This window comes from Hyphobacterium sp. (genome assembly GCF_965229905.1).
Lineage (GTDB): Bacteria > Pseudomonadota > Alphaproteobacteria > Caulobacterales > Maricaulaceae > Hyphobacterium.
Genome location: NZ_OZ245930.1, coordinates 2,689,447 through 2,744,227 on the forward strand (window position 1 = coordinate 2,689,447; position 54,781 = coordinate 2,744,227).

59 protein-coding genes (2 of these 59 running past the window's edge) are annotated in these 54,781 nt (G+C 62.2%); 31 read left to right on the forward strand and 28 right to left on the reverse strand.

Annotated elements, in window-relative coordinates; all coding sequences use genetic code 11:
* The 4 genes from ACO08C_RS13535 to ACO08C_RS13550 form a co-directional block, all read right to left on the reverse strand.
* Positions 1-987: the 5' portion of a patatin-like phospholipase family protein gene (locus tag ACO08C_RS13535; RefSeq protein WP_421786308.1), read on the reverse strand. 747 nt of this gene lie to the left of the window's left edge; only the first 987 of its 1,734 coding nucleotides appear in the window; the start codon lies at positions 985-987; the stop codon falls past the left edge of the window.
* 9 nt (positions 988-996) lie between these two features.
* The gene (locus tag ACO08C_RS13540) at positions 997-1,353 is read right to left on the reverse strand and encodes a GFA family protein (protein ID WP_421786310.1); all 357 of its coding nucleotides are present in this window, start codon (positions 1,351-1,353) and stop codon (positions 997-999) included.
* Positions 1,350-2,189, reverse strand: a complete 840-nt coding sequence (locus tag ACO08C_RS13545) for an enoyl-CoA hydratase-related protein (protein WP_421786312.1) — start codon at positions 2,187-2,189, stop codon at positions 1,350-1,352. The genes ACO08C_RS13540 and ACO08C_RS13545 overlap by 4 nt, the downstream gene beginning before the upstream one ends.
* A 70-nt stretch (positions 2,190-2,259) precedes the next feature.
* Positions 2,260-3,063 carry a DUF5694 domain-containing protein gene (locus ACO08C_RS13550; RefSeq protein ID WP_421786313.1) on the reverse strand — a complete coding sequence of 268 codons (804 nt, stop codon included), beginning with the start codon at positions 3,061-3,063 and terminating at the stop codon, positions 2,260-2,262.
* Between the two features lie 129 nt (positions 3,064-3,192).
* Here ACO08C_RS13550 and ACO08C_RS13555 point away from each other — a divergent pair, with 129 nt between their 5' ends.
* The 11 genes from ACO08C_RS13555 (at position 3,193) to ACO08C_RS13605 (ending at position 13,258) form a co-directional block, all read left to right on the forward strand.
* Positions 3,193-4,800 carry a carboxyl transferase domain-containing protein gene (locus tag ACO08C_RS13555; protein ID WP_421786315.1) on the forward strand — a complete coding sequence of 536 codons (1,608 nt, stop codon included), beginning with the start codon at positions 3,193-3,195 and terminating at the stop codon, positions 4,798-4,800.
* 58 nt (positions 4,801-4,858) lie between these two features.
* The gene (locus ACO08C_RS13560) at positions 4,859-5,473 is read left to right on the forward strand and encodes an SOUL family heme-binding protein (RefSeq protein ID WP_421786316.1); all 615 of its coding nucleotides are present in this window, start codon (positions 4,859-4,861) and stop codon (positions 5,471-5,473) included.
* A 78-nt stretch (positions 5,474-5,551) separates the two neighbouring features.
* The gene (locus ACO08C_RS13565; protein ID WP_421786317.1) at positions 5,552-6,136 is read left to right on the forward strand and encodes an NAD(P)H-dependent oxidoreductase; all 585 of its coding nucleotides are present in this window, start codon (positions 5,552-5,554) and stop codon (positions 6,134-6,136) included.
* A gap of 144 nt (positions 6,137-6,280) precedes the next feature.
* Positions 6,281-6,673, forward strand: a complete 393-nt coding sequence (locus ACO08C_RS13570) for a hypothetical protein (protein WP_421786319.1) — start codon at positions 6,281-6,283, stop codon at positions 6,671-6,673.
* A gap of 67 nt (positions 6,674-6,740) precedes the next feature.
* Entirely contained in the window at positions 6,741-6,995 is a 255-nt protein-coding gene (locus tag ACO08C_RS13575) for a hypothetical protein (protein WP_421786321.1), read from the forward strand.
* Positions 6,996-7,136: 141 nt separating this feature from the next.
* Complete coding sequence (locus ACO08C_RS13580; RefSeq protein WP_421786323.1) at positions 7,137-7,934, forward strand: enoyl-CoA hydratase-related protein; 798 nt, start codon at positions 7,137-7,139, stop codon at positions 7,932-7,934.
* A 12-nt stretch (positions 7,935-7,946) separates the two neighbouring features.
* Positions 7,947-8,816, forward strand: coding sequence for a DUF817 domain-containing protein (locus ACO08C_RS13585; protein WP_421788729.1), 870 nt, complete (start codon positions 7,947-7,949; stop codon positions 8,814-8,816).
* 82 nt (positions 8,817-8,898) lie between these two features.
* Positions 8,899-10,854: an acetyl/propionyl/methylcrotonyl-CoA carboxylase subunit alpha gene (locus ACO08C_RS13590; protein ID WP_421786324.1), complete on the forward strand. Its 1,956-nt coding sequence runs from the start codon at positions 8,899-8,901 to the stop codon at positions 10,852-10,854.
* Positions 10,855-11,024: 170 nt separating this feature from the next.
* Positions 11,025-11,975, forward strand: coding sequence for a hypothetical protein (locus ACO08C_RS13595; protein ID WP_421786325.1), 951 nt, complete (start codon positions 11,025-11,027; stop codon positions 11,973-11,975).
* Positions 11,976-12,063: 88 nt separating this feature from the next.
* Positions 12,064-12,783: a hypothetical protein gene (locus tag ACO08C_RS13600; protein ID WP_421786327.1), complete on the forward strand. Its 720-nt coding sequence runs from the start codon at positions 12,064-12,066 to the stop codon at positions 12,781-12,783.
* A 37-nt stretch (positions 12,784-12,820) separates the two neighbouring features.
* Positions 12,821-13,258: a DUF1489 family protein gene (locus ACO08C_RS13605; protein WP_421786328.1), complete on the forward strand. Its 438-nt coding sequence runs from the start codon at positions 12,821-12,823 to the stop codon at positions 13,256-13,258.
* 59 nt (positions 13,259-13,317) lie between these two features.
* Here the strand turns inward: ACO08C_RS13605 and ACO08C_RS13610 are convergent, their stop codons facing one another.
* Complete coding sequence (locus ACO08C_RS13610; RefSeq protein WP_421786329.1) at positions 13,318-13,698, reverse strand: endonuclease domain-containing protein; 381 nt, start codon at positions 13,696-13,698, stop codon at positions 13,318-13,320.
* A 95-nt stretch (positions 13,699-13,793) separates the two neighbouring features.
* Entirely contained in the window at positions 13,794-14,657 is an 864-nt protein-coding gene (panC, locus tag ACO08C_RS13615; protein ID WP_421786331.1) for a pantoate--beta-alanine ligase, read from the reverse strand.
* 63 nt (positions 14,658-14,720) lie between these two features.
* Between panC and ACO08C_RS13620 the strand changes: the two genes are divergently transcribed.
* The 3 genes from ACO08C_RS13620 (at position 14,721) to ACO08C_RS13630 (ending at position 16,682) form a co-directional block, all read left to right on the forward strand.
* On the forward strand, positions 14,721-15,269 hold the full coding sequence (locus ACO08C_RS13620; RefSeq protein WP_421786332.1) for a hypothetical protein: 549 nt from the start codon (positions 14,721-14,723) through the stop codon (positions 15,267-15,269).
* Between the two features lie 88 nt (positions 15,270-15,357).
* Positions 15,358-16,239: a division plane positioning ATPase MipZ gene (locus ACO08C_RS13625; protein ID WP_421786334.1), complete on the forward strand. Its 882-nt coding sequence runs from the start codon at positions 15,358-15,360 to the stop codon at positions 16,237-16,239.
* On the forward strand, positions 16,239-16,682 hold the full coding sequence (locus ACO08C_RS13630; protein ID WP_421786336.1) for a J domain-containing protein: 444 nt from the start codon (positions 16,239-16,241) through the stop codon (positions 16,680-16,682). The genes ACO08C_RS13625 and ACO08C_RS13630 overlap by 1 nt, the downstream gene beginning before the upstream one ends.
* Here the strand turns inward: ACO08C_RS13630 and ACO08C_RS13635 are convergent.
* On the reverse strand, positions 16,679-17,956 hold the full coding sequence (locus ACO08C_RS13635; RefSeq protein WP_421786338.1) for a D-alanyl-D-alanine carboxypeptidase family protein: 1,278 nt from the start codon (positions 17,954-17,956) through the stop codon (positions 16,679-16,681). The two genes, ACO08C_RS13630 and ACO08C_RS13635, sit on opposite strands and share 4 nt — an antisense overlap.
* A 153-nt stretch (positions 17,957-18,109) precedes the next feature.
* On the opposite strand from ACO08C_RS13635, the gene ACO08C_RS13640 reads away from it, so the two are divergent.
* The 3 genes from ACO08C_RS13640 to clpA all read left to right on the forward strand — a co-directional run bounded on the left by ACO08C_RS13640 (position 18,110) and on the right by clpA (position 21,689).
* Entirely contained in the window at positions 18,110-18,787 is a 678-nt protein-coding gene (locus tag ACO08C_RS13640) for a phasin family protein (protein ID WP_421786340.1), read from the forward strand.
* A 244-nt stretch (positions 18,788-19,031) separates the two neighbouring features.
* On the forward strand, positions 19,032-19,361 hold the full coding sequence (clpS, locus tag ACO08C_RS13645) for an ATP-dependent Clp protease adapter ClpS (protein WP_420432058.1): 330 nt from the start codon (positions 19,032-19,034) through the stop codon (positions 19,359-19,361).
* 3 nt (positions 19,362-19,364) lie between these two features.
* Positions 19,365-21,689, forward strand: coding sequence for an ATP-dependent Clp protease ATP-binding subunit ClpA (gene clpA, locus ACO08C_RS13650; RefSeq protein WP_421786342.1), 2,325 nt, complete (start codon positions 19,365-19,367; stop codon positions 21,687-21,689).
* A 6-nt stretch (positions 21,690-21,695) separates the two neighbouring features.
* Here clpA and ACO08C_RS13655 read toward each other — a convergent pair whose 3' ends face one another.
* Entirely contained in the window at positions 21,696-22,796 is a 1,101-nt protein-coding gene (locus tag ACO08C_RS13655; RefSeq protein WP_421786344.1) for a helix-turn-helix domain-containing protein, read from the reverse strand.
* Positions 22,797-22,966: 170 nt separating this feature from the next.
* Here ACO08C_RS13655 and ACO08C_RS13660 point away from each other — a divergent pair, with 170 nt between their 5' ends.
* Positions 22,967-23,788, forward strand: coding sequence for a DUF2306 domain-containing protein (locus ACO08C_RS13660; RefSeq protein WP_421786345.1), 822 nt, complete (start codon positions 22,967-22,969; stop codon positions 23,786-23,788).
* Here ACO08C_RS13660 and ACO08C_RS13665 read toward each other — a convergent pair.
* The 5 genes from ACO08C_RS13665 to ACO08C_RS13685 are packed head-to-tail and all read right to left on the reverse strand — an operon-like array spanning position 23,785 to position 29,795.
* Positions 23,785-24,246, reverse strand: a complete 462-nt coding sequence (locus ACO08C_RS13665) for an isochorismatase (protein WP_421786347.1) — start codon at positions 24,244-24,246, stop codon at positions 23,785-23,787. The genes ACO08C_RS13660 and ACO08C_RS13665 overlap by 4 nt on opposite strands.
* Positions 24,243-24,674: an HIT family protein gene (locus ACO08C_RS13670; protein WP_421786349.1), complete on the reverse strand. Its 432-nt coding sequence runs from the start codon at positions 24,672-24,674 to the stop codon at positions 24,243-24,245. Before ACO08C_RS13670 ends, ACO08C_RS13665 begins: the two co-directional genes overlap by 4 nt.
* Positions 24,671-25,132 (reverse strand): hypothetical protein, encoded by a 462-nt coding sequence (locus ACO08C_RS13675; RefSeq protein WP_421786350.1) that lies wholly within the window; start codon positions 25,130-25,132, stop codon positions 24,671-24,673. The genes ACO08C_RS13670 and ACO08C_RS13675 overlap by 4 nt, the downstream gene beginning before the upstream one ends.
* A gap of 16 nt (positions 25,133-25,148) precedes the next feature.
* The gene (locus ACO08C_RS13680; RefSeq protein ID WP_421786352.1) at positions 25,149-26,294 is read right to left on the reverse strand and encodes a GNAT family N-acetyltransferase; all 1,146 of its coding nucleotides are present in this window, start codon (positions 26,292-26,294) and stop codon (positions 25,149-25,151) included.
* Between the two features lie 42 nt (positions 26,295-26,336).
* Positions 26,337-29,795 carry a S8 family peptidase gene (locus ACO08C_RS13685; RefSeq protein ID WP_421786353.1) on the reverse strand — a complete coding sequence of 1,153 codons (3,459 nt, stop codon included), beginning with the start codon at positions 29,793-29,795 and terminating at the stop codon, positions 26,337-26,339.
* Positions 29,796-29,915: 120 nt separating this feature from the next.
* On the opposite strand from ACO08C_RS13685, the gene ACO08C_RS13690 reads away from it, so the two are divergent.
* Together ACO08C_RS13690 and ACO08C_RS13695 are read left to right on the forward strand one after the other, a co-directional pair.
* Entirely contained in the window at positions 29,916-30,659 is a 744-nt protein-coding gene (locus ACO08C_RS13690) for an SDR family NAD(P)-dependent oxidoreductase (RefSeq protein ID WP_421786355.1), read from the forward strand.
* Entirely contained in the window at positions 30,656-31,276 is a 621-nt protein-coding gene (locus ACO08C_RS13695; RefSeq protein ID WP_421786357.1) for a Pr6Pr family membrane protein, read from the forward strand. Before ACO08C_RS13690 ends, ACO08C_RS13695 begins: the two co-directional genes overlap by 4 nt.
* On the opposite strand, the gene ACO08C_RS13700 is transcribed toward ACO08C_RS13695, so the two are convergent.
* Positions 31,273-31,734: a RidA family protein gene (locus ACO08C_RS13700; RefSeq protein ID WP_421786358.1), complete on the reverse strand. Its 462-nt coding sequence runs from the start codon at positions 31,732-31,734 to the stop codon at positions 31,273-31,275. The genes ACO08C_RS13695 and ACO08C_RS13700 overlap by 4 nt on opposite strands.
* Positions 31,735-31,850: 116 nt before the next feature.
* On the opposite strand from ACO08C_RS13700, the gene ACO08C_RS13705 reads away from it, so the two are divergent.
* Positions 31,851-32,735 (forward strand): serine aminopeptidase domain-containing protein, encoded by an 885-nt coding sequence (locus ACO08C_RS13705; RefSeq protein WP_421786359.1) that lies wholly within the window; start codon positions 31,851-31,853, stop codon positions 32,733-32,735.
* On the opposite strand, the gene ACO08C_RS13710 is transcribed toward ACO08C_RS13705, so the two are convergent.
* Both ACO08C_RS13710 and ACO08C_RS13715 read right to left on the reverse strand, forming a co-directional pair.
* A complete protein-coding gene (locus ACO08C_RS13710) occupies positions 32,704-33,969 on the reverse strand; it encodes a DNA polymerase IV (RefSeq protein ID WP_421786360.1) in 1,266 nt (421 codons plus the stop codon). The two genes, ACO08C_RS13705 and ACO08C_RS13710, sit on opposite strands and share 32 nt — an antisense overlap.
* Positions 33,966-34,868, reverse strand: a complete 903-nt coding sequence (locus ACO08C_RS13715) for an ROK family protein (RefSeq protein WP_421786361.1) — start codon at positions 34,866-34,868, stop codon at positions 33,966-33,968. Before ACO08C_RS13715 ends, ACO08C_RS13710 begins: the two co-directional genes overlap by 4 nt.
* Positions 34,869-35,052: 184 nt before the next feature.
* Between ACO08C_RS13715 and ACO08C_RS13720 the strand changes: the two genes are divergently transcribed.
* Both ACO08C_RS13720 and ACO08C_RS13725 read left to right on the forward strand, forming a co-directional pair.
* Positions 35,053-35,430, forward strand: coding sequence for a response regulator (locus ACO08C_RS13720; RefSeq protein WP_421786362.1), 378 nt, complete (start codon positions 35,053-35,055; stop codon positions 35,428-35,430).
* Positions 35,427-36,803: a PleD family two-component system response regulator gene (locus ACO08C_RS13725; RefSeq protein WP_421786363.1), complete on the forward strand. Its 1,377-nt coding sequence runs from the start codon at positions 35,427-35,429 to the stop codon at positions 36,801-36,803. The genes ACO08C_RS13720 and ACO08C_RS13725 overlap by 4 nt, the downstream gene beginning before the upstream one ends.
* 18 nt (positions 36,804-36,821) lie before the next feature.
* Here the strand turns inward: ACO08C_RS13725 and rpmG are convergent, their stop codons facing one another.
* From rpmG to ACO08C_RS13775, 10 genes are all read right to left on the reverse strand, one after another.
* Positions 36,822-36,989: a 50S ribosomal protein L33 gene (rpmG, locus tag ACO08C_RS13730; protein WP_330197794.1), complete on the reverse strand. Its 168-nt coding sequence runs from the start codon at positions 36,987-36,989 to the stop codon at positions 36,822-36,824.
* An 83-nt stretch (positions 36,990-37,072) separates the two neighbouring features.
* Complete coding sequence (locus ACO08C_RS13735) at positions 37,073-38,251, reverse strand: MFS transporter (protein WP_421786364.1); 1,179 nt, start codon at positions 38,249-38,251, stop codon at positions 37,073-37,075.
* 8 nt (positions 38,252-38,259) lie between these two features.
* Positions 38,260-38,928: an NUDIX domain-containing protein gene (locus ACO08C_RS13740; protein ID WP_421786365.1), complete on the reverse strand. Its 669-nt coding sequence runs from the start codon at positions 38,926-38,928 to the stop codon at positions 38,260-38,262.
* Positions 38,925-41,180, reverse strand: a complete 2,256-nt coding sequence (gene rnr / locus ACO08C_RS13745; RefSeq protein WP_421786366.1) for a ribonuclease R — start codon at positions 41,178-41,180, stop codon at positions 38,925-38,927. Before rnr ends, ACO08C_RS13740 begins: the two co-directional genes overlap by 4 nt.
* Entirely contained in the window at positions 41,177-43,732 is a 2,556-nt protein-coding gene (topA, locus tag ACO08C_RS13750) for a type I DNA topoisomerase (protein ID WP_421786367.1), read from the reverse strand. Before topA ends, rnr begins: the two co-directional genes overlap by 4 nt.
* A complete protein-coding gene (locus ACO08C_RS13755) occupies positions 43,729-43,866 on the reverse strand; it encodes a hypothetical protein (protein WP_421786368.1) in 138 nt (45 codons plus the stop codon). Before ACO08C_RS13755 ends, topA begins: the two co-directional genes overlap by 4 nt.
* Before the next feature lie 12 nt (positions 43,867-43,878).
* Positions 43,879-45,000: a DNA-processing protein DprA gene (gene dprA, locus ACO08C_RS13760; RefSeq protein WP_421786369.1), complete on the reverse strand. Its 1,122-nt coding sequence runs from the start codon at positions 44,998-45,000 to the stop codon at positions 43,879-43,881.
* Positions 44,997-45,602 carry a glycerol-3-phosphate 1-O-acyltransferase PlsY gene (plsY, locus tag ACO08C_RS13765; protein WP_421786370.1) on the reverse strand — a complete coding sequence of 202 codons (606 nt, stop codon included), beginning with the start codon at positions 45,600-45,602 and terminating at the stop codon, positions 44,997-44,999. The genes dprA and plsY overlap by 4 nt, the downstream gene beginning before the upstream one ends.
* 2 nt (positions 45,603-45,604) lie before the next feature.
* Positions 45,605-46,882, reverse strand: coding sequence for a dihydroorotase (locus tag ACO08C_RS13770; protein ID WP_421786371.1), 1,278 nt, complete (start codon positions 46,880-46,882; stop codon positions 45,605-45,607).
* Positions 46,879-47,847, reverse strand: a complete 969-nt coding sequence (locus tag ACO08C_RS13775) for an aspartate carbamoyltransferase catalytic subunit (RefSeq protein WP_421788730.1) — start codon at positions 47,845-47,847, stop codon at positions 46,879-46,881. The genes ACO08C_RS13770 and ACO08C_RS13775 overlap by 4 nt, the downstream gene beginning before the upstream one ends.
* Before the next feature lie 85 nt (positions 47,848-47,932).
* Between ACO08C_RS13775 and ACO08C_RS13780 the strand changes: the two genes are divergently transcribed.
* A complete protein-coding gene (locus ACO08C_RS13780; RefSeq protein ID WP_421786372.1) occupies positions 47,933-48,439 on the forward strand; it encodes a GNAT family N-acetyltransferase in 507 nt (168 codons plus the stop codon).
* A complete protein-coding gene (locus ACO08C_RS13785) occupies positions 48,439-49,350 on the forward strand; it encodes an MBL fold metallo-hydrolase (RefSeq protein WP_421786373.1) in 912 nt (303 codons plus the stop codon). Before ACO08C_RS13780 ends, ACO08C_RS13785 begins: the two co-directional genes overlap by 1 nt.
* Before the next feature lie 149 nt (positions 49,351-49,499).
* Here the strand turns inward: ACO08C_RS13785 and ACO08C_RS13790 are convergent, their stop codons facing one another.
* Positions 49,500-50,426 (reverse strand): AEC family transporter, encoded by a 927-nt coding sequence (locus ACO08C_RS13790; RefSeq protein WP_421786374.1) that lies wholly within the window; start codon positions 50,424-50,426, stop codon positions 49,500-49,502.
* On the reverse strand, positions 50,423-50,866 hold the full coding sequence (gene ruvX / locus ACO08C_RS13795; protein WP_421786375.1) for a Holliday junction resolvase RuvX: 444 nt from the start codon (positions 50,864-50,866) through the stop codon (positions 50,423-50,425). The genes ACO08C_RS13790 and ruvX overlap by 4 nt, the downstream gene beginning before the upstream one ends.
* Positions 50,867-50,977: 111 nt before the next feature.
* Here ruvX and gatC point away from each other — a divergent pair, with 111 nt between their 5' ends.
* The 6 genes from gatC to gatB all read left to right on the forward strand — a co-directional run.
* Complete coding sequence (gene gatC / locus ACO08C_RS13800; RefSeq protein WP_421786376.1) at positions 50,978-51,265, forward strand: Asp-tRNA(Asn)/Glu-tRNA(Gln) amidotransferase subunit GatC; 288 nt, start codon at positions 50,978-50,980, stop codon at positions 51,263-51,265.
* Positions 51,265-51,747 carry a GNAT family N-acetyltransferase gene (locus ACO08C_RS13805; RefSeq protein WP_421786377.1) on the forward strand — a complete coding sequence of 161 codons (483 nt, stop codon included), beginning with the start codon at positions 51,265-51,267 and terminating at the stop codon, positions 51,745-51,747. The genes gatC and ACO08C_RS13805 overlap by 1 nt, the downstream gene beginning before the upstream one ends.
* A gap of 14 nt (positions 51,748-51,761) precedes the next feature.
* Positions 51,762-53,219 (forward strand): Asp-tRNA(Asn)/Glu-tRNA(Gln) amidotransferase subunit GatA, encoded by a 1,458-nt coding sequence (gatA, locus tag ACO08C_RS13810; RefSeq protein ID WP_421788731.1) that lies wholly within the window; start codon positions 51,762-51,764, stop codon positions 53,217-53,219.
* Complete coding sequence (locus tag ACO08C_RS13815; RefSeq protein WP_421786378.1) at positions 53,216-53,461, forward strand: hypothetical protein; 246 nt, start codon at positions 53,216-53,218, stop codon at positions 53,459-53,461. The genes gatA and ACO08C_RS13815 overlap by 4 nt, the downstream gene beginning before the upstream one ends.
* Positions 53,462-53,635: 174 nt before the next feature.
* Complete coding sequence (locus ACO08C_RS13820) at positions 53,636-54,007, forward strand: endonuclease domain-containing protein (RefSeq protein ID WP_421786379.1); 372 nt, start codon at positions 53,636-53,638, stop codon at positions 54,005-54,007.
* Positions 54,000-54,781, forward strand: the 5' portion of a protein-coding gene (gene gatB / locus ACO08C_RS13825; protein WP_421786380.1) for an Asp-tRNA(Asn)/Glu-tRNA(Gln) amidotransferase subunit GatB. Its footprint extends 715 nt past the window's final position; the window shows 782 of its 1,497 coding nt (coding positions 1-782); it begins with the start codon at positions 54,000-54,002; the stop codon falls past the right edge of the window. Before ACO08C_RS13820 ends, gatB begins: the two co-directional genes overlap by 8 nt.

Below are 54,781 nucleotides of genomic sequence, written 5' to 3' on the forward strand. Positions count from 1 at the left end.
GTCGAATTCAATGCCCGCTTTCCGGAACGCGTCGATGGCGCCGATATGGGCGTAAGCCCGCGCGCCGCCGCCTGAGAGGACGAGGCCGACCGAGCGCCCGGCGAGGGTCCGGGCCAGCCGTGCGCGATCATCGGGCCTTTCCTGGCGCCAGTGAAAGACGCGCGCGGCTTCCGCGGCGACGGCCCATTCATGAGGACGGGACGCCTGCCGGTTGCCACCATCATGGACCAGCACGACGTCCAGCAATTTGAGCTTGGCGGCCGGGGTCGGATCGGGCGGCAGGAGCGGAGTCGAAGGCTTGGCATCGCCGCGGGCCAGCAGCCAGACGCGGTCGGCCCGCCCCATCGCCCGGCGGGCCCAGTTGTGATCGCCGAGGCGCGCAATCAGCAGGACCACCTGGTGGTCCTTTTCGTATTCGTCGAGCCGCGGGCCGGGCCAGTTGGCGGCTTCCTCGCCGACGACGGCAGAGGTCACGCCGATCCGCGCCAGTGCGCGCTGAAGCTCGTGGCCGCGAAAGTCGATGTCGATCGTCGGTGAGCAGGAAACGATGGCGAACACTTTTGGTTCGGAACCCTGGCGCTGCGGGCCGGCGCGAAGCCTCTGCAGCATCATCTTCGACAGCTCGCGCATCAGCGAGGGATGTTTTTGCGCCAGTCGTTCGAACGAGGCTGTGGGCAGGCGGACCACTTCGCTGTCGCGCATGGCATAGACGCTGGCGGAATGCGGCCGCTCCTCCAGCATCGACATTTCGCCGACCGGTTCACCGGCGCGGATATATCCGAGCAGGTTCGGGCGCCCCATGGCGCCGTCACGGAATGCCGCCAGCGCACCCGACCGCAACAAGTACAGCGCGTCGCTGGGCTCGCCTTCGGCATAGAGGAGGTGCCCCGCCGGCAGGCAAAACCATTCGACTTCGTGCTCGACGGCCTTGAGGGCGGTCTTGCCGATATCGCTAAAAAAACCGGGAAGGGAGAAGGACAGCGGCATGACGATGTCTTAGTCCAGATACTCCCAGCTGTCTGCACCGTCGAAATGCCGCACGCGGATATCCGGCGGGGCCAGGTCGCGCGCTGTGGTAAAGTTGATTTTCATGCGTTTCTCTATGGCCGGTTCGCGGCTGGTCCAGTGCGTTGTGATGCCGCAATGCGCGCAGCGGTGGATGGTCAGCGTCCTGTCGCCGAAAACATAGTCTTGCTGGGGTGTGCGGGCCGTGAGTTCGGTCGTTTCGGGATCGACTTCGCCCCACAGCGCGCCAGCCTTGCGGCAATAGGTGCAGTTACACACGGTCAGCCAGTCGGGCCAGGCGGTAACTTTCCAGCGGACATCGCCACAATGGCAGCTCCCAGTGATCATGATTTGCGTCCCATGCGGCGGACCGGAGCAAGCGGCGTGAACTTGCCATCACGTTTCTCACTGCGGGCGGCGATCGCCTCGCCGATATCGTCGGTCGACCACAGCGCGGCCTGCAATGTCATGGCGTGTGCGAGGCTGTCGGCGACGCTGTGATCGCGGGCATAGAGAAAAGACCTTTTGGTGCCGGAAATCGCCAGCGGCGCTTTCGCGGCAATGTCTTGGGCGATCGCATCGACATGGGCTTTCAGTGCGCCGGCGTCGTCGAGCACAGCATTATAGAGCCCGATCGCGGCCGCGCGATCAGCGTCCAGATTTCCCCCTGTGTAGGCAAGTTCGCGGGCAATGCCCTCGGGTATCAGGCGCGGCAGGCGTTGCAATGTGCCGACATCGGCGAACATGCCGATATTGGTCTCCTCGATTCGCAGCCAGGCGTCGCGCGTGCCGAAACGCAGATCACAGGCGCAAATCATGTCCACGCCGCCACCGACGCACGGGCCCTGGACGGCGGCGATCACCGGAAATCGCGCGCGCTCGAAAGCGGTAAATGCATCCTGCAGGGCGAGGGCGGCGGTCATGAAACTCTCGCGCAGCGCGGCATTGGCCGTGCCCAGCGCATTGGGATCCGTAAACACGGATATGTCCATGCCGGCGCTGAAAACCGGCCCTTGCGCATCGAGGATCAGGACGCGAATTTCGCCATCGTCGGACAGGCGATCCACCGCGTCCGGCAGTTCCGCCCAGAAGGCGGGTGTCATCGTGTTGCGCTTGTCCGGCCGGTTCAGCGTGATCCGGGCGATCGGTCCGTTACGGGTCAGGTCGAAACTGGTCGGCGGCATGAATCCGGCGCTCCTGGCTGGGGTCAGAGCCTTCTCCGGTCGCGCCGTTCACGCAAGCAAAAAAGCCTTGTCAGTCTGCCGGAAGGTAGTCCAGCACATCGACCCATTCGGTCTCGACCGCATCGCGAAAAAACTGGTCGAACAGGAATTTGTGGCCCGACCCGTAGATAACGAGCACACGATCTCCGGGCTCGGCAATGCGCGCGATCTGGGCGAAGATCTGCAAATTGCGGGCCCACCATTGACCCATTTCCCGCGCCCCGACCGGGTCGGCTGCCGAACCGAGCTGGGCCAGGGTCAGATAAACATTGTGCAGGGCGAGGAAGTCCGGCTGATTATTGGCTCTGACCCGTTGCGTGACCGTGACGTTCGGGCGATTCTGTTCGGCGTCGAGTGCCGTCATCACGGCGCGGAGCTCTGTGAGCCGGGCCAACAGCGCGTCTTGGCCGTTTTCGGTCCCGGCGGCCATCATTGCGTTGAAATTCATACCGGATGTGTAATCGGCCGCATAAAGGCGCTCATGCCCCAGGCGGGCGGCCAGGCGCATGCCGATCTGTTGGCGCTCATTGACGGTCAGCGTGTGTTCGCCGGCGAGATAGCGGCGATAGTCGGCATTGAACAAATGCTCTTCGTCCGGCGTCAGTTCGACGATGATCTTGGTCGGACGGAATTCGGCGAGCGCCGTGACCAGGCTTTCGATTTCCGCCTGACGGGCAGGGGCCAGGTAATCGTCCACGTCCGAATTGACGTAGTCCGCCCCGCCGCCGGTGAAGTGGAATGTGCCGAGTATCATGACCTGGGGCCGATCCTCCTGCGCCACCGCAACCGGCGGTATGGTCAACGCTAATGCCAGCGCCGCAACCCAATGTCTCATCGTCTTGCTCCTGCGTGTGGTTTCGCCGAAGGGATGCAGTTCGGCCACGCTCCGGATGCAGGCGGCCCGTTGCGCCGGATGCGTGCTGCGGCTTAATTGGCGGCGAGGATTGCGGGGAAAGATCACGCTATGAGCCGACTGACGAGCGCTGCCGAGACCGGTTCGGATGTCTACAAGGCCAATCGCGAGGCGATGCTCGGCCTGATCGATGAATTGCGTGGTAAGACGGAAGAAGCGGCGCAAGGCGGCTCGGAGCGGGCCCGCGAGCGGCATCTCTCGCGCGGCAAGCTGCTGCCCCGCGACCGGGTTGAGCGCCTGCTCGACCCCGGCTCGCCCTTCCTCGAGATTGGCGCGCTGGCGGCCAATGGCATGTATGAAGGCAATGTTCACGGGGCGGGTATGATCGCCGGGATCGGCCGGGTGTCGGGCCGCGAAGTGATGGTTGTGTGCAACGATCCGACCATCAAGGGCGGCGCCTATTACCCGATGACGGTGAAAAAGCACCTCCGGGCGCAGGAAATCGCCATGCAGAACCGGCTGCCCTGCGTCTATCTGGTCGATAGCGGCGGGGCGAACCTGCCGCACCAGGCGGAGGTGTTTCCGGATCGCGAGCATTTTGGGCGCATCTTTTACAACCAGGCACAGATGTCCTCGATGGGCATTCCACAGATCGCGTCGGTGATGGGCTCTTGCACGGCGGGCGGCGCCTATGTGCCGGCGATGTCGGACGAGACGATCATCGTAAGAAAGCAGGGCACGATCTTTCTCGGCGGGCCTCCGCTGGTAAAAGCCGCAACCGGCGAGGTGATCTCAGCCGAGGATCTGGGCGGGGCGGATGTCCATGCGCGCCAGTCCGGTGTCGCCGACCATTATGCCACCGATGACGAGCACGCTTTGTTCCTGGCGCGCCGTATTGTCGGCACGCTCAACACGACGAAGTCCAACACGGCCGATCTGGCCGACCCACGCGACCCGCTTCACGATCCCGACGAGCTGAACGGTGTGGTGCCAACCGATCTGCGCACGCCCTACGATGTGCGCGAGGTGGTCGCGCGGATCGTCGACGGGTCGGAGTTCGACGAATTCAAGAAGCTGTTCGGTGAGACGCTGGTATGCGGTTTTGCGCGCCTGCATGGCATGCCGGTCGGCATCATCGCCAATAATGGCATCCTGTTTTCCGAAAGCGCCCAGAAGGGCGCGCACTTCATTGAATTGTGCGCGCAGCGGAAAATCCCGCTCATCTTCCTGCAGAACATTACCGGCTTTATGGTCGGATCGAAATACGAGGCCGGCGGCATCGCCAAGGACGGCGCCAAGCTGGTCACGGCGGTATCCTGCTTTGCCGGGCCGAAGATCACGGTGATCATTGGCGGCTCCTATGGCGCCGGCAATTACGGCATGTGCGGGCGTGCCTATTCTCCGCGCTTCCTCTTCATGTGGCCGAACGCCCGCATCTCGGTGATGGGCGGTGAGCAGGCGGCCAGCGTGCTGGCGACCGTCAAACGCGACGGCATGGAAGCGCGCGGCGAAGACTGGTCCGCCGACGATGAAGAGGCATTCAAGAAGCCGATCCTCGATCTCTACGAGAAAGAGGGCTCGCCCTATTATTCGACGGCGCGGCTTTGGGATGACGGCATCATCGCCCCGGCGGACACGCGCCGCGTGCTGGCGCTGTCCCTGTCGGCGGCGATGAATGCGCCGTTCGAGGAGACCAAGTTCGGCGTGTTTAGGATGTAGGCAATCCGGCTCGGCATATTGTGCGTAAGCAGGGGCATGACCTTATGGAGATTGCCCCATGCGCCTGATTGTCGGCCTTTTGGCCCTGATGTTCTCGCCCGCCGCCGCCATGGCGACTGAAGAACCTGCCTATGAGAGCGTGCACCGCGACGGGGCGATCGAGGTCCGCGACTATGCCGGCATGATCGTCGCCGAGGTGACGGTTGAGGGCGGCCGCGAAGCAGCGCCCAATCGCGGCTTCCGGCCGCTGGCCAATTACATTTTCGGCGGCAATGCGCCGCGCGAGGAGATCGCCATGACCGCGCCGGTGACGGCAAGGCCAGGTCAGGACATTGCGATGACCGCCCCGGTGACGTCCTCGCCGGCGGCGGGTGACCAATGGACAGTGGCCTTCATCATGCCGTCGGAATGGACGATGGAAACGCTGCCCGAGCCCAACGATCCGCGCGTGTCGCTGCGCGAGGTGGAACCGCGCCGCATGGTGGCCATCGAGTTCCGCGGCGGCCGGTCGGACAACAATCTTTCGCGTCATTTACAAGAGCTGGAATCCTGGCTGGCGGCAAACGGCTATGAGGCCACCGGAGACCCGGTATACGCCTTCTACAGCCCGCCCTGGGTGCCTTCGCCATTGCGCCGCAACGAAATCATGATCGAGATCGCGCCGCGGAACTAGCAGCCTGCGCGCTCGCGCCGCACTGCGCGAAAGCTGAACCGGAGCTATAATCCACATTCCTATTGTGGAGATATTGCCATGACCCGGATTTGTGTGATTGACGGCCATCCCGACCCGCAAGACGGGCATTTCGTCAGCGCCTTGGCGGAAGCCTATGCCGACGGCGCCGAATCCGCCGGGCACGACGTCAGCCGCATCAGGATTGCCGCGCTCGATATTACCTTCGTCGGATCGCCGGAAGACTTTGCCCGGTCGCCGGGCGACGCGATCGCTGCCGCACAGTCGAAAATTGCCCGCGCCGAGCACATCGTCTTTGTGTTTCCTCTCTGGTTGGGCACAATGCCGGCGGTCTGCAAGGCGTTCTGGGAGCAGGTGGCCCGCGCCGGATTCCTGCTCGACGCGACCGGGGAAGAGGATCAATGGCCGCAGCAGAAGATGAAGGGAAAGTCGGTCCGTATCATCGTGACGATGGGCATGCCCGGGCTGGCCTACAAACTTCTGTTCGGGGCGCACAGCTTAAAGGCGCTGGAGGCTGGAATCTTCCGCATTTCGGGTTTCAAACCGGTCCGGCATTCGATTTTCGGCGGAATTGGCGCCGTGAATGCGGAGAAAAGAACCGCCATTCTCGAGAAATGCCGAGAGTTGGGTGCAGCCGGCAAATGAACAGCCGATGACAGATTTTTGAAAATCGCTCGCCTGTGACGCGAGTTGAGTTGTCAGCCGCCCCTTTTCCTAAGACAGTTTTAACAAAGCGCGCGATTTGAGGTATTCTAATCGTGTGTGGGCGTCATTGAGGGGTAAATCGCCATGGAATTTCTGGATACGGCGCGGGGCTGGCTGGATCAGGCCTACGCGTTTTTCGAGCCGGGCCTGCTGATGTATGCCGGCAATGGGGAGAGTGTGAACTGGATGCCGCTGGCGATCCAGGTCGGGATTATTGCATTGGTGTTGGCGCTGCTATTGCGTTCGGCCGGCGCGATCCTGATCTTCACGATTGTTGGCGTTGTCATCCATATCATCGTGGATATCGTTATGCCGATGGTCCGTGGGGGCGGCATGGACGGTTTCGATTTCGGTGCATTCGCCAATCAGTTCACCGACGTAACCTATTTGAAATATCTGGGTGCGCTCGCCATTGCCTATTTTATCGGCATTCTGATTTTGGGTATGATCAAGGGCATGCTGTTCCGCGGCGACTGATGTCGCGGGCTTGAGACGTTATGGAACCGCCGGCTCCGTGGCCGGCGGTTTTTCTTGTGACACCGTCATGAGCGAGGTGTTCGCGGTGCATCCGGTGTTGCCCGTCACGGACATGCGGCGTCCGCTCGCATTCTCGCCACGGCTGGATTTTGCGCTGGCCTTTGCCGAACGGCCGCGGGCGGAAATCGCCGATCATGCCGGGGTCAAACGCGGCGATCTTATTCCGCACCTGCAGGCATTCACCAAAGTGCAGTATGGAAACACCGAAACCGTGGCAGTGCGGATCGAGACCGATGCCGTCGAGACGCTCCATAATGAATGACAAGATCGGACGGGATTTCGGCGCCGCTGGAGAAAAAGCCCTGGAGCGATTTTGAGTTCGGCTTCTATGATCCCGACTACACCCTTTTTCTTTTGCCGGGAGACTGGCTAGAGGAGGAGCAGCAAAGGAGGTCGCCGACCCATGTCCGAATCCCAGTCCGTTCTTCTCGATGTCACGCCCGGCAAAATGGCCGTGGTCACCATCAACCGGCCGGAAAAGAAGAATGCGTTCGATCGCGAAACGATCAACCGGCTCAGCGAGATTTTCGACCTGTTGTCCAAGAATACCGATGAGGTGCGCGTCGTGATGCTGCGGGGCGCGGGCGATACGTTTTGCGCAGGTGGCGATCTCAACTGGATGAAGGACGCTGCGACCTATACGCGCGAGCAGAATATTGAGGATGCCGAAGCCCTGGCCGGCATGCTTTATCGCCTGTTCCGCCTGCCGCAACTGACGATCGCCCTGGTGCAGGGCGCGGCGATGGGGGGCGGATCCGGCCTGGTGGCGGCCTGTGATGTCGCGATCGCCGAAAAAAGCACGAAATTCCGCTTCTCCGAAGTGCGGCTCGGCCTGACGCCGGCGACCATCTCGCCCTTTGTGATCCGCGCCATCGGCCCGAAATGGGCGCGCGCCCTGTTTGCCACGGCCGAAGGCTTCGACGCGCAGTTCGCGCACGTGATCGGGCTGGTCCAATATGTGGTTGGCGATGCCAACGAACTCGACGACATGGCCGAACATGTCGCCCGTCTCGGCTTCAGCGCGGCGCCGGGCGCCATCGCGGATGCCAAGGAGCTGGTGGATGATGTTTCAGGCCACAAGATCAATCATGGCCTGATGGAAGACCTGGCCAAGCGGATCGCGCATCGCCGCGCCAGCGAGGAAGGCCAGGAGGGGCTGTCGGCCTTCCTGGAAAAGCGCAAGCCGGGCTGGGCGGAGTAGACCGGGCTGGAGCTGTTCCGCGACCCGCGCGCCTTTCTTCATGCCAGGCGCGAAGCCTGGCGGGCGGGCTTCGTCCGCGGGCCGGTCACGCGTTTCCTGTTCGAATTTGTCGCCTTCGGGATCAAGCAGGCCTGGGCCTGCCTGTTCGGCGGCGCGATGGTGGCGCTGCTGCTCGGCACCTATCTCTTCTATCCCGGCGATGCGCTGCTGCCGCGCTATGATTTCCTGACGCTCTCGGCGCTGGCCATCCAGATCGGGTTGATTGCGACCCGTCTGGAAAGCTGGGAGGAGGCGCGCGTCATCCTTGTCTTCCACATCGTCGGGACAGTGATGGAAATCTTCAAGACTTATGCGGGCTCGTGGATTTACCCGGAAGACGCTTATCTGCGGATCGCCGGCGTGCCGCTGTTTTCCGGCTTCATGTATGCCGCCGTCGGCAGCTATCTGGCGCGCGTCTGGCGGATTTTCGACTTTCGCTTCGACCGGTTTCCGCCGCTCTGGCTGCAAGGGCTGCTGGCACTGGCGATCTACATCAATTTCTTCACGCACCATTATACGGTGGATATCCGGTGGGGCCTCTATGCCGCGACGCTGCTGATCTACGGCCCTTGCGTGATCTGGTTCCGGCCGGATGAGAAACACCGTTTCATGCCGCTCGTGATCGGCCTTTTGCTGGTCGCGCTGTTCATCTGGTTTGCCGAGAATATCGGCACGTTCGCGCGCGCCTGGACCTATCCGGGCCAGGAGAATGGCTGGCACATGGTGTCGATCCAGAAGCTCGGCTCCTGGTATCTCCTGATGATCATCAGTTTCGTGCTGGTCGCGGTGGTGCATCGCGCGGGGGCGGGTAAGGATGACGACATCCCTCATCCCTTCCCTTGACGGGTAGGGTGGGTGCGAGCGGGCTTTCTTTCGGCGGGGCCTGCCGGTAAGACCAACCGCATAACGGATGCGGGATCGATCCATGTTCAAGACACTGCTAGTCGCCAATCGCGGAGAGATCGCCCGGCGCGTCATGCGCACGGCAACGCGGATGGGCATCAAGACCGTCGCGGTTTATTCGGAAGCAGATGCCGAAGCGCCGCACGTCAAGGAAGCGGATGCGGCCGTGTTGCTCGGCCCGGCGCCCAGTTCGGAAAGCTATCTTCGCGCCGACAAGATCCTTGCGGCGGCGAAACAGACGGGGGCGGAGGCGATCCATCCCGGCTATGGATTCCTGTCCGAGAACGCGGAATTTGCCCGCGCCTGCGCAGATGCCGGCATCAAATTCGTCGGCCCGTCGGCGGCGTCCATCGAGGCGATGGGGCTGAAGGACCGCGCCAAGAAGCTGATGGAGGACGCCGGCGTCCCGGTGACGCCCGGCTATCACGGTGACAATCAGGACCCGGATCACCTCAAGAATGCCGCCGATGCGATCGGCTATCCGGTGCTGATCAAGGCGGTCGCCGGCGGTGGCGGCAAGGGCATGCGCAAGGTCGAGGCCGCGGGCGATTTTCTGGATGCGCTCGACAGCTGCAAGCGCGAGGCGAAATCCTCCTTCGGCAATGACGAGGTGCTGATCGAGAAATTCATCGAGAATCCGCGCCATATCGAAGTCCAAGTGTTCGGCGACAGCCGCGGGCGGGTGATCCATCTGTTCGAACGCGACTGTTCGCTGCAGCGGCGGCACCAGAAGGTGATCGAGGAAGCGCCGGCGCCGGGCATGACGCCGAATGTGCGCGCCGCCATGTGCTCGGCCGCGGTGCAGGCCGCGAAAGCGGTGAATTATGAGGGCGCGGGAACGGTCGAGTTTATCGTCGACGGCTCCGGTGCGCTGCGGGAGGACGGCTTTTTCTTCATGGAGATGAATACCCGTCTCCAGGTCGAGCATCCGGTGACGGAGATGGTCACGGGTCTCGATCTCGTCGAGCTGCAGCTGAGGGTCGCGTCCGGCGGTTCGGTGCCGGAACAGGACCGTATTTCGCTGTGCGGACACGCGATCGAGGCGCGGCTTTACGCCGAGGATCCGGCGAACGGATTTCTACCCAGTATCGGCGCGCTTGATATTCTCGATCTGCCCTATGGCCTTGAAGGCATTCGTGTCGACAGCGGCGTAAAGCAGGGGGGCGAGGTCTCGCTGCACTATGACCCGATGATTGCGAAAATCATCACCTGTGGCGCAACGCGCGATGAAGCGATCGGACGGGCGCTCGCGGCCTTGGCATCCACACGGGTGTATCCGGTAAAGACCAATGGCGGCTTTTTGGCGCAATGCTTGCGCGACGATGATTTTTCCTCCGGAAATGTCTCGACCGGGCTGATCGCGGAAAAATCCGACAGCCTTATCCCCTCCGGCGCGCCGGTGCGCGATATTGCCCTGGCCGCTCAGGCTCTCTTGGGACAAGCGGGCGGAGCGGTATCGCGCGATCCGTGGGCGGTGGCCGACGGATACCGGAGCAATACGGCGCATCGGATCGAGGTCCGGCTGGACCATGATGGGTCTACATTGACGGCATCGTTTGATCGTCCGCCTGCAAAGGGTCAGGCGGTAACGGTTGCAGTCGGCGATGATCGTGTGACCTTGGAGGGTGGCACCGGAGCCGGCCGTGTCGTCGCCGACCCTGATGGGGTCATTGTGTTTTCGGACGGGCGGGCCAACCGGTTCGATTTGCCGCGGCCCGACGCGGCCGCGGATGCCGCTGAGGCCGGCGGGCTCGTCAAGGCGCCGATGCCGGGCAAGGTGTTGTCGCTGAACGTCGCCGAAGGCGATACGGTTTCGAAGGGTCAAAAGCTGCTCGTCCTGGAAGCGATGAAGATGGAACACGCGCTGGCCGCGCCGCGCGACGGCGTGATCGCATCGGTTTCGATCGCGGCCGGCGACCAGGTCGGCGAAGGGGATGCGCTGATTACGCTGGCCGACGAAGAGGAGGCCGCGGCTTAGGTTTCTCCGGTGCGGAATTTCCTCCCCCGCTCGCGGGGGAGGGGACCACGAAGTGGTGGAGGGGGCATGCCCCCCTCGTCCCTTCGGGACACTCCCCCCGCAAACGGGGGGAGAAAAGCCAAAACTGGCCCGATCCTTGCTCTCCTGTCAGGAGAAACAGGGAGATGGCCATGACCGGCACAGGCGAAACCCCAAATTCCACGGGTGTTGTCACGAATTGGCACACAGAGGCCCGCACCGGCTTTCGTCAGCGCGTCGTTGTGGGGCGGCACGATCTTCACCAGCGGCCGGAATTTTCCGACGAAGCGCTGGCCGTACTGATCGAACGTCATCCGCGGGATCTCATCGATTTTTGTACGATGGGCGATCTTGATGAGGGGGCGGACAGCTGGCGGGCCGGCGATCCGGGCGATCTCTCCGGGGCCGAACTTCTGGATGCGGTCCGCGCCGGCAAGCTGTGGATTAATCTGCGCGAGGCGATGACCGTCGATCCGGTCTACCGTCCTCTGTTCGATGCCATGCTGGCCGACATGAAGCGCAACAATCCGGGATATAAGGTGCTCAATGCTGAGAGCGGCATCCTGATTTCGTCGCCGACCGCGCAGGTCTTTATCCATTCCGACGTGTCGGAAACGATTCTCTGGCATGTGCGCGGCCGCAAGCGAATCCGGATCTATCCCGCCGCCGCCCCCTATGTCACCGACGAACGCATGGAAGCTATCCTGCACAAGGAGCAGACCGAGGATCTGCCGTTCGAGCCGAGCTGGGACAATGAGTGCGAAGCCGTGGACCTGGAGCCCGGCATGTTCACCTCCTGGCCGTTACACGGGCCGCACCGCGTGCAGAACCTTTCGGGCATGAACGTTTCGGTGACGATGGAGCTGGTGACGCCTGAATCCATGCTTAAAAACGGTGTTCTGCACGCGAATGGCGTGCTGCGCCGCCGGTTTGGCCTGCAGCCGAAATCCGCTGATGCGGAAGGGGCCGGCGCCTATCTCAAGCTCGCTTTCTCGAAGCTGGCCAAGAAACTCTGGCGTCACACCAAGCCTTTGCCGAAGAGCGAGACGACGTTCGAGATCGATGGGGCGTCTCCGATGGGTTTCCGGGACAAGGCGGCCTAACCTGTCAGGACCTTAACTTGCCACGAAACTGTGCATGGCCTTTGCTCGCGCGGCTGGGGGGCATCGACCGGGTACAGGGATTTATTCCATGATATTTGTAAAGGCGGCTGCCGCGGCAGTCCTTTTGGCGTCGGCGGTTCATGCCGACATGACAAGCTATCCTGAACCGCTCGCGGATGCGCTGGCGATGACCTATGAAGCGCCTGAAGAGGCGCATTGGCGTTATGTGATGCAGGTGACGATGAATGACGCCAGCATGCAGGTCCGGTTCGACGGATCGCAGCCGGACGGCGAGCAATGGCAACTTGTCGCCCCGGCCTCCGAGGACGGACTTGCCGACATTCTGGTCGATGTCTGGCAAGATCTGAACCAACCCGATGCCGAGGATGAGAATGCTGGCGACGGCATCTCCATCAATGCCACCGAGGGCCTGTTTTTCAGTTCAGACACGGCTGACGTGGTCGCCGGCGATGTCGTCAGCACAGGTACCAACCGATTCACTTTCAGACCCGATCTCGGATCTGATGAAGAAGACGATGCGATGCGGTCCTTCATGACCGGCGAATTGTCTCTCGCGCCGGCCGGCCATGTCGACCAGATCCGAGTGTTCGCGCCCGAAAGCTTCAAACCGCATGTCGCCGCGCGGGTTCACGCCTTCGAGATGGTGATCCGTTTTGACCGTATTGAGGGCCTGCCGGCACCGATCATGACGTCGCTTTCGACCGAGATTGACATCAGCGCCATGTTTCAGCGCCAGCAGCAAGCCGTGCGGTTCGAGTTTTCCGATGTGGAGTATGTGGAGCCCTGACTTGGCGGATCGCCGGAGTCGTCCTAGCTCGTAGGACATGACGGTGCATTTGGTGAAACTCTGCGTCGGCGCGGACTCTATCGACGATCTCGAACGCTATCGGGGGCGCGTGAAAGCGGCTGCGGACGCGCGGGGTGAAACCTGGCAGTCAACGCATGTGACCCGCATGTTTCCTAAGCGCGCCGGCGAGATCCTCAATGGCGGCAGTCTTTACTGGGTGATCAAGCGGGTCATCCAGGTCCGGCAACGGATCGTCGATCTCAAGGAAGTTATCGGCGATGATGGCATCAAGCGCTGCGCCATCGTGATGGATAATGAGCTGGTGCGGACTGCGCCGGCGGCGCGCCGGCCCTTTCAGGGCTGGCGGTATCTCAACGCCGAGGACGCGCCGCGTGATCTGTCCGATCTGGCAACCGGCGGCGCCAATCTGCCTGACGAATTACGGCGCAAACTGCTCGAAATCGGGGCGTGGTAAGTCGTCTTGCCTCCCCTGTTTGCGGTGGAGGAGGGGGTTTTGTACTTTTCCTCCCCCGTTCACGGGGGAGGGGGACCGCGAAGCGGTGGAGGGGGGAGAAGAGCTGCGATGCCGTCCAGAACGCCATCGAGGTTTTCGTAAATGTCGGGATTAGTTGCGCGATAGACGAACCAGCCCTTGCTTTCCAGAAATTGCGTCCGCTTCGCATCTTTGGCGATCTCGTGCGTCGAGGCATGAGTGGCACCGTCAATTTCGATGATCAGCCGAAGCTCTATGCAGGCGAAGTCGGCGATGTACGGACCGACCGGGTGCTGACGCCGGAATTTGAAACCCTCCAAGCCCCCGCGGCGCAGCCTTGACCAGAGAATGGTCTCTGCATTGGTCATGCGGCGGCGAAGATCCTTGGCGAAACGGCGCGATTTCCGTTCGGAACGGCGCATGCCCCCCTCGTCGCTTCGCGACACTCCCCCCGTAAACGGGGGGAGAAACCTACTAAACAAAGCCAGCTATTTCAATTATTGGTAGAGTTCGCGTCTTAAACCGCCAGATTGTCGATCAGCCGGGTTTTGCCCAGCCAGACGGCGGCGAGGACACGCGCGGGCTGTGTGACGGGCCCGGCGGGCAGGGGCGCCAATGTCTGGGCGCAACGCGCCTCAATATAGTCAACGCGGTCGAATGCGCTCGCGGCCTTGGCCAGCGCCTTGCCCTGGGCGGTCTCCCAGTCCGTGCCTTGCGTCAGATCATGCGCGAAGCCGGACAGGATGTCGTGCAATCCAGCGGAAATCTCCCGTTCGCGGGTCGAGAGAAAAGCATTGCGCGATGACAGGGCGAGGCCGTCCCGCTCACGCAGTGTCGGTCCTGGGACGATTTCGATCGGGAAATCGAGGTCGCGCACCATCTGACGGATGACCAGCAATTGCTGATAATCCTTCTCCCCAAACACCGCGATGTCCGGCTGGACACGATTGAACAGCTTGGCCACGACAATCGCAACGCCGGCGAAGAAATGCGGACGGAAATCCGTTTCCAGACCGAGCGCGGCGCCTTCGAGGTTGAGCTTTGCGGAGAAGCCGCCAGCATACATGTCCGAAGCCAGCGGCGCATAGAGCAGATCGCATTTCGCATTCGCCAGCTTGGCCGCATCCTCATCAAGGGTACGCGGATATGCGTCGAAGTCCTCGTGCGGTGCAAACTGGGCGGGATTGACGAAAATGCTGGCGACGACGCGGTCAGCATGCTCTCGCGCCATCCGGATCAGCGAAAGATGGCCCTCATGCAGGGCGCCCATGGTCGGCACAAAGCCAATCCGCAATCCCTCGTGGCGCCAGTCGCGGATCTGCGCGCGCAACCGGTCTAGGTCGGCTGTGGCGGCGATGGGCAATTGAGAAAGTTCGCTCATGCGCGCCGGATAATGCCGCTGGGCGCTGGACGCAAGCGGTGCGACTCGCGCTAGGAATCCGGCATGATCCGCAATGCCCTGCTTCTGCCCCTGATTCTCGGCCTTTCGGCCTGTGTGACGAGCCGAGATGAGCCGCCCGTCACGGCACCGGTTGCCGGTACGCCGGAAGCGGCGATCGCGGCACATCTGGCGCAGGAGCTGGACCACCGCTCACGTCACGATCCGGCTTCGCTTGCGATGGTGGATGCGGAGATGCGGGCGCTTGCCTTGCGTCTGGCGGCACCACCCGAGCCTGAGCCCGAACCGGAACCGCTGGCGCCGGATCCGGAAGGCGGTGTCAGCCTGATGCATGCGGTGCATCTGGCGTCCTACCGCGATGAAATGCATGCACAGGCGGGCTGGCGCACGCTTCAGGGCCTGTTTCCCGAGCTTCTTGGCATACGGCAGGCGCGGCTCCAAACGGCTGATCTGGGCTCACAAGGCGTGTTTTTGCGATTGAAAGCGGGGCCGTTCGATACCGCCGATGCGGCGCAGGATGCCTGCCGCGAGATCGAGGACACTGGCGGCTGGTGCGCGGTGACGGATTTCACCGGCCAACCGCTGGCGCGGTAATAATTTTCACAAATTTCATCACCGGTTAGGCGTGGCACCCGTCTTGCTCTAGAGTGGCGGTGGGTGAGTTTCGACATCTGGTGTTTTGATGAATGTAACGACGCGATCCGAACGTCCTGGCCGGTTCAGTCTCGTACGCCGCAATGGTGGCGCGCACGTCATTGTGGTCGGCAATGAAAAGGGCGGAGCAGGAAAGTCGACCGTCGCCATGCATCTCACCGTCGCCTTGTTACGCATGAAAAAGTCGGTTGGCGTGATCGACCTCGATCTGCGTCAGCGATCCTTCGGTCGCTATCTGTCGAACCGCTGCAACTGGATGGAATCCTATGGCGTGGAGTTGCCCATGCCGAAAGAGCGCAGCGTGGCGGCCAGCGAGCTGCGCCACCTTGATGAAGCCGAAACCGAGGAAAATGCCCGCTTTCAGGCCGCTTTCAGCGAGCTGAAGGCCGATTGTGATTTCATTGTGATTGATGCGCCTGGTTCCGATACGCATTATTCGCGTCTCGCACACGCCCGGGCCGACACGATCGTCACGCCGGTCAATGACAGCTTCATCGATTTCGACCTGTTGGCGGAGCTTGATGCGACGACGTTCGAAGTCGGACGGCCCAGCGTTTATTCGGAGCTGGTCTGGGAGTGCCGCAAAAACCGGGCAAGCAGTGACCGCAAGCAGATCGACTGGGTGGTCATGCGCAATCGCATGTCCCAGCTCGACGCCCGCAACAAGCGGCGCGTGGGGGAGGGCTTAAAAGCCCTGTCCGCCCGCATCGGATTCCGGCTGGCGCCGGGTTTCGCCGAACGGGTGATCTATCGTGAGCTGTTTCCGCTCGGTTTGACGCTCCTGGATCTCACCGAGGACGGGTCCAGCGTCGTGTTCTCGATGAGCCATGTCGCGGCGCGCCAAGAATTGCGTGATCTGCTGACTGTCTTGAAACTTCCGGAATTGGCGGGCACTAAGCTTCCCTTCTGATGCCTTTTCTGATCCTCGGCTTTGCCGTCCTTATTGTTCTGGTGCTCGCCGCGCGCGGGTTCTCCCGCATGAATACGGCGGAGGCTGCGCGCTGGTCGCGTATTCTCTTGGGCCTCGCGGCGGCCGTTCTCGGCGGGCTGCTGACCTTGCGCGGCTTGGCCATGATCGGAGCGCCGCTGGCAACATTCGGTATCGGCCTGATGGCGATTGGTGCCGGTTTCCGTTCCAAGCCGGGCCGCCGGTCGCAGAACGCGGACACGCCGACGCGGACGATGTCCCGAGGTGAGGCGCTGGAACTGCTGGGCCTTAGTGGCGATCCGGACGAGCGTGAAATCAGGACCGCGTACCGCACTCTGATGAAGAAGGTGCATCCCGATTCCGGCGGAACGGATGGCTTGTCGCGGCGGCTGACCGAAGCCCGCGATGTGCTGCTGCGACGCTAACCGCCAGGGGCAACGGCGAAGCAGGGCTCATCGACTTGCGCCAGCTGGGCGCAGATGCGCCGGGCGTTTTCGGCATCAACGCCAGTGAAGCGGGCGCGGAACAGGACGCGGCCATTGGTTTCGAAGCGCGGCGTGGACAGGGCGGCCTCTCCCAGCCTGTCGGAAAGACTGCGGACCGATTCCAGCCGGGCCTGGGCGGCGGCCATGTCGGCGTAGGCGCCAACTTGTATCGACCATTCTCCCAAAGCGGCCGCTGCTTCCGCCACGGGGATGTCGGGCCGCGAAGGCGGCGGGCCGAGATCATCCGTCATTTCGATGCGGAGCGGCGGCATGGACTCGCCATCCCCCTGAGCGACCGGTTGTGCCAGATCGAGCGAGGCAATGTGAGTGGCCAAGAGATCCTGTTCGCGGATCGGGTTGAGACGCGGGGTCAGCGTCTGTGCCGCCATGATCAAAGCTTCGCGATCATTGAGCGAGCGGAAGGCCGCCTCGATCAATTGTTCGGCATGACTGTCGCGATAGGCCGCGGTCGGGCCGCCCATCACGACGGCAACCAATGAGCGTTCGCCACGGTTCGCGGTGGTGGCGATATTGAAGCCAGAGGCCCGGATGTAGCCGGTTTTCATCCCGTCGACCCCGTCCACACGGCCCACCAAGTTGTTATGGGAGCGATATGTGCGGCCATTGTGGGTGAAACGCCGTTCGGCAAAATAAGGTGCGTATTGCGGGAAATCCCGGCGCACGGCGAGAGTCAGCCGGGCCATGTCCCGCGCGGTTGTCACTTGCCGAGAATTTGGCAGGCCGGATGCGTTCCTGAATGTCGTGTCCGAAAGGCCCAGCTCGCGGGCGCGTGCTGTCATCTCGACGGCAAAAGCGCGCTCGGTGCCGGCCAATTCCTCCGCCACAACAACCGCCACGTCGTTGGCGCTCTTGATGATGAGCGCGCGGATCGCGGTTTCGACGGTTAATGTGTCGCCTTCGGACAGGCTCAGATTCGAAGGTTGCTGGCTGGCGGCGATGCGTGAAGCGGTCAGCGTGTCGTCGAGTTCCAGCTCGCCGCGCTCAATCGCCTCGAACAGCAGATAAAGCGTCATCATTTTTGTCAGCGAGGCGGGATAGCGGCGCGCGTCGGCGAGACGGCTATGCAGAATTTCACCGGAATTCGCATCCGCAACAAAGGCGGCGTAGCGGCGCGTGTCAGCGCCGGCTTGCCCGGCGAGCAAGACCGTCGTCGCGACGAGAAGCGCGAAAACCCATCCACGCATGCGATACATGGCGGCGATCAAGCACAGCAACGTGTTGCAGGGGCGTTAAAGCCGCCAAAAATAATTTTTGTGCAGTGCAACAAAAACCTTGACGCAAGTGCGAATATCCTACATATAAATGCTGCAATTGCGAACAAATGAGTCGCAATCGAAGAGTTTGATATGACCGAGACCGTCAAAACACCGGCCGCCGAAGCGGAAAAGACCGACGCGAAAGCCATCGAAGCCAAGAAGGCCTCGCCTGCGAAACCGTCGGCAAAGCCCGCTGCCAAGAAGGCAGCGCCGGCCGCCAAGAAGACGGCCAAGAAAGCCGTCAAAAAGTCTGCCCCCAAAACCGGCAAAAAAACGCCTGCCCGCAAGCCGGCGAAAGCCAAATCCTCCCCGAAAAAGGATACTATCATGACCAACGCCCAAACCAACGCCGTCAACGAGACGATCGAGAAAATGACCGCCGCCGGCAATGAAGCTTTCAAGGAAGGTTTCGAGAAGTCGCTGAAGTCGGTCAACGAGATCAACTCGTTCGCCAAGGACAATGTCGACGCCGTGATCGCGTCCGCGACCGCTGCTGGCAAGAATGCCGAGACGCTGAACGCCAACGCCGTCGCCTACGCAAAAACGTCGATGGAATCGGCTGTCGCCGCGACCAAAGCTCTGACCACCGCCAAGTCGGTGCAGGACATGATCGAAGTGCAAACCGACTTCGTGAAGTCGTCGATGGACCTGTTCCTGTCCGAAATGAACAAGACCACCGAGCTGTATGCCGGTGCCGTCAAAGAAGTTTCCAAGCCGATCAATGACCGCTTCGCGGCATCGGTCGAAATGGTGCAGTCGGCCCGCTAGGACCGGCTTCAGGGCGGCGATCTTTCCCCTCTGCAGCCCTGATACATTCTCCCCAACTGGCCCGGCGGTCTCCGCCGGGCCTTTTCTTTTCTGGCTGTTATAATGGGCTGGTTGCCGGATTTTAACCGATCGAGTGTCACAATTTCGCTCCACAGCCTAAGGAAGCTGTGCTTGACGACGCGAAAGGTCTTCCAAGATCGCGATGCTTGCATATCTAATAGAGCTCTAGCGACGAGCCGAATCGATGAGTGAGCGCCGCGATAAACCCAGCGACCCTGATCGGCAGACCGGTGTCGCGACCCGCACCCGGCCGAAGACGAAAAAGCCGTCTTTATACCGGGTGATCATGTTGAACGACGATTTCACGCCGATGGAATTCGTCGTCGAGGTGCTGATGCGCATCTTCAACAAGTCGCCGGAAGAAGCGACGCAGATCATGCTCCATGTGCACCAGAATGGCGTCGGCGTCTGCGGCGTGTTCACCTTCGAAATCGCCGAAACGAAGGTGGCGCAGGTGATGGATCTGGCCCGGCGCGCGCAGCATCCGCTGCAATGTACGATGGAAAAGGAATAAACATTGCCCTCATTTTCAACCGCTCTCGAAGACACGCTGCATCGCGCCCTCGGGTTCGCGAATGAGCGCGGTCATGAATACGCTACGCTGGAGCATCTGCTGCTCGCCCTCGTCGATGACGAGGATGCGGCCGGCGTGATGAAGGCGTGTGATGTCGATCTGGGGGAATTGAAGGCGACGCTGACGGCCTTCGTCGATGCCGAGCTGGGCGAGCTGGCGGTCGACGACAATGAAGATGCCAAGCCGACCACGGGATTCCAGCGTGTCATCCAGCGTGCCGTCATTCACGTCCAGAATGCCGGGCGCGAAGAAGTGACAGGCGCCAATGTGCTGGTGGCGATCTTTGCCGAGCGTGAAAGCCATGCCGCGCATTTCCTCGCGGAACGCGACATGACCCGCTATGACGCGGTCAATTATATCTCGCACGGTATCGCCAAGCGGGCCGGCGAAAGCGAAGCGCGGCCGGTGCGCGGCGCCATGGAGGAAGAAGACGAAGAGGAAAAGGACAGCGACGCGCTGTCGGCCTATTGCGTCGACCTCAATGCCAAAGCGCGCGAAGGCGGGGTCGATCCGCTGATCGGCCGTGAAGCCGAGGTCGAGCGTTGCGTTCAGGTGCTGTGCCGCCGCCGCAAGAACAATCCGCTGCTCGTCGGCGACCCCGGAGTCGGCAAGACCGCCATCGCCGAAGGTTTGGCACGCAAGATCATCGAAAAAGACGTGCCGGAGGTCCTGCAGTACGCAACGATCTATTCGCTTGATATGGGTTCCCTGCTGGCAGGTACCCGCTATCGCGGCGATTTCGAGGAGCGTGTGAAGCAGGTGGTCAAGGAGCTCGAAGACAAGGAAGGCGCTATCCTCTTCATCGACGAGATCCACACCGTGATTGGTGCCGGCGCGACATCGGGCGGCGCGATGGATGCTTCGAACTTACTGAAGCCGGCGCTTCAGTCCGGTGGCCTGCGCTGCATGGGTTCGACGACTTACAAGGAATTCCGGCAGCATTTCGAGAAGGACCGCGCGCTGGCGCGGCGCTTCCAGAAGATCGACGTGGTCGAGCCGGGCAAGGACGATACGGTGAAGATCCTGATGGGCCTGAAACCGTATTTCGAGAAGTTCCACGATGTGCGCTTCACCAATGACGCGGTAAAAACGGCGGTCGATCTGTCGGCGCGCTACATCACTGACCGCAAACTGCCGGACAAGGCGATCGATGTGATCGACGAGGCCGGAGCGCGCATGCGGCTGCAGCCGGTGTCGAAGCGCAAAAAGACGATCGGTGTGCGCGAGGTCGAGACCGTCGTCGCCAAAATGGCGCGCGTGCCAGAGAAATCGGTCTCCAAGGACGACGAGACGGCGCTGAAGTCGCTGTCCTCGGATCTGCGTCATGTCGTGTTCGGCCAGGATGAAGCGATCGAGAAGTTGTCCTCAGCGATCAAGCTGGCCCGCGCTGGACTGCGCGAACCGGAAAAGCCGATCGGCAATTACCTGTTCTCCGGCCCGACCGGTGTTGGCAAGACGGAAGTGGCGAAACAGCTGGCCTCGATCCTGGGTGTCGAGCTGTTGCGCTTCGACATGTCCGAATACATGGAGCGGCACACCGTGTCGCGCCTGATCGGCGCCCCGCCCGGATATGTCGGGCACGATCAGGGCGGTCTGCTGACCGATCAGGTCGATCAGCATCGTCATGCGGTCCTCCTGCTCGACGAGATCGAGAAAGCGCATCCGGACCTGTTCAACATCCTGTTGCAGGTCATGGATCATGGCAGCCTGACCGATGCCAATGGCAAAACGGTGGATTTCCGCAATGTGGTGCTGATCATGACCACAAATGCGGGCGCCGCCGATGCCGCCAAGGAAGCCATAGGTTTCGGGCGGGACAAGCGGGAGGGCGAAGACCAGGCGGCGATCGAGAAGTTGTTCACGCCGGAATTCCGCAACCGTCTGGATGCGATCATCCCGTTTGCCGGGCTGACCCAGCCAATCGTGGCCCGCGTGGTGCAGAAATTCGTTCTGCAGCTGGAAGCCCAGCTAGCCGACCGCGGCGTGACGTTTGAGTTGAGCGACGAAGCCACGGAATGGCTGTCCAAGCGCGGCTATGACACCAAGTTCGGCGCACGGCCGCTGGCACGGGTGATCCAGGAGCACATCAAGAAGCCGTTGGCGGACGAGATCCTGTTCGGCCAATTGAAGAATGGCGGCCTGGTGAAGGTCGATGTCGACGCGGCCGACAATGAGCGGCTTGATTTCGATATCACGCCGGGCGACCGCCTGAAGCCAAAAAAGCCGAAAGGCGGCGGCAAGAAGAAGACCAAGGAAAGGGTGCGCTAGCGCGGCCTACTCCGCGTAGACCTGACGGGTATCAAGGCCGTCGCCGGAATGGGCGGCGGCCTTTTCTTGTTCGCGGAACTGGCGCGGCGTAAGGCCGGTCGCTTCCTTGAAGGCACGGTTGAACGGGCCGAGCGACGCAAAGCCGCTATCGAGCGCGATATTGAGAATGCCCCGCTTTGCGGTGCCCGGATCGCGCAGCAGCTCTTGTGCATGCGCAATGCGGAAGCGGTTGATAAACCGGTTGAAGTTGGGCTGGCCGAGACCGGCCACGATGGCGCGCGAGACCTTGTAGTCCTTTTCGCCCAGACGCAGGGCCAAGGTGGCGACCTTGAGCTCGGAATCGAGATAGGCACCCTCAACGACAGCAGATTCGACCTGGCGTGCCAGGGCGATTTCTTTCGGCGTGGCTGGGGGTGCCTTGCGGCTCGAGCCCGCCGGGAGTGGATGGCGTGCGCGGTGCAGGATGGCAATGCTGGCGCAAATGACGATGCCAATCGCGCAGATTCCCTGAATGGTCATGGTCACGCCAGGCGACACCAGTTCGAGTCGGCCGTGATCGAACAGCATCACGCAAATGCCGACACCGGCGCCGAAGCTCGAGAGAAAGACATAGCGCACGCGTTTTTCGGCGTCGGATATGCCGCTCCAGCCATTCAGCCCTTCGCCGAATGCCAACACCAGCGCGGCGGAGCTGAACAGGGTCTGCAGACCATCCAGGCGCTCCATCCACGTCAGCAACATCGCATCGCCGACGATGGTGTCCAGGCCTGAGACGAGCGCGACCTGATCAAAAACCGTGGGTAAGAAAATGCCGCCAACAATGGCGATCTCCGGCCAGCCGATGGGTGGGTTATGCCGGAACAATTCACGCGAGGTGATCCAGAAGAAGGAGCAGGAAGCACAGCTGGCCACGGCTAGGATCGGGTAGGCAAAGCCCAACGCATTGCGGCCAATCAACTCGATGGCCATCACCGAGATGAGACCTGCACAGAACACGGCCCACGCAATGTGAAGCCGCGAAAAGGCGCGGCGAACCAGAATGGCGGCAATCCAGGCCGAAGCCATCACGATCGCAGCGCCCTTTAATGTCATTCCGAATGCGAGCACCCGCGGCCTCCATTGTCGCGGCTTATAATGCGCCGGACATCCAAGTTTAAGCAAGGTGACCGCCCAATACCGGTCGATTTGCAAATCGGCGAGCTTTTGCGCGCTCGTTCGACTGTCTTTTCCAGCAAGCACCCGCCGGTCAGGGCGGGGCTGGCAGGAAAGGATAAAACATGCCGGTCGATCAAACCACCGCACCGCGCGCCGCGGCGCTTTCTCCTCACACTCTTCTCAAGTCTACGGGCTTGCTCTGGTTTCTGGCCGCGGTCATCGGACAATGGCTGTTCGCCTATTATGTGATTGCGGCTTATGCGCCCGAAACACTCAGCGGCCAGTGGGAACGCTGGGACGAAACAGGGTTGATCCAAGGGTTCACCGTCGATGATCTGATCGGCAATCTCGCCTTCATCAGCCATGCGCTGTTGACCGCCGTCGTTTGCATTGGCGGTACGCTACAATTGATGCCGCCGGTCCGGCGGCGTTTCCCGGCGCTGCATCGCTGGACCGGGCGGACCTATCTGACTGTCGGTGCATTCCTGGCGATCGGCGGTATCTGGATGATCTGGGTTCGCGGCACGCAACTCACACTGACCGGTGCCTGGGGCACCACGATTAACGGGCTGATGGTGCTCGTCACTATCGGGGTCGCTTATCACTTCGCCCGCAAGCGCGACATTGACCGGCATCGCCGCTGGGCGATGCGGACTTTCATCCTGCTCAGCGGTGTCTGGTTCACGCGGCTGGGCTACATGGCGTGGGCGATCCTGACCGGCGGGGCGGGCATGAGCCGTTCGCTCGATGGGCCGTTCGACCTGTTCATCGCATTCGGAAGCTATCTCGTTCCGCTGGCGGTGCTGGAAATCTACCTGGCCGCGTCTGACAGCCATTCGCGAACGTTCAAGCTGGCAACGTCAGCGGTGATGGTGGCCGCTGCCGGTTTCACGGCACTCGGCGTTTTCGGCGCCTGGACGGTCATGTGGAGTCCGCATGTCTAGGCAGGCTGGGTGTCTGCCAGATAGGCCTCGAAATCCGGACCGTCCGGATTGCCGATTATCCAGCGCACATAGGCTTCGCGCTCGCGGTGGATGACATCCAGATCCCAGACGCACACCGATTCGCCGCCTTGCGCCGGGCGCCAGCCCTTGCCGAGATTGACGAAGACCCGGATTGGGCATTCATTCTCGCGGTCCCACCAGCCAATGACGGCATAATCCATGCCGGTGGCCTGGTGGAGAATGGCGAACCCCACGCCGGGCCGCTCTCGCGTGACGGCCGGCATCGGCAATTCCGCATTCATCCGGCGGAGCACATCCGAAAATCGTGCCTCCTTGAGCGGCGGCGGGCCGTCCGTGATGTGCCAGATTTTCAGCCGCCAGCCGTCCTGTTCATGGATACCGGCCAGCGCGGTCGGCCGCGAGCGATAGCCTTTGCGGACCTCGAACGGCCCCCTCACGCCAATGCGCTCCGGATCTTCTCCGCCTGCGTTTTCAACTCACCCATGTCGGCCTGGCCGGCGCCATGGCGGCCGCGCGGAACATTTTCCCAGCACGGGATGATGTGGAAGTGGATGTGGAACACGGTCTGGCCGGCCGGCGCACCATTGAACTGGGTGACGACGATGCCGTCGGGTTGCAGCGCCGTTTCGACCGCTTTGGCCAGTGTCTGCACACGCTGGATGGCGGCCGCTGCCGTAGGCGGTGACAGGTCCAGCAGATTGCGCGCCTGTTCGCGGGGCAAGACGAGGCAGTGGCCGGGCGATTGCGGAAAGATGTCCATGAAGGCGATGGCGATGTCATCTTCGAAGAGTGTGATCGCCGGCGCTTCACCGCGCAGGATTTTTGCGAAAATATTCTGATCGTCATAAGTGCCGGACAGGCTCATGGCCGCGCTCCCCCAAGGTCAGGTGAAGTGTAGTCTTCCAGATCGCCGGTTGAATGTTCGTCCGGCACCCACTCATTCCCGCAATCCAGGCATTCGCGGCGGGATTGCAGCCAGAAGCCGTGTCCATATCCATAAGCTCCGGTCACCAACATCCAGAGCATATAGGGCAGGGTGATCAACCAGTTGCGCTTCTGCAGGCTGGCGCCACCACAGGCCTTGCAGGGATGCAGCCGGTGTTCGGTATCGCGGCGAAAGCCGATGATGGACGCTGCCAGGCTCAAATCCGGTTCCGGGACCATGACCCGGCAGGCGGTTGCACCCATTCCGACATACGGCAGATAGTGGCTGGTATGATAGTCGGGGCAAACGGCCGGAATACCGGCGGCTTGCAGCGCGGACACGGCGGCAGCGGCTTCTCCAGCCGACCAGAAATCGGCGATCTGAACCATGCGATCCATTGTTTAAGGCTAACAGTCAGGGACCTGCCTTGAAAGGCCATTCCGCCTGTTGGGCCTCAATGTCGGCGAGGACGGTGCGGCGCTCATAGTCGAGATAATCCGCCACGGCGCGCCGGAAGTTTTCGTCCGGGATATGGTGCAGCGAGTGGACCGGGCGGGGGCGGTAACCGCGCGCCAGCTTGTGTTCGCCCTGCGCGCCGGCTTCGACGCGGGCAAGCCCGTGTTCGATCGCAAAATCGATGGCGCGGTGATAGCAGAGTTCGAAATGCAAAAAAGGGCTGTTGGCGAGCCGGCCCCAATAGCGGCCGTAGAGCGCGTCCGAGCCGATGAAGTTCAGCGCCGCCGCGAAATAGCGCCCGCCGCGCTTCGCCATCACCATGTAGATGCGGTCGGCCATGGCCTGGTGGATCCGGTCGAAAAAGTCGCGATTGAGATAGGGCTGGCCCCATTTGCGGCTGCCGGTTTCCTGATAGCAGGCAAAGAAGACGTCCCAGTGTTCGGGGCGCAGATCGTCACCGGTCAGACCGGTAATCTCGATGTCAGCATTGGCGGCCGCGCGTTCTTTCTTGAGCGCCTTGCGCTTGCGCGAGGCGAGCGCCGCGAGGAAGTCATCATAGGAGCGATAGCCGTCATTCTCCCAGATATATTGCCGGTCGATACGGTGCAGCAGGCCGAGGCGACCGCCGGTTTCAAGATCGCCGGAGCCCGGAAAGTTCATCGACCAGACGGGGAGGTGGTTTTGCTCCGCGATCTGCATGGCGGCGCGGGCGAGGGCTTCGCGCACCGTCTCATCGGGCGACAGCAGACGGCGGCCGGTGACCGGCGTGAACGGAATTGCGGACAAGAGTTTCGGGTAATAGCGCCCGCCGGCGCGTTCATAGGCGTCCGCCCAGGCATGGTCGAACACGTATTCGCCGTATGAATGGGCTTTGGCATAGGCGGGCAGCGCGCCGAGCAGCGCGCCGTCCTTGGCTTGCGCGACAATATGGGCGGGCTGCCAGCCGGTTTCGGTTGTGGCGCACCCGCTGGCCTCGAGGGCGTGCAAAAAGTCCCAGCACAGGAAGGGATCGTAAGGCTCACCCTCCGGATTGGCGACCAAGTCCCAAGCGGATTTATCGACCTCGGTGAGGCTGGAAAGCGTGCGCAGAGAAAGCCCGGTCATCGGTTCCGGAGATAGGCGGTGAGACGCGGCAGGGGAAGGTGGTTACTGATCGCCGAGCAGGCGGACAGCGACGGAAGTGGCGCTGCGCCGTGTTTCGACGGCGCCCTCTTCCGACACAGCTTCAAACTCGACTCCCACGCGGAAATCCCGCGGCGAAAAATACGCACCAAATCCGGAAGTGGTCACAAATACGGTGAACGTCTTGACGGCGTCAGTCTCGAATAGCGTATCAATAGTGGCCGAGCGGGTTGTGAGACACCGACCCGTTGCCGGATTCGTCTCGCAGATTTCCACAGCGAAGCTGGCCGCGGGTTGCCGGTCAGTACCGGTCAGCGCCGGGATGCGTGGTTCGACGCGGATACGCGGGCCATGATCGCCGATGTTGACCGCGGCCACGCTAAATGCCCGGGTGCGACCGTTCTCGACATTCAGAATACCGTCCGCGCTCGGGGTTGCAGCAATCGACACAATGTCTGACAGCGGTCTGTTGGCCGTCGTATAGCTAAACTTGCCGAAGGCATCGACGTCGCCGAAATAGGGAAGTACGTTGTCGCAGATGGTCATAAAGACCACATCACGACTTGTCGGCAGAGGCGGGTCGACGGAAAGCACGAGCGACCTCGCCTCGCCGACCGGAATGTTAAAACTTGGATCGATCGGGCCAACGGGCTGGTTCTGGCTGTCAGTCAGCCAGTAGGAAAGATTGGTGATCCGGCGTCCCAAAACTGAATCGTCTTGAAGATGCGCATAGATACGGCAATTCGTGGCCGTTTGCGCCTGATTGGGTGGATTAATCAGCGTCATGAATGTCGTAACGGCGCGCCCTGAACGGACTGAACGTCTCTCGGGAAGAACAGATCCGAACAAGCGGCTCGCGAGCTGGTCCACACTGCCGTAAGTAAACATCATGCTTTGGCGACCGCGGGTTGCGCCGACCCTGATCCAATAGGTTCGGCCTTCCTCGACATCGACAGCCAGTCGGCGGTCCGGCCATCCCTCGGCTACGTACGCCTCGCCGCTCGGCAAACTCGTTCCCGCCAGCCGTTCCAGCCCGGACGGATCGCCAAGTTCATCGGATGACGAACCGTCGCGGCGGTGAAAAACAGCGAAAGAATTCACGAATCCTGTTCGCGGCTGATAGGGATGCTGGTCGCTCAAGACGAACAATCCGGTGTAGGGGGCGACCCAGCGAAACCACGCTTGGTAGTTTTCCCCGTTTACGAAATAGAGATCGTCTTCGTTGGCTGTCGTCCCACCAATGTCCAACACACTTGGAGCGACGAGCCCGGAGCGTCCCGGAAGAACGCCAGCTCGTGTAACCTCATCTCCTACAATTTCATTGCCGTCGAATTGGCTCTCCAGCGCGATGGTTACGTAGTTTTCGTGTGGATACTTCCATGGCACCAAGCGGATGACGTAGGTCTGATCAGCTTCTGCGACGAAAGAAATGGTCGTATCTCGCGCGTCTCCGGTCGAGCTTCCAACGGGCACCAGCGATCCGATGTCCGAAATTGAACCCGTGTACAAATTCAGCGTTCCGTTGCCCGTCAGTCTTAGCGCTGATGAAACCCCCGGCCGCCAAGTGAACCAAACGCTGCCCGGCTGGTCCGCGACCTCGGTTTCGCCCGGCTCATAGGAGGGGAGCGCTGCGTTTGTCGTGATATGAAAAATATGGCCGTCAATATGTCGGGCAGCCGCGGCGCGATCATTCGGGGCCTCCGGATACGACACCTCAAAGGTGACGAGGCCGGTATAGGCAATCCCGCCACCGATAAAATCGAATCCGATATCACTATCGGCGTATAATGAGACCGGCCGGACCCAGACCGTCATCGTTTGGCCTGCCGCGAGCGTTCCGCTCAACAATCGCCGATCGAAAATATCGCGCTGTACGTCTACACCCGTGATGCTGACGTGGTTTTCGTCATGGCGGTGAGTTTCAACATGCCACGCAAGTGACCGGTCGCCGGTATTCCGGAACTGAAATGGGATCGGCGCGTCAGATCCGACCATGTTGAACTGGCGTACGAAATGCCGCGTTGGTGGTTCGATGACCTCAATCAAATCGGGGGCCAATTGTGCATAGGCCGGTGCCACCTGGATGATTGGATGCAGGTGGTGACCGGCCGGAAATGACTGGATCCCGGTCTGCTCCAGCGCGAGTTCGATGGCGTCGACGGTGGCATCCGGCACTTCCGTCATTAACACTGCGACAGCACCCGCGACGTGCGGCGCGGCCATAGATGTGCCTGAAAGCGAGAGCGTGAGGTTTCCCGATGCCGGGTCTCCGGCCGCGGTCACCCGGTTCGGTGCCGTCACATCGGTCAGGTATCCGGAATTGCCAGATTGAATATTGCTGGAACTGACGCCGGCCACGGCGATCGTTTCCTCAATACAGGCAGGTGCGCTGACTCCCGTGTAGCTGCCTTGATTGCCGGTCGCGACTACAGTTGCGATGCGTTGGGCACGCATTGTTGCAATGATCGAAGCGCGGATGTCCGTGGGACAGGCACCCGATTCAACCTCGCCGCCGAGGCTCATATTTATGACCGAGAGCCCAGTGCTTTCGCGATTGTTGTAAAGCCATTCCAGCGCGGCGAGCTGGTCAGAACGATAGCTAAGCACGCACTGCAATTGCGATCCGCATAATTCTGGATCGCGGAATGACGAAAATACCTGAATCGGAATCAACCCGCTCTCGGGCGCGACGCCATCGAGATAATAGGGGCCCAATTCGGATTGCCGATTGGCAGCGCCGGCGGCAATGCTGGCCACGTGCGTGCCATGGATACATTCATTGTTATTGCCGACGGTTTCACAGGCTTGGGCGGCTTCGGCACTCAATGTGTCGGAGCTTGCCTCATTAATGCAAAGGCTCGTTGAGCTGTCCGCCGAACTGGTCGTGGAGAAGCAAGCTGAATCAAGGATGCGTCCTTCAAACGCGGGGTGATCGTAGTGAATTCCAGTATCCAGTACCGCGATGACCGAGTTGCCGCCCCGGAGTCCTGCGCGATGAACGCTGAATACATCTATCTGTTGAAGTGTTTGGTTGAGGTGCGGCCGATCGAGGCCGTCCGATTGCACTTGGATTACGCGCGGATTGGCTCGCAGCCGCCCAAGTTCGGCGCTATTGAGCATCAGCACCATGGCTGGCGTATATCTAAATGTCCTTACATGTTGCGGATAGCCGGTGTCTGCATACCACAACGCTGTCGAACTCGCACCGAATGTCTCAACGAGAATACTATCTCCGGTTTGATCGATGGCCTCCATGCGCATCGCATCGCGCGTTTCGCGGTCAAGCCCGTCAAAGGCGATCTGCGGGAGATCGAACTGGACGATGACGCGAACGCGTTCGCCAGCGTCGAGGCGGGCTTCGCTGCGCGAATCCAGCGCGATCACAGTCGTATCTGCGGGCTGCGAGCCCTGCGATGGCGATTGCGCCAAGGCCGCGGCTCCGGCCATCAGGCCGGCAAGCAGGGCGTGTAAAAACAGTTTCATGTCGAAGGTCCGGCGTATTCGCTTCGCACCAGTCTATGCGCCAAAAGCAGAAGATCAATCTAGGCGCGATGACAATCGCTGTGAAACGGGCCAATGTCGCATGCAGTCGGGAGGGATGACATGACAGACAGGTTTGCGGGCAAGGTGGCGCTGGTCACCGGTGGTTCACGCGGGATCGGGGCGGCGATTTGCAGGCGTTTGGCGAGCGAGGGCGCCGATGTCGTCCTGACCTATGGCGGCTCAAAGGACAAGGCCGAGGCGGTCGCCGAAGAGATCCGCGCCATGGGCCGCAAGGCGGAAGCGCTTCATTGCGACGCCGCGCAACGCGGTGCAACGGCGGCGTTGATCGCGGATGTCGCCGAGCGCTACGGGCGACTGGACGTGCTGGTCAACAATGCCGGCGTCTATCCGCTGACCTCGCTGTCGAAATGCTCCGATGAAGTCTGGGACCAGATGTTGGCCATCAATCTGACGGCGGTGTTCGAGGGACTGCGCGCGGCCCATAAAGTGATGTCCGCGGGCGGTTCCATCGTCACCATCGGTTCGGTGGCCGGCGATGCGGCCCAGATGCCGGGCGTGGGCGTCTATTCCTCTTCGAAGGCGGGGGTCGAACTGATTACCCGTGCGGCTGGCCGTGAATTCGGGCGGAAGGGCATCCGCGCCAATGTGATCCAGCCGGGACCTATCGATACCGACATGAATCCGGCCGACGGGCAGAATGCCGAGTTGCAGAAGATGATGGTGCCGCTGGGCCGCTATGGCGAAAGCGAGGAAGTCGCTGCCGCGGTCGCCTTCCTGGCGAGCGACGAGGCGTCCTACATCAACGGTACGACGCTGAAGGTCTGCGGCGGCATGACGGCATGAGGCGCGGCATTCGCGCGGGGATCGCGCTGACCGCCCTGGTTGCCGTCATCATCCAGTATTTCACATTTGTGGCCGGTGCCGATATCGGCCTCGCTGGTGCCAGTATCCGGTATTTCAGCTATTTCACGATCCTGACAAACTCTGTCGTTGCGCTGGGCTGGGGCGCGAACGCGCTGCGGCCGGACAGTGCGCTGGGGCGGCTATTCGAACGGGACGACATCCGAACCGCGATTGCCGGGTATATCGTGCTCGTTGGGGCGGTTTATCACCTGCTGCTGGCCGCCGATCATGATCCGCAAGGCCTGCAATGGTTCGCGAATGAGCTCCTGCACACGGTGGTGCCGCTGTTGGTTTTCCTGGATTGGCTGCTGGGCGCTCCGGCGCGGACGGCGCGCTTTGCGCAGGCATTTGTCTGGCAGCTCTATCCGATGGCCTACACCGCTTATACCCTGATCAAGGGCGCGGTGACCGGATTTTACCCCTATCCGTTTCTCGACGTGAATGCGCTTGGGTATGAAGGCGTGGCTTATCAACTCGCCGGAATGATTTTAGCGTTCACGCTGACCAGCTTGGCCTTTATCGGCATTGGCCGCCTGCAAGCCCGCCTGATGCGCTAGCGGACTTCGAAGATCGCATCGACTTCAACCGCTGCGCCGAGCGGCAAAGCCGGGCAGGCGACGGCCGACCGGGCGTGACGTCCGGCGTCGCCGAAGGCCTCGACCATCAGATCGGACGCCCCGTTGACGACCTTCGGAATGGCTTCGAACTCCGGCGTTGCGCATACGAAGCCGCCCAGCTTCACGACGCGCACAAGGCGTGACAGATCGCCGCCGAGCGCGGCCTTGAGCTGGGCGATCAGGTTGAGCGCGCACAGTCGGGCCGCAGCCTGGCCCTGCTCGACATTCATGGTCTCGCCGAGTCGGCCTTTCACTAAACCGTCCGGGCCGAGCGAAATCTGCCCGGAGATGAAAACCTGAGCGCCGCTTTTTACGTAGGGCACATAGTTGGCGACCGGGGCTGCCGCGTCCGGCAGCGACAATCCCAGATCCGCGAGACGTTGTTCGGCGTCGCTCATGAAGCTCTCCCTTGATTGCGCCCACTCGTACACCGCCGCGCTGTGGAGGCAAGCGGCTTGACTTGACGCGCAGGTCATCCGGCATGTTTACGATCCGGCGGCGGAGCGGAGCAGATATGACGGTGCGTGAAGAGTCCCTGACGGTAACGGCCGCGGACGGGTTCGAACTGGCCGCAACGGCATTTCTGCCCGAGGTGCCGAAGGCCAGCGTCTTGCTGAGTTCAGGGACGGGATTTCCCAAGGAATACTACGCGCGGCTGGCACGCGCCGGAGCCGAGCGCGGCTTCGCGGTGCTGACCTATGACTATCGCGGCATTGCTGGCTCTGTACCGGCCTCGGGGCTGAAAGGCTTTGGCGCGGACATGCTGGACTGGGGCCGGCTGGATATGACGGCGGCGGGCGAAGCGGCCATGGCCTTGGTGCCCGGAAAACCGTTCTTCACGCTGGGGCACAGCGTCGGCGGTCATCTCGTCGGCTTTTCGCCTATCGGGCTGAACGCGGCTGGCCATGCCTTTCTCAATGTCGGGTCGGGATATTGGGGCAAGTCGGCCTGGCATTACCGCCCGATGGCCCTGTTTTTCTGGCTTGTTTACGGACCCGCCTGTCTTGCCCTGAAGGGCTATATACCGGGCGGCGGCGCCTGGGGCGGGACCGCGTTGCCGCGTCATGTCTACACACTCTGGCGGCAATGGTGCTTCAAGCCGGGGTATTTCGGTGAGGTCCTCGACGATCTTGCACCGCACTATTTCGATCAGATTCAAGCACCGATACAGTCATGGGGCGTGATGGACGATCCGATCGCCAATCCGCGCACAACGCCGGATATCCTGAAGCTGTATTCATCGGCACCAAAGCAGGAGATCTGGTTGCGGCCGGCCGATCACGGTCTACGCAATATCGGTCACCAAGGGCTGATGCGCCGCCGCAGCGCGGCGATTTGGCCGCAGATCTATGCCGGGTTCGAGAACGTCATCGCGGACGGCGCATTGCGCGCCCCTTGATCACAGCGTCCTCGCCGAAGCGGGCACGGGCCTTGTCCATCGCGCGTTCTGCTGCCGCGCGCTTAGGGGCGTCAGGATCGAGGAGGTCGAGCGGGTCGGATCCGCCTGGCACAAGATCAGAAATGCCAATGCCGATGAGGCGGAATTTCCGGCCGTCAGCTTCCTTTGCCAGCAATTCACGCCCCACGCGGAACAGCGTATCGGCGAGTTGCGTCGGCTCGGTGAGCGTGCGCCGCCGCGTGACGATCTTGAAGGCCGCGGTCCGCAGTTTCAGGGTCACGACATAGCCGGAAACCTCTTTCGACTTGGCCATGTCGGCAACACGAACGCATTGCCGCCACAGCCGTTTTTCCAGCTCCGCCGGGTCGGCGATATCGTCGAAAAAAGTCGTCTCGGACGAGACACTCTTGCGGCCGCGATCCGGGGATACACGGCGGTAATCCTCGCCGCGCGCCAGCCGCACCAGCCGATAACCGCTATCGCCATAACGTTCGGCCATGGCCTTTTCGCCACGTTTCAGCACGTCGTCGAGCGTCTTGATGCCGTCTTTTTCCAGGCGGGCCGCAAATACCGGACCGACGCCGTAAACTGCCCGCGTTGACTGGCGCCGCAGGAAATCGGGTGCATCGCTGCGGCCAAGTATGAAAAAGCCGTTTGGCTTGTCCTGATCGGAAGCGGTCTTAGCGAGGAACTTATTGTAAGCCAGCCCGACAGAAACCGTGATACCGATATCGGCATGAATGCGGCGCTGCAGGCGCAGAAGCGTCAGCGCCGGAGGCGCGCCGTGAAGGCGTTCAGTGCCGGTCAAGTCGAGAAAGGCCTCGTCGATTGAGAGTGGTTCGACGACCGGGGTGATGTCCTTCATCATGTCCCGGATGCGGCGGCCCTCCTCGGCATAGAGCGACATGCGCGGCTTGATAACGACCGCATCCGGGCAGGCCTTGAGCGCCTTGAACATCGGCATGGCGGATTTCACACCGTACAGCCGGGCGACATAGCAGGCTGTCGAAACCACGCCGCGCTTGCCGCCACCGATGATGACGGGCTTGTCCTCCAGCGAAGGGTCATCGCGCTTTTCGATCGCGGCATAGAAGGCGTCGCAATCAATATGGGCGATCGACAGCGCGTTGATTTCCGGGTGGCGCAGCAGGCGGTGCTGGCCGCATGAGGTACATGTCTCGTCATCGCCGGCCGGCGCCAGACAGGCGCCGCAATATCCCGGATCGGTGTTCATGGCAGCGGCCAGAGCCAGGCTGCTCCACGTACACCGGACGAGTCGCCATGCGCGTTGCGGCGGATACGTGTCGTGACTTGGTCGGAAAAGACATAGGCCGGCAGGCGGCGTTCGACGCGCGCCGAAAGACCGGTAATGTTCGACAGGCCACCTCCGAGAACGATTATTTCCGGGTCAAGAATATTGATGACGGTGGCCAGGCCGCGCGCCAGCCGGTCCTCAAAACGGTCACGTGTCGATTGGGCGGCTTGGTCGCCGGTTTCTGCGGCGGCCATGATTTCATCGGCGGAGCATGTTTCACCGGTCGCGCGCAGATGATCGGCACTGATTGCGGGTCCGGAAATCCAGCTTTCCAGACACCCCTTCAAACCGCACTGGCAGGCCGGCCCCGGCACTTCTGCGGGCGACGGCCAGGGCAGGGCGGTATGTCCCCACTCGCCGCCGAGACGGCTCGTGCCTTCCCACAGCTGACCGCCGACGACGATCCCTCCGCCCACACCGGTTCCGAGAATAACGCCGAAAACGCTGCCGGCATCCTTGCCAGCGCCGTCGCGGGCTTCCGACAGGGCAAAGCAATTGGCGTCATTGGCGCAGCGGACCGCGCGGCCGAGGGCTTGTTCGATATCGCGATCCAGCGGGTAGCCGTTGAGCTCCGTTGAATTCGCATTGCGCATCAGCCCGGTCTGCGGATTTAGGGATCCGGGATGGCCGATACCCACGGTCAGCGAATCACTCCCGGCGGCCTGACCGGCTTTTTGAACGAGCTCGGCGATCAGCCTGATCTTGGCATTGTAGTCGCGCGGCGTTGGCGCGCGCTCAGAAAAGTGTGTCTGACCACGCGAATCGATCACCGCGACTTCGGTTTTCGTGCCGCCCAAATCGACGCCGATCCGATCCATGCTTCCGTATCCTGCCCGGTTATGATTATCTTCCTGTTCTTATCTTGTTCCGAAAAGGGAGAAAAGTTCGGCGGCGACTCATCCTTGATTAAGGAACATCTGGCTTAATGCGAGCGGGGTGAAACGGTGGATGCGCCACGCGCATCTATAAAAACGGGAATGCGGCGGCGTCATGCTTCAAGTCATGCCCAAGAAGGTTCTCATCGTCGAGGACAATGAGCTCAATATGAAGCTCTTTTCCGATCTGCTCGAAGCGCATGGCTACGAGACGGTCGGCACGGACAACGGCTTGAACGCGTTGGATCTCGCCCGCGAACACGCCCCCGATCTGATCCTTATGGACATTCAATTGCCGGAAGTTTCCGGACTTGAAGTCACCAAATGGCTGAAAGACGACGATGAGTTGGCACCCATTCCGGTGATTGCGGTGACGGCCTTCGCCATGAAGGGCGATGAAGAGCGGATCCGCCAGGGCGGCTGCGAAGCATACATGTCCAAGCCGATCACCGTCTCGGTCTTCATCGAGACCATCCGCCAATTCCTTGGCGAGGAGGCCGCATGAGTGCGCGCGTCCTCGTCGTCGACGATCAAGAGCCGAACGTCCGGCTGCTCGAAGCCAAGCTGAAGGCCGAGTATTTCGAGGTCGTGACGGCTTTCAGCGGGCCGGAAGCCATCGAGCGTACGGTTTCGGACCAACCTGACGTCATCCTGCTGGACGTCATGATGCCGGGCATGGACGGTTTTGAGACTTGCCGCCGGCTGAAAGCCGACCGCAGAACCCGCCATATTCCGGTGATCATTGTCACCGCTTTGGATCAACCCGAAGACCGCGTGCGCGGCCTGGAAGCCGGCGCGGACGATTTCCTGACCAAGCCGGTCGATAATCTGCCGCTGTTTGCGCGCATCCGGTCTTTGCTGCGCCTCAAGGAATTGCTCGACGAGCTGCGCCTGCGTGAAGAAAACGCCGAAGAGCGCGGCCTTTCGGTGGCGGAAGATGCGCCCGAGCTGGTCGATGATGCCCGGGTGCTGATCGTCGCCGGCGAGGAACGCGTCATCCGGCACATTTCGGCCAAGCTGCCCGACAGTCTTCATGTGGACAGCGAAATCTCGCCGGAACTGGCCGTTCGCCAGGCTGCCGACGGATATGATCTCGTGCTGGTCGACCTCACGACACGGGCCTATGACGCGTTGCGGACCTGCGCACGTATCCGCTCCAACAATGAAACCCGGAACCTGCCGATCATCGCGATTGTTGATCCAGATGAAGTTGCCCGTTCGGTGCGGGCGCTGGATCTTGGCGTCAATGATATCGTCAACCGGCCGATCGATCGCGGCGAGCTGAACGCCCGGCTCCGGACCCAGCTTCGCCGCAAACGCTATGCGGATACGTTGCGCGAACGTCTTGAAGACAGTTTGGAGATGGCGGTGACCGATCCGCTGACCGAGCTGTCCAATCGCCGCTACATATCATCACGCCTGCAGCAAGCCGCCATGATGGTAACGGCCGGCGAAATGCCGGCATCGGTGCTGATCGCCGATCTCGATCATTTCAAGCGCGTCAATGACACTTACGGCCACGAAGCAGGGGATGCGGTTCTTGTGGAATTTGCAAACCGCCTGCGCCGGCAATTGCGGGCCATCGATCTGGCCGGCCGCTTCGGCGGCGAGGAGTTTGTGGTGTTGATGCCCGAGGCGAGTATCTCGGACGCGCGCACCGGTGCGGAGCGCTTGCGCGCCGCGATCAATGGAGCGCCGTTCTTGTTGCCGGAAAACGGTGGCGCGCTCGACGTGACCGTGTCGATCGGCGTTGCCCAGATCCTGCCGGGCGAAGATGTGGATGCGGTGATGCGGCGTGCCGACCATGCGCTTTATCGCGCGAAGGCGGCGGGGCGAAACAAGGTTGTCGTCGAGAGCGGAGCTAGCCGCGCGGCCTGAAGACAAGCGCCTTAAAGGCTACTTGATCTTGCCTTCTTTGAATTCAACGTGCTTTTTCGCAACCGGATCGTATTTCCGGACGACCATCTTTTCCGTCATGGTCCGGGCATTCTTCTTGGTCACATAGAAATAGCCGGTTCCCGCCGTGGAATTGAGACGGATCTTGATGGTTGTCGGCTTAGCCATGACGATTATCCCTGATGCACATGACGGCTCGGCGGACCGATCCGGCGAACGAGCCGCGGAACATACTCAAGGCGTTTCCCCTGTCAACTGCTGCTTCCGCGTGAAATGCCGTATGGCGAGGAAGCCGAGATAGGCCAGTGCGAGGCCGCTGGTGACGGCCAGAACGCCATGCGGATCATAGACATCCATGGCACCGCCGCCGATGGCCGGACCGAAGAGTGAGCCGATCCCGTATGACATGACGAAGGCCGCATTTGCGGCGGCAGCCGGCCGCCGTCGAAGCGTTCGCCGATAATGGCAAGGCCAAGCGTGTAAAGCCCCGTCGCCGTACCGATATAGGCGAACATGACGACATAGAGAGCCGCAGGACTGGCGCCGGCGAGATAGATGAGCCCTGGACCAATGACGCAGGCGCAGGTCGCCATGATCGCGACCCGCAGCCGGCCGATGGCGTCGGCTAGCCGTCCCAGTGGCGCCTGAAGCGCGATTCCGCCGAGCGCTCCGGCGGCCATCATGAAGCCGATATTGGCATCGATCAGGCCAATACGATCACCATACACGGGGAAAAGCGAGAAAAAGATGGTTTCGGTCGCGCCAAACAATAGGCCAGCCCCGATCGCCGCCGGCGCAAACCCCGCCGCCCGGATCATGGCTACCACACCGGCCGAAGCGTGATCGGGCTGTTCAATACCCGGGCCGCGCAGCAACATGATGGGGATGGCGCCGCCGCCGAACAGCAGGAAGGCCGCGAGCCACGGTGCCCAACCGGTTGAACCGAAGGCGGCGAGCAACAGCCCGCCGGCGCCAAAGCCGGCCGCCAGCGCGGTCGCGTAAAGCCCGAGAACGGTGGCCCTTTTTTCCGGCGGTGCGATCTGGTTTATCCAGGTTTCCGAAGCCACGAAAATGATCGTCAACGCGAATCCCATCGCAAACCGCAGCGCGAACCAGAGCCAGACTGACGGGAAAAGCGGAAAGAGCGGCACGGTTAGCGCGCTCAGCACAAGGCTGACCACGATCAGCGTGCGGCCGCGGAAGTAGGCCATGAGCCGGGGAATGAAGGGCGTCGCGATGATGGTCGAAAGCGCCGCGGCCGCGCCATTCAAGCCGACAATAACGCCGGATCCGGTCATCGCTTCCAGATTGAGCGCCATCACCGGCATGAGCAGGGTGAAGCCGCATCCGCACAGGGTGGCGCACAGAATGGCGGAAATTAGCGACCGCAAGCGGCCGTGTTCCGGCGAGATTAACCAGTCTGCGATCATGGCCGCGCCTATAGCGGATCGATCCTCATCCGTCTTGCCATTTCTCTGATATGCCGGGGACGCGCTGCGGGATTGTTGAGCCGCCGTTCGAGTTCGCCGAGCACGAAGCGTGTAACGTGGGGCAGGGGCAGCGTTTCAGCTTCCTTGTGAGTGACCCACCGGATGTCGAGCAATTCGTCGGTCTCCCGCGGGACGCGACCCGTCACGCAGGCGTCCGCGTCGGCGTGGAAGAACCAGGCATCGAAGCGGCGCACGCGCCCCGGCGGCGTGATCGCCCGCGCGATCAGTTTTAGCGCGCTGGCATCCGGTTGCAGTCCGGCAGAGCGGAAGGGCGTCCAGTTCGGGTGTTGCGTTGCGACCGTGCCGGGGCGTCCAATGAGCAGGCCTGCCTCTTCGGCGGTCTCGCGGACGGCGGCGGCCGCGGCGGCGCGGGCCCGGCGCTCGCCCAGCACACGCTGCAAGCAGACCTCATCTTCGCCTTGCACCATGCCGGCCAGCGGAGCGTAGTGATCGGCGCGGTCGACGCGTCCGCCAGGAAAGACATAACGCTCGGGCATAAAGGCATGCTTCGAGGACCGGCGTCCCATCAGGACTTCCCGGCCGCGCTTTGTCTGCCGCGTCAGGATGAGTGTGCCGGCCAGTTTCGGCCGTAATGCGCGCTGTGGCTTGCTTGTCACCGGCGGCGCCCGTGTTTTTTCGAGCGTTTTTTGCGGAATGCCGGTTTGGGCTGGCCGCCCTTTCGGCCCCGGCCGTGCTTGGGGCCGGGTTCGGGCGGGGTCAGCATGTCAAACAGCAGACCGCCGGTAACCGGTGTGGCCTCATCTAGCCGCACTGTCACAGGCATGCCCAGGCGGTAAAGCTCACCGGTTTCGCCGCCGACGAGCGCGTGCAGGCTTTCATCGTGGTGGAAGCGCTGATCGCCCAGCCGGCTGATCGGGACCAACCCATCCGCCCCGGTTTCGGCGAGCCGGACGAAAACGCCAAAGCGGGTGACGCCGGTGATGCGGCCGTCGAATTCGGTGCCGACGCGTTCGGCCAGATACATGGCGATGAAGCGGTCGGTGGCATCGCGTTCGGCCGCCATGGCGCGGCGTTCGAGGCCCGAGATGTCCTCGGCGATGGCTTCCAGCTGCGAAGCCTCGTGATCGTTCTGGCCGTCCTTGCCAAGCTTGCAGCCGCGGATCAGCGCCCTGTGCACGGTGAGGTCGGCATAACGCCGGATGGGCGAGGTGAAATGCGCATACCTACGCAAATTCAGTCCGTAATGTCCTGGATTTTCAATGGAATAGACCGCTTGCGACTGGCTGCGCAATACAACTTCGTTGACTGTCTCGTAATGTTCGGTATCGCGCGCCTGGGCGAGCAGCCGGTTGAAACGGTCGGGACGCGGCGGCTCGCCCTTCGACCATTTCATGTCGATTGTCGACAGGAAGTCGGCGAGCGATTCCATCTTTTCGAGGCTGGGCGGTTCGTGCGCCCGGTAGATCAGAGGGCGGCCGGTCTGTTCCAGCGTTTCCGCGGCACAGACATTGGCCTGGATCATGAACTCCTCGATGAGCTTGTGGGCATCAAAGCGGTCGCGGGTTTCGATGCCGGTGACCTTGCCGTCCTCGCCCACCCGGACGCGGCGTTCCGGCGCATCTATTTCCAGCGGGCCGCGGGCTTCGCGTGCCTTGCGCACCGCGCCGTAAGCGCCCCAGAGCGGACGGAGCACGGGCTCCAGCAAAGGCTCTGTCTTGCCATTGGGTTGGCCGTCGATGGCTTGCTGGGCTTCAATGTAGGACAATTTGGCGACAGAGCGCATCCAGCCGCGGATGAAGTAGTGTCGTCGCTTCCGACCGGACTTGTCGAAGACCATTTCCACTGCGAGGCAGGGACGCTCCTCATTCTCGCGCAGTGAGCAGAGATCGTTAGACAGCCGCTCGGGCAGCATCGGCACGACCCGGTCCGGCAAATACACCGAATTGCCGCGTTTGAGAGCCCCGCGGTCAATTGCGGAGCCCGGGCGAACATAAGCCGCAACATCGGCGATCGCGACCATGACTTTCCAGCCGCCGGCATTGTCGTGGTCGTCGTCCGGCATCGCCCAGACGGCATCGTCGTGATCGCGTGCATCGTCCGGGTCAATCGTGATCAGCGGCAGGTCGCGCAAGTCGGTGCGGTGACCTTTCCGCACGGGTTCGAGATCCTCGACTTCGTCGCGTTCATTCTCGGAGAAGCCGGTCGGAATGCTGTGCGCATGCAAAGCAATCAGGCTGCCGGCGCCCGGCGAATTAACGTCGCCAACGACTTCCTCAATGATGGCGGTCTTCAGCCCGTAGCGGTGTTGGCGACCCAGCCGGCATAGGACGAGATCGCCGTCCTTGGCTTTTTCGGCTTCGCCCCGCGCCGGCACCAGCTCGTGCCGCGAGCGGCGATCGACGGGTTTCAGCCGCGGCTGGCCGCGCGACTTGTGAAGAACGCACAACAGCTTGTGAGCGCTCTGGCCCAGTTTGCGGATGAGGCGCGCTTCATAAGCGCCGTCCGGCTCGGGCTCGAGGCGAACAAGTGCGCGGTCACCGACGCCCAATGCTGGCTGTCCGCGGCCGCCCAGTCCTTCGCCAGGGGCTAGCCGGATGAGAGGAGGATCGCCGCGGAATTTTTCCGGGCGCGCGAGCAATTCGCCGTCTGTGTCGCGATCGTGGACGACGACTACGGTGACATTCGGCAGCGTGTCCTTGAGTGCATAGGCATTGCGGCCTTCGCGCCGGATCAAGCCGTCGTCGAGCAATTCCCGCAGACAATGCTTGAGCGCGACCCGGTCATCGCCCTTCAGGCGCAGGGCGCGCGCCAGCTCGCGTTTTCCGAATTCGCCCTGGCCGACGCGGATGGCTTCGATCACGGCCTCTCGGGTCAGGGATTTGCCGCCGGACTTGTGCTTGTCGCTCACGCCTTCTTCGCCGTCGCCTTCTTTTTGGCCGTCGCCTTCTTCTTTGCCGGTGCCTTCTTGCGCGCCGGTTTCTTGCCGCCCTTGGCTTCTTTTTCGGCAACCAGTTTCATCGCGGTCTCGAGATCGATCGACTCCGGATCGGTGCCACGCGGGATCGTCGCATTGGTCTTCTTGTACTTGATGTAGGGCCCGTAGCGGCCATTCATCACGCGGACCGGTTCGCCGTCCTGTTCGCCGAGGTCTTTCAGGGCTTGCGGCGCGCCTCGGGACGCCTTCTTCTCGGCCAGAACGGTCACCGCCCGATTGAGGCCGATCTCGAAGACTTCCTCGATATTGGGCAGGTTCGCATAAAGCTTACCGTGCTTGACGAACGGACCGTAACGGCCGAGTCCGGCTTCGATCACGTCGCCATCCTCAGGGTGCAGGCCGACCGTGCGCGGCAGCGAGAGGAGGCGCAGCGCCTTCTCCAGCGTCACATCGTCCTTGCTCCAGCCTTTCGGCAGGGAAGAACGCTTGGGCTTTTCCTCGCCGGCCACCGCGATCTCGACATAGGCGCCGAAGCGGCCATCCTTGAGATAAACGGTTTCTCCACTGTCCGGATCCTCGCCCAGCGCGCCATCGCCTTCCGCGGCGGGGGCTTCGTCGGTGGCACCGAGCGGGCGGGTAAACTTGCAGTCGGGATAATTCGAGCAGCCGAGGAAGGCGCCGAACTTGCCGAGCCGGATCGACAGCCGGCCTTCATTGCAGGACGGGCAGAGGCGCGGATCGCTACCGTCTTCCTTCTCGGGGAAGATATGCGGGGCCAGCGCCTCGTTGAGCGCTTCGAGCACTTCGCCGATGCGCAGCTCGCCGATCTTCTCGACATCACCGGAGAAATTCGTCCAGAAATCGCGCAGCAGCTTTTTCCAGTCGAGATCGCCGCGCGAGACCTTGTCGAGCTGATCCTCAAGATCGGCCGTGAAGTCGTATTCGACATAACGTTCGAAGAAATTCTCGAGGAATGCGGTGACCACGCGGCCCTTGTCTTCGGGAATGAAGCGGTTCTTCTCCATGCGAACATATTCGCGTTCGCGCAGCACGGTCAGCGTCGAAGCATAGGTCGACGGCCGGCCGATGCCGAGCTCTTCCAGACGCTTGACCAGGGAGGCTTCGGTGAAGCGGGGCGGCGGCTGGGTGAAATGCTGGTCGGCATGGGTTTTCTGCGCTTCGGCCGAGGCGCCTTGCTCGACTTTTGGCAGGCGGGTTTCACCTTCCTCATCCTCATCGTCGCGGCCTTCCTGGTAGAGCGTCAGGAAGCCGTCGAAGAGGAGCACTGAACCGGTGGCGCGCAAGGCCAGCTGTTTGTCGGCACTCTCGATATCGATCGTGGTGCGCTCAAAGCGGGCACTTTCCATCTGACTGGCGACAGCGCGTTTCCAGATCAGCTCGTAGAGCCGCGACTGGTCGGCATCGAGATGCAGATCCTCCGGCGCGCGCGAGAAGCTGGTCGGGCGGATCGCTTCGTGGGCTTCTTGCGCGTTGCGCTGTTTCGACTTGTAAACCCGCGGGCTGCCCGGCGAATAAAGCGAGCCATAGCGCTGCGAGATGACGTCGCGAACCTGGCTGACCGCTTCCTGCGCCATGTCGACGCCGTCTGTCCGCATATAGGTGATGAGACCGACCGTCTCGCCGCCGATATTGACGCCCTCATAGAGTTTCTGGGCCGTGCGCATCGTGCGCTGGGCGTTGAAACCCAGCTTGCGGGCGGCTTCCTGCTGCAGGGTCGAGGTGGTGAAAGGCGGCGGCGGATTGCGCTTGGCCGGTTTGGCTTCGACCGCGGAAATCGCAAGGTCGGCCGCCTTGATGGCTTCGGCCGCGGCGGTCGCCATGGCACGGTCCTTGATCGAAAGCTTCTTCAGCTTTTCGCCTTCAAAGGTGACGAGCTTGGCGCGGAAGGCGGACGAAGACCCGGAAACGAGATCGGCATCGACCGTCCAGTATTCCTCGGCGCGGAATTTCTCGATCTCGAGCTCGCGGTCGCAAACAATGCGCAAGGCAACCGACTGCACACGTCCTGCGGAACGCGCGCCGGGCAGCTTGCGCCAAAGCACCGGCGACAGGGTGAAGCCGACGAGATAATCGAGGGCGCGGCGTGCCAGATAGGCGTCGACCAGCTCCATATCGATGGCGCGCGGATGGCGCATCGCTTCCTGTATGGCGGTCTTGGTGATGGCATTGAAGGCTACACGCTGGACTTCGACATCCTTGAGAACGCGGCGTTTGGTCAGCGCTTCGAGCAGGTGCCAGGAGATCGCTTCGCCTTCGCGGTCCGGGTCGGTGGCCAGGACCAGCCGGTCGGCTTGCTTCACCGCATCGGCGATCGCCTTGATGCGCTTCACCGATTGGGAGTCGATCTCCCAGTCCATCGCGAAATCCTCGTCGGGGCGCACCGACCCGTCCTTGGGCGGCAGGTCGCGGACATGCCCATAGCTGGCAAGCACTTCATAGTCCTTGCCCAAGTATTTTCCGATGGTCTTGGCCTTGGCGGGCGATTCGACAACAACAACGTTCATTCAATGACTTCCGGCAAATCTGGCGAATATAGGTAGTCCGGCAAACGGCGGCGGAAACTGATGGAGGCGGTCTGGCCTGTCAACTCACGACCATCGCAGGCCGTCGAAATCGCGTCCGTCGCGACGGTCAGCATGGGCAGGTCGTGTCAACCATTTGTGTCTGGCCATGCCTGCTGGACGAACCCGCCCGGCAGGACAAGCGCACGCCCGGCTAGTTCCAACTCGATCAGAACGGCATGGACACGGCCCGGTGCGAGGCCGGATTGCCTTATCAATTCGTCGACCGGAACCGGCGAGGGCGAGAGCAAGGCGTACAGCCGGTCGTGTTCGCCGGCGTCTTCGGCGTGATCGTCGACCGGCTCCCAGGGAGGCGCGGGCGGTTCGGCGGTGGCCGGCCGTTTCGCGTGGCGGAGAATCTCGAGAACGTCCTCGGCATCCTCAATCAGTGCCGCGCCGTCGCGGATCAGCCGGTTGCTGCCTTTGGCGCGCGGATCGAGGGGCGAGCCGGGTGCGGCCATCACTTCGCGGCCTTGTTCCGCCGCGAAACGGGCGGTGATCAATGAGCCCGAACGCAGCGCCGCTTCTATCACCAGGGTTGCGAGCGAGAGGCCGGAAATAAGCCGGTTGCGGCGCGGAAAATCGCGCGCGGTCGGCGTGGCGCCGGGCGGAGATTCCGTCACCAGCAAGCTGCGCTCGCCTATTGCGGCGTGGAGTTCCGCATGTTCGGGCGGATAGATATGTCCGATTCCGCCTGCCAGCACGGCAATGGTTCCGGTTTCGAGCGCGCCGGCATGCGCGGATCCGTCAATCCCTCGCGCCAGTCCGGAGACGATCACCACGCCTGCCCGGCCGAGTTCTGCCGCCATATCGCGGGCAAAGCGCAGGCCGATGGCCGATGCGTTCCGCGAGCCGACAATCGCACAGCAGGCGTGATCGTCAGGCACGAGTGGTCCCCGCACCGTGATCACGGGCGGCGGCGGATCGAGTGCCGCGAGCAGCTGCGGATAATCCGCTTCGCAGGCGATCAGCAGGCGCGCACCTGCGGCATCGGTGGCTTCAATTTCTTGCTCGGCGGCCTCGCGATCCGTGACTTTGAGTGGCTGGTGACGCCCGCCGCGGCGGGCCAGTTCTGGCAAGGCCCCGATTGCCTCTGCCGGCGTGCCGTAGCGCTGAAGGAGTTTGTGAAAGGTGACGGGTCCGACTTGAGGGGTGCGCGCCAGCCGCAGCCAGTCGACCCGCTCTGAAAAGCTGGGGGCGCCGCCCGTCACGTGGCCTTGGCGCCGATCCGGGGCTCGGTCCCGTCGATCAGGCGCTGAATATTGGCGCGATGGCGCCAGAATATGAGCGCCGCCAAAAACAGGCAGAGGATCGCAACACCCGGCCGGTCGAACAGCCAGGCGATGAGCGGAGCCAAAGCGGCGGCCAACAGGGCACTCAAGGATGAAAAACGCGCCACCAGAGCCATGCCGATCCAGGTGATCGCGGCGAGCACACCAACCGGCCAAGCTACGGCGAAGAGGACGCCGTAGAAGGTGGCGACCCCTTTGCCACCCTTGAATTTCAGCCAGACGGGGAAGCAATGGCCGAGAAAGGCCGCGCCACCGGCCACCAGGCCCGGTACCGGGCCCAATAGCGCGGTGAAGATGAGAGCAGCGATGCCGGCCTTGGCGGCGTCGAGAATGAGGGTTGCAGCGGCGAGATCCTTGCGTCCGGTGCGCAAGACATTGGTCGCGCCGATATTCTTCGAACCGATCTCGCGAATGTCGCCGAGCCCGGCGAGGCGGGTCAGCACAAGACCGAATGGAATTGAGCCCAGAAAATAGCCGCCAATGGCAGCGATCGCGATGGCCAAGATTTCCCAACCCGTCATTTTTACCCCCTATGGTTGTATACCATGCCCCCGCCAACCATTGTCATCAAGACCTGTCCCTGAAAGCGGCGGTTCTGCCAGGCGGCATTGCGGCGCGCGGAGCGACCCTTGCCGGCGTCAAAAATCCAGGGCGCGTCGCCATCGATAAGCACCAGATCGGCAGGCGCGCCGGCTTCCAGCCGCCCCTGTACGAGGCTCAGCAGGTCGGCGGGCCCCGAGGTCAGCGGCCGCAGCGCGTCGACCAGGTCGAGTTCACCTTCATGCACAAGCCACAAGAGCGCGGCGAGCAGCGTCTCCACGCCGATAGAGCCGGGACTCGCGTCTGCGAAGGGCTGGGCTTTTTCATCCAGGCAGATGGGCCGGTGATCGGATACGATGGCGTCGATCTGTCCGTTGGCGATGGCGGCCACCAGCGCGCGGCGATCGTCTTCGCTGCGCAGCGGCGGTGTCAGCCGGTAGGCGGGATCAAGGCCGTCGGCATCGACAGCATTGAGAGTCAAATTGGCGATCGCCGCCGTGGCGCAGATTTCAATCCCGCGCTGGCGGGCTCGCGACAGAGCATCCAGTCCTTCCGCGGTCGAGACGCGGTCGATCATCAGGCGTGCGCCGGTGAGTTCGGCGAGCGTCGCCAGCCGGTCGATGGCAAGACGTTCAGCGGATGCTGGTTCGACAACCAAGCCATAGCGGGCGGCGGCTTCGCTCTCGGTGGCCACGCTGCCGGCTGACAGGAAGGGCTCGCGCGCCGGACAGGCGATCCAGAGCTCGAAACCGGCGGCATAGTTGAAAAGGTTGCGCAGTGCCGCTGTGTCGGTCACCGGGCGATCGCCCTGCGAAACAAAGACCGCACCGCATTCCGCCATCAGCCCGATCTCGGACAGGGTGCTGCCGTCGAGCGTGCGTGTCGCGCCGCCGGCGATCAGGATGCGCACCGGATTGGGCAAGGCGGCCGATTTGAGCCCGCCGACAATCTCCGGCGTGTCGATCGGCATCTGCGAAGTCGGTGAAACGATAATCGTGCCAATGCCACCCGCGGCTGCCGCCGGCGCCAGCGTGTCGAGGGTTTCGCCAGACGGGGTGAAGGCCGGCTCTATGGCGGCACGGAGATCGATGAGGGCCGGGCAGAGTATGGCCCCATTGGCGTCTATGATCTCGTCATCATCATGCGCCAGCCCGTCGCCGATATCGTCGATCTGGCCATCAATTACGCGCAGGCTGCCGAGCGCGTCATGGCCACTCGCCGGGTCGACAATGCGGGCATTGCGGAAAGTGAAGGCCGTCATGCCGCGCCTCCCGAATTCTTGCGTGCCCGTGTGCCGAGCTGTTCAAGCACGGCCATGCGGATGGCGACACCGGCCTCGACCTGGTCGAGCACCAGGCTGCGTTCGGGGTCGTCGGCCAGCAAGCTGTCGATCTCGACATTGCGGTTCATCGGGCCGGGATGCATGACCACGCAGTTGGGGTTGGCGAATTCCAGCCGCCGCGCGGTGACACCCCAGAAGTGAAAATACTCACGCTCGGACGGGATGAGGGCGCCGCACATGCGCTCGCGCTGCAGGCGCAGGGTGATGACGGCATCGCAACCTTCCAGCGCCTCGTCGAGATCGTGGAAAATCTCGGCGCCCCAGCGGTCGACATCTGTCGGCAGTAGCGTCGGTGGAGCGCAAAGCCGGATTTCCGCTCCGAGAAGATTGAGCATGCCGACATCAGAACGCGCGACGCGGCTGTGCAATATGTCGCCGACGATCAGCACCCGCTTGCCACCGACTTCGCCGATACGGTTGGTCAGCGTGAACAAATCCAGCAAGCCCTGGGTCGGATGCGAGTGCATGCCGTCACCGGCATTGACGGTGGCGATGCCGGTTTCGCGGTAGATGAAGTCTGCGGCGCCTGAGGCCTGGTGGCGCACGACAATGAGGTCGGGCTTCATCGCCGCCAGCGTGCGCGCCGTGTCGGCGAGCGTTTCGCCTTTCTTGGCGGACGAGCTGGCTGCCGAAAAATTGACGACATCGGCGCCGAGCCGTTTGCCGGCCAATTCGAAGGAGGCAAGCGTGCGGGTCGAGGGCTCAAAAAAGAGATTGATCTGGGTCAGGCCTTTGAGCGCATCATGTTTCTTGTCCGGCGAACGGTTGATTGCGTGCCAGTGGGCGGCGCGTTCGAACAGGATCTGGATGTCCAAAGGATTGAGGTCGTCGACCGTGATCAGGCGGTCATGCGGAAAGTCATAGGTAAAGTCGGCGCGACCCATGTGAATTCCCAGCTGATTTCCGGCGGTATAGGGTGAGAGCGGCGCCATCGCAAGCGCGGCGTCCCGGGCGATGTGGAGAACCATCTTGAACATCCGTGAGATGACAGCCGCAGACGCCGATGCGGTGCTGGCGATCTATGCCGAAGGCATTGCAACCGGGCATGCGACTTTTGAGAGCGAACCGCCTGACTGGGCCGGTTTCGACGCGAAGCGGATGGCACAGCCGCGCCCCGTCGCCGCGATCAATGGCGAGGTCGTGGGCTGGGCGGCAGCGTCCGGCGTGTCCGATCGCTGCGTCTATGGCGGTGTCGCCGAAGGCACGATCTATGTCAGCGCAGCTGTCCGCGGACAGGGCGTCGGCAAGGCGCTGCTGACCGCGTTTATCAGGGCTGCGGAGCGGGCAGGCGTCTGGACGCTGAATGCGGGAATATTCGTGGAGAATACCGCCTCGATCGGTTTGCACGAGGCTTGCGGCTATCGCATGGTCGGCACCCGCAAGCGGCTGGGGAAGATGACGTATGGGCCGATGGCAGGGCGATGGCGCGACGTTGCGCTGATGGAATATCGCAGTGAAACCGTGGGGATCGATTGATGATCGAGTTGATGGCAGCCGCAGCGCTGCAAACGATGCCCGCCGAAGACTGCGCTGTGGAACTCGTGGTCCTCGGCGTGTCGCAGGATGGCGGGACGCCACAGGTCAACGTTCAGAATGATCCGGCCTGGGCGGACAGGAGCCTGCGGCGCCGCGTCGTGTCGCTAGGCGTCATCGATCATGTTGCCGGCACGCGGTATTTGTTTGAAGCCACGCCGGATTTCCGTGAACAGCAGCATGATCTGAACGCACTCGCGGGCATGTCGGGCGCACCCGACGGGATATTCCTGACGCATGCGCATATAGGGCATTACACCGGACTGATGTTTCTCGGTTTCGAATCGATGAGCGCGGATCGGGCACCTGTCTACACGCTGCCGCTGATGGCCGATTTCCTGTCCTCGAACGGTCCATGGGATCAGCTCGTCAATTACCGGAATATCGAGCTGCGGCCGATGACGGCGGATGACCCCGTTTCATTGAGTGAGCGGTTGTCCGTCACGGCCTATGATGTCCCGCATCGGCGGGAGTATGCGGAAACCGCGGGTTTCCGGATCGCCGGGCCAGAACTGTCCGTCATTTTCATTCCGGATATCGACAGTTGGGAGGAATGGGCGGCGCAAGGCACGCGGATCGAAGAGATCGTGATGGCAAACGATATCGTCTACGTCGATGCCAGCTTCTTCGACAACGATGAGCTTCCGGGCCGGGACATGAGTGCCATTCCGCATCCACGGACGACAGAAACGATGGATTTGTTTCAGGATTACCCCGGCGAAATTCGACAGCGCATCCGCTTCATCCACTACAATCACACCAACCCGATTCGGTACGAAGACAGTGGCGAAACCCGCGAGGTGTTCGAGCGCGGCTTCCGTATCGCACGGGAGGGTGAACGGATTTGTCTCTAAGGCGCTGCTTTAGCCGCAATTTCCGATCAGTTCGAAAATTCCCGTTTTCCTCCGATCTAATCGAAATATCTCGGAGGTCCTCCGGTCACCCGCTTCCGCGAGTGCAGGCAAGCCGGAGGAAGACGAGAGTTCTGGGGCAATCTCAATCGTTACCCAAGCTGCGTGGCGATCCAGACGGCCAGCGGCAGGGTAATCATTGAAAAAAGTGTCGAGGCTGTGACATCGCCGGCGGTCAGGCGCCGGTCGCCGCCCAGCTGCTGAGCGAGCACGTATGCGGATGCCGCGCCCGGTGAGGCGCCGACCAGCACGACGATGGCCAGCGCTTCGCCGCGCACGCCGAACGACCAGGCCAGCGCGCCGAAGACCAGCGGCGCGACCACCAGCTTCATTGTCACCGAGATCGCCAGGAGATGCCGCCGCGCGTTCAGCGCCGAAAAATCCAATGCCGCGCCGACGGCGAGCAGGATCAGCGGCAGCGCCGCCCGGCCCATCAGGGCGAGCACGTCGGCAACCGGGCCCGACTGGAACCAGCCGAAAACATTCGCAACGCCGCCGGCAACGCAACCGAGAATGAGCGGATTGGAAACAATTCGCCACAAGACAGCCTTGGCATCCGGCTTCTTGTCGCTGTTGCCCCAGACGGTGAGCACGGTCACGGCCATCACATTTACGATCGGGATGGTGACAACCATGATCAGCGAAACCAGCACTTCGCCGTCGAGGCCGAAAGACAGGGTGGCGAGCGCGAGGATGACGAGACCATTCCAGCGTACGGCGCCCTGGAAAATGCTGGTGAAGGCGGGGCCGTCGGCCGGGATCAGTGGCTTTAGCGCAACCACCAGCACGCCCATGGCGACGAAGCCGAGGGCCGCGGCGAGCACGGCCGGCGCGACGGTCATGGCCGCGAAATCGGCGCGGGAGATGACCGAGAACAAGAGGGCGGGCGACAGGCCGACATAGGCGAGGCGGGAGATGGCCGGCCATTGCTCCGCGGGCATCAGGCCCGAGCGGCGCAGCGCCCAGCCAACGCCGATGACCGCGAAAATGGGCAGGAGGGCGCCGAAGATTGGGTTCATCCGGCCAGCGCCTCAATGGCATCTTCGAGAATGATGGCGGCGGCATGGGCATCGACGACGCGGTCGATCTCGTCGCGCTTTTTGCCGGCGGCGCGCAGGCGTTCTTCGGCCTTGTCAGAGGACAGGCGCTCGTCCTGATAGCGGACGGGAATTTCGCGCAGGCGCTTCAGATTGGTGCCGAGCGCTTTTGCCGACTGGGCACGGGGCCCGACTGACCCGTCCATGTTGAGCGGCCAGCCGATGACGAGGCCGGTGCAGCCAAACTCGTCGTAAAGCGCGAAGATGCGCTTTGCGTCGGCGGTGAACTTCATGCGCCGGATCGTCTCCACTGGCGTGATGACCGTTCGCGCCGCATTTGAGACCGCGACGCCGATCGTCTTCTCGCCGGGATCGAGCGCGAGCAGCGGGCCGTCGGCGGGGAAGGCGGCGGTCTCGGACATGGCGCTCTGGGTGCGCCCGCGGCGAAATTCAGTCAAGCTTTCTTGCACCGCACAACGCGCATTGCTAGTCAGGCGCTTTGTGGAGTCCTTCCAAGCATTGGGGCGAATGCCATGGCCGTCACCGAAGACGATGTGAAGCGTATTGCGCGCTTGGCGCGGATCGCCGAGCCGAGCGACCGGCTGACCGCACTGACCGGCGAACTCAACGGGATTCTCGACTGGATCGAGCAGCTCAACGAAGTCGATACGGACGGGGTCGAGCCGATGACGACGCCGGTGAAGTTCGCGCTGCCGCAGCGCGAGGACGTCGTCTCCGACGGCGGTATCCGCGACAAGGTGCTGGCCAATGCGCCAAAATCCGAAGAGGGCTTTTTCGTTGTGCCCAAGAGCGTCGAGTAATGGGCGTTGTTGTCCGATATGCTGACCCGTTGAACGAGGACGCGCGGGCGCTGATCGCGGCGCTCGATGACGAGCTCGCCGGGCATTATGACGACGAGAACAATTTCCCGCTGGCGCCGGAAGAACTGGTCGACGACAAGACCGATTTTTTCATGGCGGAAACCTTCTCGGGCGAGAAGATCGGAACAATCGCGCTGCGCCGCGAGAAAGATTATGCCGAGATCAAGCGGATGTTTGTCGCGCCGGCGCATCGCGGCCAAGGCGCGGCGCAGGCACTTTTGAAAGCCGCGCATGAATGCGCCGCCCAGCATGGCTATGAGATTGTCCGCCTCGAGACCGGTTCATACCAGACAGCCGCCATCAGGCTCTACGAGAACGCCGGCTATACGCGCCGTCCCGCTTTTGGCGATTACCCGCCGGAGAGCGAACAGAACATCTATTTCGAATACGCCCGGCCTGTTGAAGAGGCCGCAAGGTCATGAGTGATTTCCTTTCCCTGTCGCTGACTGACATCACCGCCAAGCTGAAAGCCCGCGAGATTTCCGCGCGGGAAGTCGCCGGCGCGGCGCTTGATGCTGCTGAAGCTTCGCAAGGCGCGTTGAATGCTTTCACGGCCTTCGATCGCGATAAGACGATGGCAATGGCCAAGATATCCGACGATCGTCTCGCCAAGGGCGAAGGCGGTTTGATCGAGGGCGCGCCGATTGCGGTAAAGGATTTGTTCGCGGTCGAAGGCGTTTCGACCACGGCCTGTTCTCACATACTCGACGGGTTCGAGCCGCCTTATGAATCCACCGTGACGGCGAAGTTGTGGGACGCCGGGGGCGTCTTTCTCGGCAAGACCAATATGGACGAGTTCGCCATGGGCTCGTCGAACGAGACGTCGTATTTCGGCAATGTCGTCAATCCGTGGCGCGCCAAGGGCTCGGACGCACCGTTGACGCCGGGCGGATCGTCGGGCGGATCAGCCACAGCCGTGGCCGCCAACTTCGCTTATGGCGCCACCGGGACCGATACGGGCGGTTCGATCCGCCAACCGGCGGCCTTCACCGGTACGGTCGGCGTGAAGGGGACGTATGGCCGGGCCTCGCGCTGGGGTGCGGTGGCGTTTGCCTCCTCGCTCGATCATCCGGGCCCTTTCGCAAAAACGGTGAAAGATGCCGCCATCCTGATGCAGGCGATGTCCGGTCATGATCCCAAGGAATCGACGTCGCTGCCGCTGGATGTGCCGGACTGGATTGCCGCGGCATCGGCTTCGGTAAAGGGCAAGCGGATCGGCGTGCCGAAGGAATACCGCATGGACGGTATGCCCGACGAGATCGAAGCGTTGTGGCAACAGGGCGTGGACTGGTTGAAGGCCGCGGGTTGCGAGATCGTTGAGGTCTCCCTGCCGCACACCAAATATGCCTTGCCGACTTATTACATCATCAATCCGGCGGAAGCTTCGTCGAATCTGGCGCGCTATGACGGCATGCGCTACGGGCTGCGCGTCGAGGGCGAGAGCCTGACCGACACCTACGAAAAGACGCGCGCGGAAGGCTTTGGCGATGAGGTGCAGCGCCGCGTCCTGATGGGCACTTATGTGCTGTCGGCGGGCTATTACGATGCCTATTACCTCAAGGCGCTGAAAGTGCGCCGCCGCATTCTCGAGGATTTCGAGAAAGCCTTCCTGCATTGCGATGCGCTGCTGACGCCGTCGACGCCGTCCGCGGCCTTTGCGCTCGGGTCAAAATCCGACGATCCGATCGCGATGTATCTCAATGACATTTTCACGGTGACGGCGAACATTGCCGGTGTACCTGCCATGTCGGTGCCGGCGGGGTTGGATGGATCCGGCCTGCCGTTGGGTCTGCAGGTGATCACCCCCGCACTTGATGAAGCGACCATGTTCTCGGTGGGTGCGGCGCTCGAAGATGCGGCCGCGTTCACGCACAAGCCGGAGGCTTGGTGGTGACGCCGCATCCCGTCCTCCGTTTTGCACGGCCGGCGATCTTCGTTGGCGGATTGCTTGCGCTCATCGGCGCGCTGTTGATGACGGGACGGATCGAGGTCGCCAACGGGCTGGTGATCGGCATTGTCGCGCTCTGCCTCGGGATTGCCGGCGTGATTTTCGGATCCTTCGTCCAGGCCGCCTGGCGCGTCGTGGTGGCGGCCAATCAAGCAGAAGAATCCTCGCCGGATGACTCGCGGCGATAGCCATAACTTCATCCCTCTCCTTGACGGGGAGGGTGGCCGGACCGCCAGGTCCGGACGGGAGGGGTGCGGGTCATCCCCACCCCCTCCGTCCCGAAGCCTGTCCTCGGGCCGACTGAATGTCGGACCCGTGGGGGACACCTCCCCCGTCCAGGGGGAGGATGGGAGGGTGGCGCGATGAGCCAGTCCCCGCTGACTCCGATTGCGCGTGCTCTGCGCAAGCGAATGACCCCCGAGGAGGTCAAGCTGTGGCAGACGCTGCGGCAGATCGACGGTTGGAAATTCCGGCGCCAGGCACCGATCGACGGATTCATCGTCGATCTTGCCTGTTTTGAGGCGCGGCTCGTGATCGAGGTCGATGGCGGACAGCATGATGCGCCGGCGCATCGGGCGAAAGATCGTGCGCGGGACAAACACTTGGAGCAGGCCGGATTTATCGTCCTGCGATTCTGGAATAACGAGATCAATCAGAACATGGCAGGCGTGATCGATGCGATCCTCCCCTGCCTGGACCGGCGACGGCTGGAAGCAGAGCAAGAAAATGTCTGAGTACACCTACACACTGCCGGGCGTGACCGGTGACTGGGAGATCGTGATCGGCATGGAAGTCCATGCGCAGGTCGCGTCGAAGTCGAAACTGTTTTCCGGTTCGGCGACGGAATACGGCGCCGCGCCCAACACCCAGGTCAGCCTGGTCGATGCGGCGATGCCGGGCATGCTGCCGGTGATCAATTCCTACTGCGTGGAGCAGGCGGTCCGCACCGGTCTGGGGCTGAACGCCAAGATCAACGAATATTCGCGCTTCGACCGGAAGAATTATTTCTATCCAGATTTACCGCAGGGCTACCAGATCAGCCAGTTCCAGTTTCCTGTCGTCGGCGAAGGCGAGATTGAATGCGAGCGCGATGACGGGTCGATATTCGTCGTGGGCATTGAGCGGCTGCACCTGGAACAGGATGCCGGCAAGTCGATCCACGATCTCGACCCGAACGCGACCTATGTCGATCTCAACCGGTCGGGCGTGGCGTTGATGGAAATCGTCTCACGGCCGCACATCCGCTCGCCGGAAGAGGCTGCTGCGTACATGAAGACGCTGCGCACGATCGTGCGCTATCTCGGCACATGCGGCGGCGACATGGAAAAGGGCCAGATGCGGGCCGATGTGAACGTCTCGATCTGCAAGCCCGGCGCCTACGAAAAATTCCGCGAGACGGACGATTTCAGCCATCTCGGCACGCGCTGCGAGATCAAGAATGTCAATTCGATGCGCTTCATCATGCAGGCGATCGAATACGAGGCGCGGCGCCAGATCGAAATCGTCGA

Excerpts from the sequence above, each read along its gene's own strand:
- ACO08C_RS13540 (WP_421786310.1), bottom strand. The coding sequence starts at position 1,353 with ATGATCACTGGGAGCTGCCATTGTGGCGATGTCCGCTGGAAAGTTACC.
- ACO08C_RS13545 (WP_421786312.1), bottom strand. The coding sequence starts at position 2,189 with ATGCCGCCGACCAGTTTCGACCTGACCCGTAACGGACCGATCGCCCGG.
- ACO08C_RS13550 (WP_421786313.1), bottom strand. The coding sequence starts at position 3,063 with ATGAGACATTGGGTTGCGGCGCTGGCATTAGCGTTGACCATACCGCCG.
- ACO08C_RS13555 (WP_421786315.1), top strand. The coding sequence starts at position 3,193 with ATGAGCCGACTGACGAGCGCTGCCGAGACCGGTTCGGATGTCTACAAG.
- ACO08C_RS13560 (WP_421786316.1), top strand. The coding sequence starts at position 4,859 with ATGCGCCTGATTGTCGGCCTTTTGGCCCTGATGTTCTCGCCCGCCGCC.
- ACO08C_RS13565 (WP_421786317.1), top strand. The coding sequence starts at position 5,552 with ATGACCCGGATTTGTGTGATTGACGGCCATCCCGACCCGCAAGACGGG.
- ACO08C_RS13570 (WP_421786319.1), top strand. The coding sequence starts at position 6,281 with ATGGAATTTCTGGATACGGCGCGGGGCTGGCTGGATCAGGCCTACGCG.
- ACO08C_RS13575 (WP_421786321.1), top strand. The coding sequence starts at position 6,741 with ATGAGCGAGGTGTTCGCGGTGCATCCGGTGTTGCCCGTCACGGACATG.
- ACO08C_RS13580 (WP_421786323.1), top strand. The coding sequence starts at position 7,137 with ATGTCCGAATCCCAGTCCGTTCTTCTCGATGTCACGCCCGGCAAAATG.
- ACO08C_RS13590 (WP_421786324.1), top strand. The coding sequence starts at position 8,899 with ATGTTCAAGACACTGCTAGTCGCCAATCGCGGAGAGATCGCCCGGCGC.
- ACO08C_RS13595 (WP_421786325.1), top strand. The coding sequence starts at position 11,025 with ATGACCGGCACAGGCGAAACCCCAAATTCCACGGGTGTTGTCACGAAT.
- ACO08C_RS13600 (WP_421786327.1), top strand. The coding sequence starts at position 12,064 with ATGATATTTGTAAAGGCGGCTGCCGCGGCAGTCCTTTTGGCGTCGGCG.
- ACO08C_RS13605 (WP_421786328.1), top strand. The coding sequence starts at position 12,821 with ATGACGGTGCATTTGGTGAAACTCTGCGTCGGCGCGGACTCTATCGAC.
- ACO08C_RS13610 (WP_421786329.1), bottom strand. The coding sequence starts at position 13,698 with ATGCGCCGTTCCGAACGGAAATCGCGCCGTTTCGCCAAGGATCTTCGC.
- panC (WP_421786331.1), bottom strand. The coding sequence starts at position 14,657 with ATGAGCGAACTTTCTCAATTGCCCATCGCCGCCACAGCCGACCTAGAC.
- ACO08C_RS13620 (WP_421786332.1), top strand. The coding sequence starts at position 14,721 with ATGATCCGCAATGCCCTGCTTCTGCCCCTGATTCTCGGCCTTTCGGCC.
- ACO08C_RS13625 (WP_421786334.1), top strand. The coding sequence starts at position 15,358 with ATGAATGTAACGACGCGATCCGAACGTCCTGGCCGGTTCAGTCTCGTA.
- ACO08C_RS13630 (WP_421786336.1), top strand. The coding sequence starts at position 16,239 with ATGCCTTTTCTGATCCTCGGCTTTGCCGTCCTTATTGTTCTGGTGCTC.
- ACO08C_RS13635 (WP_421786338.1), bottom strand. The coding sequence starts at position 17,956 with ATGTATCGCATGCGTGGATGGGTTTTCGCGCTTCTCGTCGCGACGACG.
- ACO08C_RS13640 (WP_421786340.1), top strand. The coding sequence starts at position 18,110 with ATGACCGAGACCGTCAAAACACCGGCCGCCGAAGCGGAAAAGACCGAC.
- clpS (WP_420432058.1), top strand. The coding sequence starts at position 19,032 with ATGAGTGAGCGCCGCGATAAACCCAGCGACCCTGATCGGCAGACCGGT.
- ACO08C_RS13660 (WP_421786345.1), top strand. The coding sequence starts at position 22,967 with ATGCCGGTCGATCAAACCACCGCACCGCGCGCCGCGGCGCTTTCTCCT.
- ACO08C_RS13670 (WP_421786349.1), bottom strand. The coding sequence starts at position 24,674 with ATGAGCCTGTCCGGCACTTATGACGATCAGAATATTTTCGCAAAAATC.
- ACO08C_RS13675 (WP_421786350.1), bottom strand. The coding sequence starts at position 25,132 with ATGGATCGCATGGTTCAGATCGCCGATTTCTGGTCGGCTGGAGAAGCC.
- ACO08C_RS13680 (WP_421786352.1), bottom strand. The coding sequence starts at position 26,294 with ATGACCGGGCTTTCTCTGCGCACGCTTTCCAGCCTCACCGAGGTCGAT.
- ACO08C_RS13685 (WP_421786353.1), bottom strand. The coding sequence starts at position 29,795 with ATGAAACTGTTTTTACACGCCCTGCTTGCCGGCCTGATGGCCGGAGCC.
- ACO08C_RS13690 (WP_421786355.1), top strand. The coding sequence starts at position 29,916 with ATGACAGACAGGTTTGCGGGCAAGGTGGCGCTGGTCACCGGTGGTTCA.
- ACO08C_RS13695 (WP_421786357.1), top strand. The coding sequence starts at position 30,656 with ATGAGGCGCGGCATTCGCGCGGGGATCGCGCTGACCGCCCTGGTTGCC.
- ACO08C_RS13700 (WP_421786358.1), bottom strand. The coding sequence starts at position 31,734 with ATGAGCGACGCCGAACAACGTCTCGCGGATCTGGGATTGTCGCTGCCG.
- ACO08C_RS13705 (WP_421786359.1), top strand. The coding sequence starts at position 31,851 with ATGACGGTGCGTGAAGAGTCCCTGACGGTAACGGCCGCGGACGGGTTC.
- ACO08C_RS13710 (WP_421786360.1), bottom strand. The coding sequence starts at position 33,969 with ATGAACACCGATCCGGGATATTGCGGCGCCTGTCTGGCGCCGGCCGGC.
- ACO08C_RS13715 (WP_421786361.1), bottom strand. The coding sequence starts at position 34,868 with ATGGATCGGATCGGCGTCGATTTGGGCGGCACGAAAACCGAAGTCGCG.
- ACO08C_RS13720 (WP_421786362.1), top strand. The coding sequence starts at position 35,053 with ATGCCCAAGAAGGTTCTCATCGTCGAGGACAATGAGCTCAATATGAAG.
- ACO08C_RS13725 (WP_421786363.1), top strand. The coding sequence starts at position 35,427 with ATGAGTGCGCGCGTCCTCGTCGTCGACGATCAAGAGCCGAACGTCCGG.
- rpmG (WP_330197794.1), bottom strand. The coding sequence starts at position 36,989 with ATGGCTAAGCCGACAACCATCAAGATCCGTCTCAATTCCACGGCGGGA.
- ACO08C_RS13735 (WP_421786364.1), bottom strand. The coding sequence starts at position 38,251 with ATGATCGCAGACTGGTTAATCTCGCCGGAACACGGCCGCTTGCGGTCG.
- topA (WP_421786367.1), bottom strand. The coding sequence starts at position 43,732 with ATGAACGTTGTTGTTGTCGAATCGCCCGCCAAGGCCAAGACCATCGGA.
- ACO08C_RS13755 (WP_421786368.1), bottom strand. The coding sequence starts at position 43,866 with ATGCTGACCGTCGCGACGGACGCGATTTCGACGGCCTGCGATGGTCGT.
- plsY (WP_421786370.1), bottom strand. The coding sequence starts at position 45,602 with ATGACGGGTTGGGAAATCTTGGCCATCGCGATCGCTGCCATTGGCGGC.
- ACO08C_RS13770 (WP_421786371.1), bottom strand. The coding sequence starts at position 46,882 with ATGACGGCCTTCACTTTCCGCAATGCCCGCATTGTCGACCCGGCGAGT.
- ACO08C_RS13775 (WP_421788730.1), bottom strand. The coding sequence starts at position 47,847 with ATGGGTCGCGCCGACTTTACCTATGACTTTCCGCATGACCGCCTGATC.
- ACO08C_RS13785 (WP_421786373.1), top strand. The coding sequence starts at position 48,439 with ATGATCGAGTTGATGGCAGCCGCAGCGCTGCAAACGATGCCCGCCGAA.
- ACO08C_RS13790 (WP_421786374.1), bottom strand. The coding sequence starts at position 50,426 with ATGAACCCAATCTTCGGCGCCCTCCTGCCCATTTTCGCGGTCATCGGC.
- ruvX (WP_421786375.1), bottom strand. The coding sequence starts at position 50,866 with ATGTCCGAGACCGCCGCCTTCCCCGCCGACGGCCCGCTGCTCGCGCTC.
- gatC (WP_421786376.1), top strand. The coding sequence starts at position 50,978 with ATGGCCGTCACCGAAGACGATGTGAAGCGTATTGCGCGCTTGGCGCGG.
- ACO08C_RS13805 (WP_421786377.1), top strand. The coding sequence starts at position 51,265 with ATGGGCGTTGTTGTCCGATATGCTGACCCGTTGAACGAGGACGCGCGG.
- ACO08C_RS13820 (WP_421786379.1), top strand. The coding sequence starts at position 53,636 with ATGAGCCAGTCCCCGCTGACTCCGATTGCGCGTGCTCTGCGCAAGCGA.